Genomic DNA, 57,671 nt, shown 5'->3' on the forward strand with positions numbered 1-57,671 from the left:
CAATAACACTGCACTTCCCTATTTAAAATAAGTAAGTGGCGTCCCCAAGGGGATTCGAACCCCTGTTACCGCCGTGAAAGGGCGGTGTCCTAGGCCTCTAGACGAAGGGGACGCACTGGAAATCTTGGTGGAGCTAAGCGGGATCGAACCGCTGACCTCTTGCATGCCATGCAAGCGCTCTCCCAGCTGAGCTATAGCCCCACACTTTAGTACCCAGCCATTTCGCCTTAACGTTATCGCTGAACACGGGGCGCATTCTAGGGTGACACCGTAAATGTGTCAACAGTTTTTTATGGCCAAAATAGTGTTCGGCCATTTTTTAAACTGTCAGGCGAAAATTAACACAACCAGGGTCCCAGCCTGCTGATTTTTGATAAGATTCCATCACTCCTTTCAAAAAAGCACACTGGATATGTATCAGGGTTGGCTCTGCTGTAATTTATACTAAATCAGCCGCAATTGTCGTTTTCAGGGTTTATTTTGTATACACTACAGCCAGTGTACATCTGCTTAGCAGCCATCAGCACTGACCCGTTGCGGTTGCGATGTTTGCTCAATCATTGATAAGGATATTATTGTGTACGAGTCTTACTACGGTTTAAAAGAGCGTCCTTTTCAGCTCACCCCAAACCCAAACTGGTTTTTCGCCAGTAAACTGCATAAACGCGCGCTGGCCTACCTGCAGTATGGCTTAACGCAGGGCGAAGGTTTTATCGTCATTACCGGTGATGTTGGCACCGGCAAAACGACTATCGCCAATCAGCTTCTTAATCAGCTTAATCAGGACGAAATTGTTGCCAAACAGATAGTGACATCCAAGCTGGATCCCGATGACCTGATCAGAATGATTGCGTCCAGTTTCAACCTGGCGGTTACTGAACATAACAAAGCCAGTTATCTGGATGCCATATATAGCTTTTTAAAGCGCCTGCATGCTCAGCATCGTCGTGCCCTGCTCATTGTGGATGAAGCACAAAACCTGCCTCTGGAGTCCATTGAGGAACTGAGAATGCTGTCAAATTTTCAGGTAAATGGTAAACCACTGCTGCAAAGTTTTTTACTTGGCCAAAACGAATTAAACCCGATTATTCAGGCACCTAATATGGAGCAGTTTCGCCAACGCATTATTGCTTCATCAAATTTAACGCCGTTACAAACTGACGAAACACGGGCCTACATCGAATTCAGGCTCAATCAAGCCGGCGCAAAGCCAGGTTTGATAGCAGATGACTGTTACCCTCATATTCAGCAATTCAGTCGGGGTATCCCCAGAAAAATTAATTTGCTGATGGACAGAGTCATGCTTTATGGTTATCTGGAAGAGCTAACCAGCATTAGTGAAAATGATCTGCAGGCGGTAATCACTGAACTGTCACAGGAAGTGGCTAACCAGAATGCGCCCAAGCCTGAAGCAGAAGCCAAAGCCTCTAATGCTGCGGTATTGTCAGAAGTTAGTGCGCTGCTAGATAGCTCACTAGAGCAAAAAGTAAGGCTGGCAAAAGAGCTTGACCAGCTGCTGAAAAAACAAAAACAGCTGCTAGATACTCCACATAAAGAAAACTAATAGCGACCCCATTGCCGCTAGTGGCTAAAAGCTATACTAAAAGCTATAAATGTAGCTTAACCATACCCGGTTTTCACTGGCGGTAAAACGGTCGATGCTGGAGTTTCGTTCTGTCCGGCGTAACGATAATGACATTTCCGACTGCTCTGTTAATGTCAGTTCGTACCCGGCGGAGAACAAAATATTGTCATCCTGACGGTCAGCAACCTGATAATCCAACTTATAAATCCGCAAAGCCGCGTTAATACTGCTTCGCTCATTAAGACGCCAACCCGTCTGTAAGCTGATACTGCGACTGGTCTGTTCATCGTTGCGTTCTACGTAGTCAATGTCGCTGACATTTAGCAGTAAATTCAAACTTAAGCGCCGTTTAGTATAACCAAGGGCAAAGCTGGTTGAGCGGCGAAGTACTAACTCCTGATCGAGTTCAACGCCCACGTCAGTAACCTGCTGATAAGACTCCCCAGGCTGTGGTGTATAATTGGCATTGGGCGGACGATAACAATCGGTAAATTCGGTCGTGCCTATCGGGCAGACAAAAATGCCTAAATCGGTTAGCTCCCGATCTAAAGAGGTCTGAGTTCTCACCGTGTCAGATACGTTTAGCCGCGCGGTTAACGCCCGGATATTATATTGCCCGGCTAAACTGGCGGTCCGGCCAAAATAACGCCGGTCGTACGAGCCCTCTAAAGAAGAACGACGACTGGGAGCCAGGTAAAACTCTGTAGCCCAGTAGGTGTTATCTTCATCTTCCTCATCAAAACGTTTGCTGGTCGATTTGTTAACAGACACATTAACCCAGGATACGCGTCCCAGCTTAAGTTCAATACCGCCACCGTAAGCGCTAAATTCGTTCCGATAAAAATTATTATTATCAGTGAACTCATAGCTACCACGACCAATCAACGATAACCGGGATGACAGCGGTACGCCAACTACGGCTTCTGCCGCCCGGTTTTCGTAATCACGGCGTTGCTCTCGTTGCGTTCTTCCCAAAGCGCCCTCTAAGCGCCAAAACGCGGTGCGCGAACGATCACGACTGGCCAGCAGCACACCGGCACGATAACTGTCATTGTCAAAAGCCGGCAAGCCATCATCAATATCGGGCTGGTCGTATTCACTGTGATTGTATTCCACTCGCAGTGCAGCGTTTAAATCACTATACGATGCGGTATTCAGATTAATAAAACTGCCATAGGTGGTGGCTTCACTCAGCTCACCGCCGGCGGTAATTTTATCGCTGAATACTCCACTTTGCGTATTACGTACCTGGTAACTATTGCGGGCATTAACTCCCCAGGTTAACCGCTCGCTAAACAGCGAGACAATATTACTAAAAGCAAATTCGTCATAACTTCTGTTGCGCCGCTGGTCGTCTTCATAAAACAACGACTCATGCTGCCAGCTGAAGCGGGTTTGCACTACTTTAGAATTAAATAAAAAATCGATAGAGGGCGACAAGGCAATGGCCACACCGTCACCTGCGCCATTGCTATCAAACTGCTCTATATCATACGCATAGGTGCTGGCCCGGATCTGCGGTGATATTTCGGTTTCTGCAGCCGTTGCCGTCAACGTTGCTACCGCAGCTATCAGCAACATACCTGCAGGTAATAAAAATCGCGCCTTAACTTGCGCCATAATAATAGCCATAACCATAACCTTTTCCCTGGTTGCGGTGTGCTTTGTTAATTAAAAACCCTACCGCCATTTCTTTAGGCAGTAAGGAAACCGACTGTTCTATTTCAGCCAGACGGGTCCGGTTTTCTTCCACCACGATCACGGCCTGACCACACATCGCTGCCATAACCGCTGTTTCATTCACTCCAAGCAATGGTGGTGCATCAAATATCACTATCCGATCAGGGTAACGGGTGGCAAATTCATCAACTAGTTGCGACATGCGCTCACTGGCCAGCAGCTCGGTCGACAAGTGATGTGGTGAACCTGCGGTAATAATCTTCAGTCGTTCAACATTCGTACTTAACAGAATATCGGGAACCGTGACACTGGTTGACTGTAAATAGTCGGTTAGCCCCAAATGGTGACTGATATGCAGTGTTTTACTGACGTTGGGCCGCAGCACATCCGCATCCACCAGTAATACGGTTTTATCCTGCTCCAGCGCAATGCTCAGCGCCAGGTTAATGGCAGAGAAGGTTTTGCCCTCCCCCGGCCTGGAGCTACTGACCAGGATCAGGTTAGGATGCTCCAGGGTTTTACTTAATGCACCAAACGCATTATTGATAAGCTTACGTTTAATGACCCGGTATTCTTCATTTATCAGCCGACGATCTTTAGACAACGACACAAAGTTCTTTTTCTCGAGCATCGCTAAATCGAGCTGTACAGTATACGCTGAACCGTCCTGTTTATCCGGATGCTGTAACGCTTCCGCTTGTGCAGATATTACGTCTTGCTCAGCAGCACGCTGTACTATTGTCTGCTGGCCGGTCTGCTGTTCGGTTTGCAGATCACTATTTTTAGCATGGTTCTCAGCATGCCCGGCGCTATCGCGATTCAGCTTGGTTACCGCTTTTTCAATAGTACTCATCGGATTACCCTTAACAACATCTCGGCTGAACGGCCGAACAGCATTTCATTGCTCAGTAAGGCCAGATAGCACAACACTAAAGCGCCGCTTAACGCAGTAAAATAAATAAAATGCAGTCTCACCTGTTTTAAAATAGCGCTTTTCTCGGTATGAGACACCACCCCAAATACCGGAATATCAGTAATACTCTGCAGTTGTGATGCACGTGACAATACCGGAGAAATCAGGCTGCGTAAAAAGGCCATGGTAATACCCCCAGCTACCCCAAACAACAGCACCGCGGTGTAAAACAAGCCGCGCGGCGGTCCCGAAGGCGTCAAAGGCACTCGTGGTGGTTCAATTATATTGAATTGCACATCTTGTTCTGTCGCCTCAGCTCGGCGCGACAATTCTGCCTGTTCGCGCTTACCCAGCAAGGCTTCATATTTTGATTTGGTAATTTGATAATCGCGGTTCAGGCCGGTAAATTCCGCTTCAATTTCCGGAATTAAATTCAACTTACTCTCCAGCTCATCAACTTTATCCGCGTACGCCTGCACTCTCACCCGGGTCGATGCCACTTCAGTCTCCAGTCGGGCGACGTTAATCCGTAGCTCCTGATAAACCGGATTCTGATTAAAGCTGCTGCCAGTATTGCCTTGCGGCGAGTTGGCAGCAATAAACTGCAGCTCTTCTTCACGTTGACTTTTTAAACGCTCAAGCAACCGTTTGGTTTCCTGTACATCAGGGTGATTTTCAGTGTAGCGGATAAGTAAGCCATCTAATTGCGCCGTTAAACCGCGGATCCTCTCATCATACTGGGTTGCTACCCCACCACCGGAACTTCCTGCAAAAGGCATTACACCGAACACCGGCTCCTCACCTGTTAACTGACTTCTGGCAGAAGCTAAGCGGGTTTCCTGCTCTTTAAGCTCTAATCTCGCCGCCTCAAGCTGACGCCTCTCCTGAGTAAGCTGACTATAGTAATCACTTTCATTGCCTTGCAGCATTGCCATCCGGTTCTTTTTAAAATCAGACAGGCGTAATTCCGCTTCCACTAAGCGGTTTTCATACTCGGTAATTTCACTGTTTAAAAAGCTTTCTGCCGCTTGCGAATCGGCCCGGCTGGAGCCTAGGCGGTTTTCCACAAAGGTGTTCAGGGTTTCCTGCACCACACTCAGCGCTCGCTGGGGCACAGGATTACTATAAGAAATAACGTAGATATTTTCTCTGCCGGAACCTGAGATTTTAATCTGACTTTGCAGCGAATCAATTAGCGCTTCAAACTGCTTCTCGTTTTTGGCCTGAATGTCGAGGTCCGTCGCTCTGGCAATCTTCTCCAGGTTTGGCCTGCTTAATAGCGTTCTGGCCATCAACTTTATTTCTTCATCTGTATTACTGCGAAGCGCCAGACCGCGCAGCAACGGCTCCAGAAAAGTGCGGGTTTCCACAAACAATCTGGCACTGGCCTCATAAGTTGGTGGCAGGCTGTACACATAAAACCAACCGACAGGACAAATCAGCCAGGCTGTTATCACGATATAGCGCCGACGCAGCCAAATTCCCTGCAAATAGGTATGAACCAGCTCTATCGCCTGTTGCAATTCTCTCATTTATCCTCCATGAACAACCACTCCATTACTGCCAGCGTACTAAGAACTAAAACCATGCTTCAGGAATAATAACGATATCGCCAGGCAGAATATCGACGTTAGCACTAATATTGCCATCGCGGATCAAATCGTCCAGCCTCAGGCTGTACGTTACCTGACCACCGCTGCTGGTCCGCACTAATTTAGCCCCGTTACCATCAGCAAACTCTGTCAGGCCGCCTACTGCTATCATCAGGTCCAGCACCGTCATATATTCCCGGTAACTGACTGCCTGCGGATTGGTAGCTTCACCAATCACCCTTACCTGCTCACTGTATGGACCGATAAAGTTGGTTACTGAAACTGTCACCACAGGATCACGGATATACTTACCCAGTATTTCTTCCATATCCCGCGCGACCTGTGTGGGTGTTTTACCGCTGACAGGCACATCTTCAACCAGTGATGTGGAAATTTTGCCATCCGGCCTGACAATAAAGCTGCCCGACAACTCGGGGTTGCGCCAGACAAAAATGGTCAGACTATCGTTAGGGCCCACCAGATACTGATAATTTGACACCGAAGTTGTCAACGATTCTTGGACGGTGGCTCGCGGGAGTTGCCGGCTATAGGAACAGGCAGTGAGCGTACTTAGTGAAACCAGCACCATTACCAGTGCCGCTAAGAGTCGGTTCGCAATCATAAAAACGCATCCTTTTGTTTGCTGCGAGATTAATATAACGCAAAACTTTACTCTTGTGAGGCCTTTTTTCAAAATTTAATTTATCTGTTATCCTAGAATTTGCACGGTAATTAGGCTAAATTAACAACCTATAGTGTAAAGGTTGAAAGCGCTGCACAAGCAACAAACGCACAAGGAAGTCGTTATGGGCACGTATAGCCGACATGGAAAAAGTACATTTGCCGAAAAGCTCTTCTTAGTTGGTGAGCTCATTCTGCTTTGTATTTCAAGTTTAATCGCCAGCCATATTTATAATCAATTCAATCCTCAAACCCTGCTGGAAATTCGGGTTGTTAACGCCATTATCTTTTCTGCCGCAGTGATGCTGTGCGCACTTTCCGTTGGCCTCTATGATCAAAAGCTACGTGAAAGTCATGGCGGTATTCTCAAGCGTGTTTTAATTACATTGGTGCTTAGTGGCTTGTTGTTGGAAGGTATTGTTTTTCTGTTATTACCGTCTTTACATATCGGCTCACTCTATTTGGCTATCTCATCTTTACTGGCAATGCTTAGTTTATCCAGTTTCCGGGCTTTATTTCACTACCATGACATTACCAGGATAAGCCGCAGAAGGGTTTTAATTCTGGGTGCGGGAGAGCGAGCTTCAATTATTGAGCGAAGAATGCGCCGCGACGTAGACAGACGCTATATCGAAATTGTTGGTTTCGCAAAAATAGAGGGTGACATTACAGCAACGATCCCGGCTGAAAAAATAATCAGTCTTGACTACGAGAATGACCTTTTTAAATTTGTGGTCGACAACAAAATCGATGAACTGGTTATAGCGTGTGACGAACGCCGCAACATGCTACCGGTTGAACATTTATTTAAATGTAAAAGTAGTGGTATTGAAGTTGTCGAAATTCTTGATTTTATTGAGCGAGAAACCGGGCAGATAGCAGTTAATTTAATTTATCCCAGTTGGGTAATTTATGGTAGCGGTTTTAGTTTAGCACGCAGATTTAAAACAAGTCTGGATTATAAGCTCAACCTTATTCTGGCTGTATGCATGTTATTGATAACCTGGCCTATAATGCTTATCACTGCCCTTCTCATTTATTTAGAAGATGGCAAAAAAAATGGCGGGCCAATATTTTATCGGCAGGTTCGGGTCGGAGTTGACGGTAAGCTTTTTAATATACTCAAATTTCGAAGTATGGGTGTCAACGCAGAGGAAAATGGTGCGCAGTACGCGTCAGAAAATGACCGGCGAGTCACGCGTGTAGGCTACTATATTCGTAAATATCGCATAGACGAATTACCTCAATTACTTAATATCGTCAAAGGCGAAATGGGATTTGTTGGCCCAAGACCAGAGCGTCCCGAATTCGTCTGTACCTTAGAAAAGAACATCCCCTACTATAGTCAGCGTCATAATGTCAGGCCAGGACTGACCGGATGGGCTCAACTAAAATACCCTTACGGGGCTACCGACGAAGATTCAATGGAAAAATTAAAATTCGATCTTTACTACATTAAACATCGCAGTTTGTTGCTTGATTTAACCATTCTGGTAAGAACGGTAGAAATTGTCTTATTCGGTAAGGGGCGCTAACGGGAATGAACAAACGTAGTTCCGTGTTCAGTGCGCTGACAGTGGATGTTGAAGATTATTTTCATGTAGCGGCTTTTGAACGCACTATTGCCCCGGCAGATTGGGACAACATGCCCGCTCGGGTACAAAATAATACCCGACAGTTGCTCGATCTGTTTGATACCCATCAGGCAAAAGCCACTTTTTTTATGCTGGGTTGGGTGGCCGAACGCTTTCCGGAACTGGTTAAAGACATTCATCAGCGCGGCCATGAAGTCGCCAGTCACGGTTATAACCATAGTAAGGCAACCAGCCAGAGTCCGGCAGAATTTTTCCAGGACGTCAGCCGGGCAAAACATCTTCTGGAAGACATCACCGGCAGTGTGGTAACAGGTTACCGGGCGCCAAGTTTCTCTATCGGTAAACAAAATGAATGGGCGTTCGCCTCGTTGCAACAAGCCGGCTATCAATACAGCTCCAGTACCTATCCTGTTATTCACGATTTGTACGGCACCCCGGACTGGCCACAACAACCCTATTTGCGTAAAGAAGGCATTTGGGAGTGTCCTATGCCCGTATTGTCGATGCTGGGACGACAATTACCTATCGCCGGTGGTGGTTATTTTCGGTTGCTGCCTTACTGGTTAACCCGGCGCCTTATTTCACGCTATCTGAAACAAAAAAACATACCTTACATGTTTTACTGCCACCCCTGGGAAATTGATCCGCAGCAACCGCGTATCGCTGGTGCGCCACTAAAATCGCGGTTTCGGCACTATGTTAATTTAAACAGAATGGAAACCAAAATAGGGTGTTTGCTGCAGGATTTTAACTGGCGCTCAGTTAACGAAGTGTACCAACCTTATTTTAAACGCTAAGGATTAGCATGTATCAGGTATCAGGCTTAGCACTGGCCGATAAGCGCAGTGCGGATTGGGATAAGTTTGTCAAAAGTAGTACTGATGGTAGTTTTTTTCATCTTGCTGGCTGGCAACAGGTACTGGCAGATCTCGGCCATCAGGGTTTTTATCTGTATGCCACATTAGATCAGCAAATCGTTGGCGTGTTGCCGCTTGCCAGAGTAAAAAGTCGCTTATTCGGTGATGCTTTAGTATCTACTCCTTTTTGTGTTTATGGCGGCGCCTTAGGCGAAGAAGACGTTAAACGCCATCTTGAACAGAGTGCAATCACTCTGGCTAACGAGCTCGGCGTCGATCATCTGGAATTGCGCTATCGCAAACCACAAAACAATCAATTAATTACCCGGGTGCAGCATGCGACCTTTCAGTGTACCCTGGCACAAACCGATGCTGACATTCTGGCAGGGATCAAAAAGAAACAACGGGCCGTTATCCGGCAATCGCTGAACCAGCAGCTAAACGTGACTCTCGATCAGGATTTACCGTGTTTTTATCAGACCTATTCTGAGAGTGTCAGAAATCTCGGTACGCCGGTTTTCAGTAAAACGTTTTTTCAGTCACTGCTAAATGTATTTGGTGATGATGCTGAGATCCTGACGGTACGCAAAGACGGTAAGGCAGTATCCAGTGTGCTCAGCTTTTATTACCAGCAACAGGTTCTGCCCTACTATGGCGGTGGCGTCAACGCAGCCCGCGACCTGAAAAGTAACGATTTTATGTATTATCAGCTTATGTGTCATGCCCGGAATGACCGTAACTGCGACAGTTACGATTTTGGCCGTAGCAAACTGGACTCAGGTGCCTACAACTACAAAAAGCACTGGGGAATGGCAGCCGAAGAACTGCATTATCAATATCAGTTGATCAATGCCGCCGAGCTGCCAAATTTAAGTCCCAATAATCCGAAGTATCAGTTATTTATAAAATTGTGGCAAAAGCTACCGCTGAACGTCAGCCAGTGGCTCGGACCAAAAATTTCAAGGTATCTGGGGTAGTAATTATGCTGAAGTCTCATGGAACTGAGCAAGCGAAACCAAAGTATTTCTATGCGGTTGGCCTGGCGCTGCTGCTTATAGTTTGGCTACTTTGTTTTGCCGACACGCTATGGTCGATGGTAACCATCTGGCTGCGCTCTGACACCTACGCCCATGGCATCCTAATTTTTCCAATCAGCTTGTTTTTAATCTGGCGAAAACGCCAGCATATCGCGGCTACCGCTTTGCAACCTGCTTATTTAGCCTTACCGGTACTCCTTTTGCTGGTTATTATCTGGTTTTTTGCCAACGCCGTTGCAGTTAATGTCGTCACCCAGCTGGCTGTCGTACTGATGTTACCGGTGTTACTCTGGTTATGTTGTGGCTGGCAGCAATTAAAACTATTACGCTTTCCGCTGTTTTATCTGTTATTCGCCGTACCAATGGGTGAAAACCTGGTGCCCTGGCTACAGGACATTACCGCTGACATTACCGTATTTGCGTTACAACTTAGCCAAATACCGGTGTATCGCGATGGCTTGTATTTAAGCACCCCAACCGGCTTGTTTCTGGTAGCAGAGGCCTGCTCCGGCATTCGTTACCTGATAGCCTCAGTCGCACTGGGTACCTTATACGCCTACCTGACTTATACCAGCCGGGTTAAACAGGCCATTTTTTGTATTGCTGCGGTTATTGTGCCGATTCTGGCCAATGGCATCCGTGCCTACGGTATCGTGCTTATTGCCTCGTTGACTGATATGAAGCATGCCGTCGGTGTTGATCATTTAATCTATGGCTGGCTGTTTTTCGGACTTGTCATTTTTATTATGTTCTTTATCGGCGGTTTTTTTGCCGACAAACAAGCTGTAGTCAGTGCTTCCGGCACCGCTAACATAAAGCCGCTTCCTAAGTTAGTATTGCTAAGTGGTGCCCTGGTATTGTTGTTGCCGTTGCTAACCAGCCTGTTGTTACCGCCGTTAGCCCAACAGCCGCAATACCAGGTACAGCCACTGCAGCAAAATCTGACGCCGGTTGCGGGTTCGGTCATGCTACCAAAGTTTACCGACAGTTCCGCCGAGTTAGCGGGTAGCTGGCAGCAACAACAGCATAAAATCTGGTTTTACGCGGCGTTTTACCAACATACTGACGATAAAAAACTGGTTAGCTGGCATAACCAGCCTTATCAGGCAGCACACTGGACTGCTGCCGGTGCCGAACGGCGTCAGTTGCATGTGGCTAATCAGCAGTTAACCTTGCAGGAAATGGATTTAAGAGCAGCTAATGGCCAGAAAAGGCTACTGTGGTACTGGTATGGCAGTGGCAACTTTTTCTCTGCCGATCCCTACCTTATTACCGCGATGCAGGCGCTTGGCAAAGTATTACACATTAGCCAGCATGGTAGCTTTTTTGCAATAAGTGTTAGCTACACTGATAATCCTGAACAGGCCCGCACCGCACTTAATCAAGCACTTCAGCAGCGCATGGAACTGATTATTGCCGCCAACGCGACCGGCCCCGATCATGTCGATTTGGCTAAGCAGGTTTCACAGCCATGACCGTGCATGTGTGTCATATCCTCTGGAGTTTTCGTACCGGCGGCCTGGAAAATGGTGTGGTTAATTTAATTAACCAGCTAAAGCCTGACGAGTTTCGACACAGCATCATCTGCTTAACCGATTATGATCCTGCTTATTTTCAGCGAATAACCCGGCAGAATGTCCAGATATATTGCCTGAATAAGCGCCCGGGCCACGATATCAGCTCATTTTGGCGTTGCTTCAAGTTAATTCGTCAGCTTAAACCCGATGTTTGCCATAGTCGGAATTTAGCGGCAATGGAATACCAGTTGCCTGCGACGCTGGCCAGAGTGCCACAGCGAATCCATGGCGAACATGGTTGGGACTTAACAGATCTCGCTGGGCAGAATAAAAAATATGTCATGTTAAAACGGCTGTTTAAAGCCATTATTCAGCGCTATATTTCGCTGTCGCGCGAAGGCCTGAACTACCTGCAACAGCGCATTGGGGTTGCAGCTGAGCGCATAACGCTTATCTGTAACGGTGTCGACACTGAGCGCTTTCAACCGGCAACACGGGCTACTTCCACACTACCTGCAATCCTGGCTGAGTCAGACCGGCTTATTTTTGGCAGCGTCGGCAGGATTGCTGCGGTTAAAAATCAACAACTACTGGTCGCCGCTTATATTGCGTTATGCCAGCAGCACGCCACTTTTAAGGCCAATACCGCGCTGGTGATTATCGGCGATGGCCCGACCCAAACTGAATTGCAACAGCAACTGGCCACGGCTGGCCTTGCTGACCAAAGCTGGTTACCTGGCGATCGCAGCGATATTGCCACACTTTTGCCCGGTCTCTCGGTATTTGTGTTGCCCTCGCTGGCAGAAGGCATATCCAATACCATACTGGAAGCAATGGCCTGTGGTCTGCCCGTTATTGCCAGCAACGTCGGTGGCAACCCTGAACTGGTGAGCACTGAGCGAAAAGATGCTGAGCAGCCAGGCACAGAGCCAACAGGCTGGTTATTTAACAGCAATAACCAATCACAACTGCAGCAGCTAATGCTGCAATGTCAGCAAGCGCCTGCCAGGCTGAAAATACTCGGTGACAATGCAAGAGCTTGCGCAGAGCAGAAATTTAGTCTTGATACCATGGTCAGCGCCTATCGGCGCCTGTATCTTGATAATAATAAACAACAGGAAGGTTAAACAGATGTGCGGTATTGCCGGAATTTTACAGCTAAATAACACAGATCAGGTTAACCAGAACGTATTAAAAGTAATGAATACTGTGCAGTCCCATCGTGGGCCGGACGATGATGGTTATCATTTTGAGGCGGGTATTGGCCTGGCACATCGTCGTCTATCCATAATTGACATTGCTGGCAGCCACCAACCGCTATTTAATGAAACCGGTGACGTTGCCGTGGTATTCAACGGTGAAATCTATAACTTCGCTGAGTTAACCGTGGAATTAAAAGCCCGCGGCCATATTTTTTCTACCCATGGTGATACTGAAACTATCGTCCACGCCTGGGAAGAATGGGGCGTAGCCTGTGTTCAGCATTTTCGTGGCATGTTTGCTTTTGCTATCTGGGATCGGAATAAACAGCAGCTGTTTATGGCACGGGACCGGATGGGCATTAAACCGTTCTTCTACAGTCTTTTGCCCAGCGGCGAATTTTTGTTTGGCTCAGAATTAAAAGTTCTGACCGCCCATCCTGACTTTGACAAAAGCTTGTACTATCAGGGCATTGAAGACTACTTTACCTTTGGCTACATTCCAGAGCCGCATACAATTTATGCCAATGCTTACAAACTAAATCCGGGACATTATCTGTTACTGGATAAAACCCAAGCCACCACGCTTCAGCAAACTCAGTACTGGGATATCGACTTCAGTCAGGCAGTGCTAACCGAGCAGCAGGTGAAGTCAGAGTTATTGGATCGTTTAAAGGAAGCAGTAGATATCCGGATGATTGCCGAAGTGCCACTGGGTGCGTTTTTGTCCGGCGGCGTCGACTCCAGTGCCATCGTCGCGCTGATGGCCCAGTTACAGCAAGATAACCCGGTTAACACCTGCTCCATCGGCTTTGATGATCAGCAGTTTGACGAAAGTGATTACGCCAGTCAGGTCGCCAGACAGTATCAGACCAATCATCGCAGTGGCATGGTCGATCGCAATGACTTCTCCTTAATAGATAAACTGGCTGCACTGTACGATGAGCCTTACGCCGACAGCTCTGCTATGCCAACTTACCGGGTATGTCAGTTGGCCAGAAAACATGTAACCGTAGCCCTTTCCGGTGATGGCGGGGATGAACTGTTTGGTGGTTACCGGCGCTACCGTTATCAGCTGCATGAAGAAAAAATGCGCGGCATTATGCCGCAAGCTATCCGCCAGCCGCTATTTGGCACCCTGGGTAATGTCTATCCAAAACTGGACTGGGCGCCACGGTTTGTGCGGGCAAAAACCACCTTTCAATCACTGGCTATGAATGCCGTTTCCGGTTACTGCAATACCATGTCAATTATGCGTGCAGACGCCAGAGCAGCGTTGTTTTCGCCTAAGCTTAAGCAAAAACTGGGCGGCTATCAGTCGGTAGAAGTATTTAAACGTCACGCGGCTAATGCCAACACAGATGATCCATTAAAATTAGTACAGTATCTGGATATGAAAACCTATCTGGTCGGCGATATCCTGACCAAGGTAGACCGGGCCAGTATGGCGCATTCATTGGAAGTCAGGGTGCCGTTGCTCGATCATAAATACGTGGAATGGGCCAGTCGCCTGCCGAGCGCCATGAATATTCGCGGCAATGAGGGCAAAGCAGCGTTTAAGCAAGCGCTGGAGCCGCACTTACCGCACGACATTCTGTATCGTAAAAAAATGGGCTTCGCAGTACCACTGGCGGGTTGGTTTCGCGGCCCGTTAAAGCAAACCCTGCAACAAGCGTTAAATTCTGAAGCGCTGGCCGATTCAGGCTTATTTAATCAGCAACATATTCAGCAACTGTATCAACAGCATATCAGCGGTAAACGCGACCATAGCTCGGCATTATGGACCCTGCTGATGTTTTCTCAGTTCTATCGTCAGCAATTGGGGGGCTAGTTATGTGTGGAATTCATGGAGTTGTCGCCCTGAAACGACCGCAACAGTTTCCATCACAGTGGCTTGACTTAATGGGTGATATTACCGCCCATCGCGGCCCGGACGACAGCGGTAAATACCTTGCTGAAAATGTCGCACTGGGTATGCGGCGTTTATCTGTTATTGATCTAACCGGTGGCCAGCAGCCTATCAGCAATGAAGATGGCAGCCTGGTGCTGGTATGTAACGGTGAAATTTATAATTACCGTGAGCTACGCGCCCAACTGGCCGATAGCTACCACTTTAAAACCCAGTCTGATGTCGAAGTCATTCTGGCGTTGTATCAGCAATATGGCGTTGAATGCCTGCAACATCTGAACGGCATGTTTGCTTTTGCGTTGTGGGATAACAATCGTCAGCAACTACTGCTGGCGCGGGACCGGCTTGGCATCAAACCGTTGTACTTGTGTCAGCACAATGGTTATCTGGCGTTTTCTACTGAAAGCAAAGCCATTCTGGCGTTGCCAGGCATAGAAGCAGAGGTGTGTCCGCAGGCCCTCGAGCAATATTTGCAGCTGGGTTATGTACCGGCGCCCTACTCGATGTTCAAGGGAATTCAAAAGCTGGAAGTCGCCAGTTATCTGTTAATTACTGATAAAGGCATGCAAAAGCAGCAGTACTGGCAACCTGACTTTGATCAGAGCGAGCAACTGAGCGAGCAAAGCTGGACCCGGAAAATCCGTAGCCAGCTCGAAAGCTCTGTTGCCATGCAAATGGTCAGTGATGTGCCAATAGGTGCCTTTTTATCAGGTGGCGTCGACTCCAGCGCCATCGTGGCATTGATGTCCAAACACAGCAAAGAGCACAGCAAAGGCCCGGTGCAAACCTACGCCATCGGGTTTGACACCGGTGATGCCGGCAATTTTTATAACGAACTGCCCTATGCCCGGGCGGTTGCCGAGCAATTTGGCACCAAACACCGGGAAATTCTGGTCAAACCGGATGTGGTTAGCCTGTTGCCTAAATTATTGTGGCACATGGACGAACCCATCGCCGACAGTGCCTTTATTACGACGTATCTGGTCTCTGAATTCGCCCATAAAGATGTCACTGTTATTTTATCCGGTGTGGGCGGTGACGAGTTATTTGGCGGCTATCGCCGTTATCTGGGTGAACACTATCTACAAAAATACCGGCGTCTGCCTGCCTGGTTGCGCCAGAAACTGCTGGTACCGCTCGCGGGCAAACTGCCAAGCGATCGCCACTCGAAGCTGCTCAATACTCTGCGTCTGACCAAAGCCTTTATTCAGTCGGCAGAGCTGGACGATGCAGAACGTTATCAGCGCTATATGCAGGTATTCAGCCAGCAGCAAACCGAGCAGTTGCTTAACACCAGCGCACCGGCCAACGCGATAAAGCAGCACTATCAGCTTAGTAAAGCCAGTCAGGGTTTGTGGCGGATGTTTGATACCGACCGTCAAAGCCAGTTGCCTGATGATTTATTGCTACTGACCGACAAAATGACCATGGCAACCTCACTGGAATGCCGGGTGCCATTTCTAGATCATCAGATGGTCGAGCTGGCGGTAAAAATCCCACAAAGTTTGACCATGAAAAACGGTCGCTTAAAGCACCTGCTTAAAGAGTCACTGAACGACATTTTACCCGCCAGTATTCTGGACCGGCCCAAACGTGGCTTTGGCGCGCCATTAGGAGCCTGGCTGAAGCAAGAACTGGCTGGCATGTTGCGGCTATTTGTAAACCGTGAAACCATTGAGAAACGCGGCTTATTAAACTGGTCCATCATTGAACAAACCCTTAGTCAGCATTTCAGCCAGCAGGAAGATCATACCGATCATTTACTGGCACTTATGAATCTGGAGATCTGGTGTCGGTTATATTTAGATAAACAAAGCGCCGAACACATTTCAGAGACAATCAGGACGTCATTATGAAAATTTTATATGTTTGTCATCGTTTTCCTTTTCCACCAAAGCGTGGTGGCAAAATCCGGCCGTTTAATATGATCCGCCACTTTACCGAACAAGGTCATCAGGTTTATGTGGCCTCACTAGCCAGAAACGAGGCAGAGGCTGAAGAAGGTGAAGGTATTGAAGCGCATTGCCATCATTATTATGCCGCTGTCGTGAAAGAGCCGGTGCAGTTTGCCCGGATGATCCTGCGTCTGCCACTGCTTACCCCCTCTTCTATGGGCTATTTTTACAGTCAGGATTTACAGCAGCATATTCAGAAACTGCTGAAAGAACATAAATTTGACCTGATTTTTGTCCATTGCTCATCGGTTGCCCAATACGTCAGTCACGTCGAAGACACCCCTAAACTGCTGGATTTCGGTGATATGGACTCGCAAAAATGGTTAACCTACCGCTCGTTTAAACCCTTCCCGTTAAGCTTAGGTTACTTGCTGGAAGGTCAGAAAATGCTGCGGGCAGAAAAGCGCCTCGCCCGCCGTTTCGATTTATGCAGCTGTACCACTAAAGCGGAACTGGCCACTTTACAAAGCTACAACACCCGGGTGCCAACTGCGTGGTTTCCAAACGGGGTAGATACCGACTACTTTAACCCCGGCACAGCCCCTTATGAACATCACAGTATTTCATTTATTGGCCGGATGGACTATTACCCTAATCAGCATGCCATGCTGAAGTTTTGCCAGCACACCCTGCCACTTATCCGGGAGCAAATTCCAGATGTTAAGCTGTATATTGTAGGTGCAGAGCCCAGTGCCGAAATCAGAGCGCTGGCCAACTTACCTGGTGTAGTCGTTACCGGCTCGGTACCTGACGTCAGGCCCTATATTATAAATACCGCTGCCATGGTCGCTCCATTGAATATTGCCAGAGGTACGCAAAATAAAATTCTGGAGGCGATGGCGATGGGTGTACCGGTCGTCAGCAGCAGTGAGGCTGCTGGCGGCATTGATGCGGTGGCTAATCAACATTTTTTGGTGGCAGACACCCCGGCCGAGTATGCCAAAGCACTGGTAAAATTAATTCGTAATCCATCTTACCGGCTGCAACTTGCTGAGGCTGGCAGACAACGGATGCTAACGCATCATCAATGGCATTTATCAATGCAACAATTAGACAGTATCGTGCAACAATGTATAAACTTGCATCAGGAAAAGCAGCTGACACAGAGGGAAGTGCAAATATGAACATCAGTATTTTTGGATTAGGTTATGTCGGTGCGGTCTCTCTGGCTTGTCTGGCACGTGATGGTAACCAGGTTATTGGTGTCGACATCGACCCGGTAAAACTGGAGTTAATTAAAAGCGGTCAGTCACCGGTTATTGAAGAAGGTATGCCAGAACTGATGGCAGCCATGGCCAAAAGCGGCCGGGTCAGCGTGTCACAGGACGTGCAACATGCCATCAATAACAGTGAAATATCATTTATTTGTGTGGGCACACCATCGCAGGAAAACGGTAGCCAGGATCAAACTGCGGTGCTGCGACTGGCAGAGCAGCTGGGAAAAGCGCTGGCGGGTAAAACGGAACGTCATACCGTTGTTTTTCGTTCTACCTTATTGCCTGGCACGGTTGAAGGCAGTTTGAAAAGCCTGCTGGAGCAGCATTCCGGCAAGCAAGACGGTGTTGATTTTGATATCTGTTTCCAACCCGAGTTTTTACGTGAAGGCAGTTCGATTAAAGATTACGACAACCCTCCATTTACTATTGTCGGAGCAAACAACGAAGCGGCCCATCAGCAAATGCAGCGCTTATTTGGCCATTTGCCTGGTCAGTATCACCGTACCGATGTCAAAACTGCCGAGACGGTTAAATATTTCTGTAATATTTTTCACGCATTAAAAATAACCTTTGCCAATGAAGTGGCCAGGCTCTGTGAAGGCTTGACCGTAGATCCGTTTAAAGTGATGGACTTAGTCTGTGCCGATAAACAACTCAATATCTCCCCCGCCTATCTGAAACCGGGCTTCGCTTTCGGCGGTTCTTGTTTACCAAAAGATTTACGGGCAATGCAATATGTGGCAAAACAAGCAGACATTGAAATTCCAATGCTCTCTCATGTGTTATCGTCTAACCAGATCCATTTACAGCAAGCCTGCAAAAAAATTCTGGCACTGGGCAGCCGTGATATCGGCATGATAGGTCTGAGCTTTAAATCAGGTACTGATGATTTACGGGAAAGCCCATTGGTTGACCTGGCAGAATTCCTGATTGGTAAGGGTATGCTGTTAAGTATCTTTGATCCGGAAGTCAACTTATCGCGACTGCTGGGTGCTAACAAGCGTTATATTGAAGAATCAATACCGCATATTGGCCAGTTAATGACCAGCGATATTGATCATCTGCTCGCCAACAATAAGGTTATTGTGCTGGGGTTAAATGATAAACATATTGTTGAAAAGGTACTTGCAGGCCTGACAGCAGAACATACCCTGATAGATCTGGTGCACCTGAAACAGGTATCTGATATTCGCAGCCGTTACATCGGGTTATGCTGGTGAGTAAACTCGTCAGCTGGCGCAGCTGCCTTATCGTCCTGGCAATGATGATATTGCCGGTTGGACTGTTAGTGGCAAATTTCCATAGCGGTACGGAGTTAGTACGTCTAAGAAATGCGATGGTGTTTAATGTTATCAGCATAGAGCAAAGCCAATGGCCGGGCGATCGCTTTCCGGCCTCTTTTCGCCAGGAAGACGCCCCGCTGCCAGACGCTATTGCCGACGTCATTATTAAGTCACAGCACAACGACGATGCGCTGAAAACCATGTTACAGCAGGCAGCCGTATTAAAACTGGATCAGCGTCGGCGCGGCGGTGCCATTCAGGCCGATGTCAGCACCACACTGGCTCAAATTCAGCAACAACGTGGTTATTGCGCCGATTACACTGAAATTATCAATGTGTTCGGCCATGCGCTGGATATCCCGACACGGGAATGGGCACTGGCCTTTGATGGTTTTGGCGGCCATGGCCACGCCATTAACGAAATATGGGATCAACAGGCTAAGCGCTGGATTATGCTGGACGTGTTTAACGGCTTTTACCCGCTAAACCAGCAGCAACAGCCAATGTCGGTGCTGGAGTTTAAGCAGCAGCTGATAGCTGATCGCAGCCAGATCATCCTGAAAAGACTGTCCGACCAGACTTTTGGCTTTAAAGACGATGCCCAGGCCCTGGATTATTACTACAATGGCCGGCATCAGTTTTATTTGTGGTGGGCCAACGCCAATATTAGTTATGATGAGCATCTGCTAATTAAACTTGCGGCAAAAGTGTCTCCGCATCTGGAGCAAATGACCGCCATCATCAGTGGCCAGTTCCCGCCATTAATGGCGATAGCTGAGCCTGAAAACCTGCATATGATTAACACTATGCAACGACTTAAACTGATGCTTTGGGTGTTATTCTTTTACGAGTTACTGCTGTCATTACTGCTGCTGGTCATGCTAATCACCCTAATTTTTCGAAAACGAGCACGGACCTAATATGCAGCAACAAGGACAGTTACAGGTTTTGCATGTATTTGACCATTCGGTGCCGCTGCACAGTGGCTATGCTTTTCGCAGCCTGGCCATTTTGCAGCAGCAACAACGGTTAAATATTACCACCCGCCAGCTTACCAGCAGTAAGCACTATTTAACCGGGCCAGCGCAGGAGCAGGTGGAAGGGTTAACCTTCCAGCGCACCAAACCGGGCTGGCTGGCTAAACTGCCGGTAATAAACCAGCTTGATGTCATACGTCAGTTGGAAAAGCAATTAACCAAAATGGTTAGGCAGCAAAAACCCGACATTATTCATGCGCACTCTCCATCTCTGAATGCACTGGCTGCCGCCAAAGTGGCGCGGCGCTTTGCTATTCCGCTGGTGTATGAAATGCGGGCGTCGTGGGAAGATGCCGCCGTAAGTCATGGCAGCTGTAAAGAAGGTGACTTGCGTTACCGGATTGGCCAGTATCTGGAAAAAAAAGCCCTTAACAGCGCCGATTATGTCGTCACCATTTGTCAGGGTTTAGCCAATCAGATTGAACAATGGGGCGTTGCCAGAGACCGGATCACCGTAGTAGCCAATGCCGTTGATATCAGTGCTTTTAACCCGGTAACCGAAAAAGATCAGGGGCTTGAGCAAAGCCTGAATTTGCAGGGTAAAACCGTACTGGGTTTTCTCGGCTCTTTCTATCGCTACGAGGGACTGCATATTCTGCTGGATGCCTTTGCCCAATTGCAGCCACAGCATCCTGATCTCAGGTTATTGCTGGTTGGGGGCGGCTTGCAGGAAGCGGCTCTGAAAGCTCAGGCAAACAATCTGAATATTGGCGACGCGGTTATTTTTACCGGACGGGTGGCTCATAGTACCATCAGTCGTTATTACAGCCTGGCCGATATGTTTATTTACCCGCGTCAGGCCATCCGCTTAACAGAAATGGTTACGCCATTAAAGCCACTGGAAGCCATGGCCCAGCAAGGGTTAGTGGTGGCCTCTGATATCGGTGGCCATCGCGAGCTGGTGCGGCACAATGACACCGGTATTTTATTCGAGCCAGACAACCCAGAGCAGTTAGCAAAGGTGTTAGCAGAATTACTGGCTAACCGGGATGACTGGCCCCGCATCAAACAAAATGGCCGCAACTTTGTGGCACAGGAACGCACCTGGCAGCATACCGTCGCTGCTATTTTACCGGTTTATCAGCAGGTGTTACGTGAGAGCAAGTAGTGCTACGAAGCGGTCCAGGGCACCACTAACCCTGGCGCTGGTCGGGCCCATCCCGCCACCAGCGGGCGGCATGGCAATGCAAACTGCTCAACTACTGCGACTACTGACCGAGACAGACCAGATAAACGTCAAGCTGGTGGCCGTGAATCCGCCCTACCGGCCCCAATGGGTTGCTAACATTCCGGTATTACGGGCGCTGTGCAGGTTACTTCCCTACTTCTGGCAATTACATAAAGTGTTTAAACATAGTGATGTGGTGCATCTGATGGCTAACTCAGGCTGGGCCTGGCACTTGTTTGCCGCACCGGCTATCTGGCTGGCGGCCTGGCATAAAGTACCGGTTATTGTGAACTACCGCGGCGGCCTGGCAGCAGAGTTTTTAAGTAAACAACAGCGCTGGTTATTACCATCGCTTCGCAAAGCCAGCGTTATCGTGACTCCCAGTGCTTTTTTGCAACAGGTGTTTGCCCACTATCAGCTAAACTGCCAAATCATTCCCAATATTGTGGATACCCGCATTTTCAAAGGCGAACTTAAACCCAGCTTAACTGCGGCGCCGCATCTGGTGGTCACCCGTAACCTGGAAGCCATATACGATATTGCCACAGCGATTCGTGCTTTTGCCATTATTAACAAGCAACTGCCTTCATCCCGGCTTAGCATTGCCGGCAGCGGCCCTGAACTGGCCGCACTTCAGCAACTGGTAATTAAACTGCAACTCAGTAACAAAGTATCCTTTCCAGGCAAGCTGGATCGGCAGCAAATGGCAGCGCTTTATGCCGAAGCCGATATTATGCTTAACCCGAGTACGGCCGATAACATGCCAAATTCTATACTTGAAGCAATGGCAGCCAGTGTGTTGGTGGTCTCTACTGATGTGGGTGGTATACCCTTTATGGTAGATGATGGCAAAGATACCATACTGGTACCGGTGGCAATGCCCGAGCAAATGGCCAGTGCAGTGCTGTCCCTGATCGCCGAGCCGGACCTGGCGGCCACTTTGGTTGCCAATGCCAGATTAAAAGTAAACCAATATCAGCCTGCGCAAGTGCTGCCAGACTGGTTGCGTTTATACCAACAATGTGAGCAAGCTAATGCGTGATTATCTTATTCTGTTGGTCATTATTGCCTGTATTCCGTTTATTTTGCGCCGCCCATTTTTCGGTGTGCTGGTCTGGTGCTGGATCAGTTATATGGTGCCGCACCGCCTCGGCTGGGGCTTTATTCAAACGCTGCCAGTGGCGTCAGTAATTGGTTTAGTTTTTTTAGTCAGTTATTTATTTAGTAAAGAGCCGAAAAAGATCCCGCTAAGCAGCCCCATCGTGTTTTTGCTGCTATTTAATCTCTGGATGGTAATTACCTTTATTATGAGCGTGAAAGACCCTTATGTGATTTCACAGTTTGAAAAAATCATGAAAATTCAATTTATGACACTAATTGTTTTGGCCATGCTTACCACCCGACAACGGATTGAACAAGCACTGTGGGTAGTCGCATTAAGCGTTGGCTTTTACGGTATTAAAGGCGGTATTTACACCATTCAGACAGCAGGTGGAGGACGGGTCTGGGGACCAACCGGCGGCTTTTTCTTTGGTAATAACGAGCTGGCGCTTACTCTCTTTATAATTTTGCCAATACTATTTTACCTGCGTCATCTGATCCCCGCCGACAAACGCTGGCTTCGTTTGGGCTTATTAGCAGCCATGGGCTTAATTGTATTAGCGGCGCTCGGCACCCAAAGCCGGGGTGGTCTGGTAGCCTGTATCGCGGTGGGGTTTTTCCTGTGGTTAAAAGGCCCGAATAAGCTGGCAATAGCACTGGTTATTTTGTTGGCGACCCCCGTTCTGTATCAGTTTATGCCACAAAGTTGGCATGATCGAATGGCCACCATTATCGAACCAGATCGGGAAAGTTACGACGGTTCAGTTAAAGGCCGCTTTAACGCCTGGGAAATGGCCTTTAATATGGCCAAAGACCGGCCCTTCGGTGGTGGTTTAAACGGTTTTAAAGCTGAAAATTTTTATTTGTATGCACCAGAGCCAAATCGTAAGCATGACTCACATAGTATCTATTTTCAGGTCATGGGCCATCATGGTTTTATTGGCTTTTTTCTATGGCTGGCAATTTATCTCAGCACCTGGCGTAACGCGAAACAAACCATCAAGCTAACCCATAAACGTGACGACTTAAAATGGGCTGCATTTATAGCAAAAATGCTGCAGTGCAGTTTAATCGCCTATGCTGCTGGCGGCGCCTTTCTGGGGCTGGCTTACTTTGACTTGCCTTTTCATCTGGTTATCACCGTGGTCGCGCTGCAAGTTGTGGTCAGAAAACAACTTGCTGAAGAGAAAGCGCAGCTCAAAACCACAGAGCGGCATGTGCAGGATACATATAGCCCTCACCTGAGGCGCCAGAATGACTAATTTATACACCCAATTGGTGAGCAAAGTGCTGTTCCGACTGCACGAACGGCTAAAAGGCCATTCCACTTATAAGATGCTGGCAAGGCTGGAACAAAGCCAATGGTTAAGTTCGCAGCAAATAGCACAGATACAGCAACAGCGCTTGCAGCAGTTTATCGCCGATATCAGTAACCGCTCGCCCTATTATCAGCAACTTTTTAAGGCTGAAGGCCTGAGCGCCAGCGATATCAATACCATTGCCGATTTAAGCAAGCTGCCCTTTTTAACCAAACAACTTATTACCGACAATCAGCAGGCGCTGTGCAGCGAACCACAACACACATTGCAGCGTTACAATACCGGTGGTTCCAGTGGTATACCGCTTATTTTCTATATGGGTAAAGCCCGGGTCAGCCACGACGTGGCGGCCAAGCTCAGGGCTACCCGCTGGTGGGATGTCGATATTGGTGACCCAGAAGTGGTGCTGTGGGGCTCGCCAATTGAACTTGGCAAACAGGATAAAATTAAAAAAGTACGTGATACGCTGTTTCGCTCCTATCTATTACCGGCATTCGAATTTACCCCGGCGCATATCGAGGCCTACCTTAAGCAATTACAGCAGTTAAAACCGAAAATGCTGTTTGGTTATCCGTCGGTTATTCACCAGTTAGCGCTGGCAGCAGAAGCGCGGCAGCTGTCGCTGGCTGAGCTTGGCGTTAAAGTAGTATTTGTTACCTCGGAAATGCTGTTTGAACATCAGCGTGCGGTTATTGAACGGGTATTTAATTGTCCGGTTGCTAATGGCTATGGCGCCCGCGATGCCGGCTTTATAGCTCATCAATGCCCGGCCGGCAGTTTGCATATCAGTGCTGAAGATATTATCGTGGAAATAATTGATAACAATGGCAAAGTATTGCCAACTGGCGAAAGCGGTGAAATTGTTATAACCCATCTACAAACCCAGGCATTTCCGTTTGTCCGTTATCGCACCGGCGATATGGGGCAATTGTCAGACACACCCTGCAGCTGCGGCAGGGGCCTGCCAATACTGGCTCATGTCAGCGGCCGCACCACCGACTTTATACTGACGACCGCCGGCGATAAACTGCATGCTTTATCACTGATTTATGTGCTGCGGGATTTAAAAGAAATCAGGCAATTTAAGATTATTCAGCATAGCCTTACGGAGGTTGAAGTACAGCTGGTATGTGTTGCACCATTGAGTGAGTCTTTAGCGACACACATTGTCAGTCAGTTTCAACAGCGCCTTGGAACAGATTGCAATGTTACACTGAAACAGCGGGACGTCATTGCCAGCCTGCCAAATGGGAAACATCGATATGTTGAATCTAAACTGGCGTAGTAAAATAGCCGTACTGGTTGCCCTTTCACTGTTCTGCAGTCTGCCACTGTCTGCAAGCTCGCTAACCGCAGAGCAAATTGTGGCTATTGATTGGCACGAGGGCAATGACAACCTGGAAGGTGCCAGCCGCAGCTACAGTTATGCCGCTGCTTATATCAGTTGGCCAGATGAGCATATGGGTGCCTGGATAGACCAAAACAGCGTTTTTTTAGGTAACAAGGCTTTTGCTGAGCAGCGGATTAGCCGGGCACAAACAAATAAGCAGGTAAGCTGGCAGATAACAGCGCTGGTAAAACAAATAAGCAGCACCACCCAACCGAATATTGACTTGTTATTACATGGCAAGGACAGTAAAGGCACCACCGTTTTTCATAGCAAAGAATCGGATATTAGCCAGGCGCCTACCCTGATAATTACCACAAATTCGGGCGCTATTATCAAAACCACTACCCTTATGGACAGCTATCTGGATGAAAGCACATTTCGCTCGCTTGGCCATAGTAAAAATTTAAAAGCCGGTGAGCGGAATCTCAGTTTGCTACGTTTTCCTGTGCCCAAACTGCCTGCCGGTGAGCGTATCGGCAGCGCTGAATTGCAACTTACCGTCAAAAAACAATTTGGCTCCAGCAATATTGGCGTATTCTGGCTGGCCAGGCCTGCAACAAAGGCCGACGTTTTACCGGAGTTCACTAAAAACCAAATTATTTTCAACGAGGACTTTTCTGAGCGCAATTGGGCCGCTAACTGGAGCAGTCTGGACCGACGCAGCCTCAGCGACCGAGTTCCTGCACCGACACGTCCAGATAACTATGCCCTGAAAGTTGAATTTAACCCGGCGCAGAATCTGGCGCTCAATTTAGTTTTACTTCTTAAATCAGTACAAAGTGAAGAGCCCGAAGCGTTATATTTTCAGTACGATTTATATCTGACAGATAACTGGCTGGCAACCAAAGGCGGCGGCAAGTTCCCGGGTTTAGCCGGCACCTATAATAAAGCAGGCTGGGGCGGCCGCTCTGCTGATGGCAGCAATGGCTGGTCGGCCCGCGGTCAGTTTGCTGATACCATTAATAGCGACGATAAATTTGATAACAGCACGCCATTAGGTTTTTATGCCTATTATCCCGACAATGGCCAGAATCATGGTGCCACCCTGTTTTGGGATAGTAGCGACAACCTGATAAAGCCAGGGCAATGGTACCGGATTACTCAGTACGTTAAATTGAACACTCCAACTAAAGCGGATGGTGTATTAAAAGCCTGGATCGACCAGCAGCAGGTATTTGAACAAACTAATATCCGATTTCGTGATACTGCTGAACTTAAAATTGAACGGCTTTGGTTAAACTTCTATCATGGCGGCACGGCTAAGCCTGTGCAGCCAATGACGTTGTATATTGACAACGTTATGCTGGCAACGGAATAGCCAGCAGCGCATTACAGTTTTTTTGTACGGGGTGCATGCATAACTGGCTATTTTTGTGCTTTATTGGTATAAAATACTTTGTAATTTCTTCAATAAAATGGATTTTCTGTAATGCCCTCCTCGCCCGGCCAGGATAGCCAAGAGCAGCCTACTCAAGCCCAAAATAGCCATACCCAGAATAAAGTATATTCTGGGTCAGTGTTCATGTTAATTACCCGCTTGAGTATTAAATCGATTGGCATTGTCAGCTCCATTTTCCTGGCCCGGCTACTCACCCCCGAGGATTTTGGCCTGGTAGCCATCACCGTGGCGATTTATGCTTTTATTGAGTTATTTGGCGCCTTGGCACTGGGTACAGCGTTAATTCAGCAAAAAACCAATAATTTAGACGACTACAATAGCGCCTGGACTTTTAATGTGTTGTTTGGCTTTGCCGCTGCACTTTGTCTGGTACTCATCGCTTCGCCGGTGGCAGGCTACTATCAGGATCCGCGCTTAGAGGATGTGTTGTATGTGATTGCCTTTGTCAGTATTTTATCGGGTTTTCATAATATCGGGGTAATTAACTTTCAACGCGATCTGAATTTTCGCAAAGAATTGCAATTACAGCTAATTCCCAAAGTTATTAGCTTTGTCATTACCCTGAGCCTCGCGTTTATTTTCAGAAACTACTGGGCACTGGTGCTCGGGGTAGTCAGTCACCAACTAATCACGACAATTTACAGCTATATTATGCATCCGTTCAGGCCCCGTATTTGTTTTAAGTCTTTTAATAAACTCTTTAAGTTTTCCCGCTGGTTATTACTTAATAATGTCGTCAATTTTATTAACGATAAAGTCAGTCAACTTATTGTTGGTAAGGCGCTATCGCCTACAGCACTGGGATATCTGGCACTGGGTAAAGAAATTGGCCAGCTACCGGGCAGTCATATTGCGCTGCCGATAAGTAAAGCTACTTTTCCGGTGTACTCGCGTTTTCAGGACAACCCGACTGAATTAAATAAAGCGTATTTAAATACTGTAGCGCTAACAGCCAGCCTAACCATTCCTGCCTCAATTGGTATAGCTATGGTAGCACCGCTGCTGGTCAGTGTGCTGCTCGGTGAGCAGTGGCTATCCATGGTGCCGCTGTTGCAATTACTGGCACTGGCTAATATGTTCTTTAGTGTCACCTCAAATAACAGCTATATTTATCTGGCCGCTGGCAAACCGCATATAGCTTTTTTTATTAATTTAAGCAGATTAGCAGTGTTTTTTGCGCTGTTTATTCCGCTATTGCACTATAACGGCTTAATTGGCATTGGTCAGGCTAAACTAGGATCTACAGCACTAATGGTGTTGGTGATACAGACCATTGTATTGCGTTTTTTAAAACTACCGGTATTGTCATTATTAAACGCCTTTATCCGCCCTGTTGCTGCCGGGCTAATTATGGCTGCGGCTGTTTGGGGTGTGCAGGTGACCGTGAATTTACCTTTTCCACTGCTGCAATTATTACTTGAAGTACTGACCGGCATTATAAGTTACATTGGCGTCACCCTGTTTATCTGGCATCTGCAAGGTTACCCGGAGGGGTTTGAGCATAATATTTTCAGCCGTATGCGGATCAAGGGGTTTCCACCGACAATTAATAGCCCGCTGCCATGACTGATTCGCTAATGGCTATTCAGCATGCAGCACAGCAGCAACTCAGTGCCTTGCAGCAAAGCGCTATCAGCAGTACAGCGTTACAACAGTTGCAACGTCAATGCTATGCGACTTCGCCTTATCAGCCTTATAATCAACAGGCTGAATTACATAACAGCTTAGCTACAATGCCGGCACAATTAGGCTGCAGCAAAACTGAGCTGGCCAGATTGCTGATCTTAAGCTTATTGACAGAATTCTCATTGCAACAACTACCGCTAACTATCAGCAGCGAGATTAGCGATAACTACCCGCGTAGTTTGCTGCGTATTTTTAAGCTGTGGTGCAGCACTGATGCCGCCAGCCTGCCAGAAACAGATGACAAATTTCTGAAAGATGTTGGCTTATTAACCGGCGCCCTGCTGCCCTGCACAGAGCGGGTTGTGGAACCGTTTTCTGCTATTCAACGCTCATTGCTTTACGGAAATGGAATTACGCAGGCGGCGAGCTTTATCCGGGCGTTAATCGCAGCCCAAGGCAATAAGCCAGTATGCCGGCTGCATATTCATTTGTCAGAAATAAACCAGTTAACCGCCGCCGGCTGGCGCCAGACCTGCCAGCAAGTTGCTCAGTTGCTACTGCTTAATCGACAACTAAAAGGTATGGTGGGTGCTTGTTGGTTTTATGATCCGGCAATTGCAACTGTCAGCCCCAAACTGGCTTTTATCAATGAGCTGCTTAGCGAGATGCAAGCCAGCTGGTTTTATTCTCATGGTGAAGGTATAAACAGCGGTGCCTTTAGTCGCTCGGCCAGCCGTAAACAGGCGTTTGAAAATGGCCAGTATCAGCCAAAAAACTATGTTATTTTTATCCCCAGAAACCGGCTACTTGCCTGGTATAAAAGGCAACCTAACTGATGAAGCTGTTTATTCTTACATTCTGTAAATGGCTTGGTTTCTTTTATCTTGCCAGTAAAATCACCGCTCGCCGGCCTCGCATTCTCTGCTACCACGGCATTGCGGTAGATGATGAATACCAGTTTTCGCCTGGCGTATTTATGCGCAGCAGCACCTTCGCCAGGCGCATGGCACTACTGGCTAAATGGGGCTACAAGCCAGTATCGCTGGATGAGTTATTTCAGCAACATCAGGCCGGCCAGTATAAAAAAAACACCCTTGTAATTACCATTGACGACGGCTGGGCGGCTATTGAGCAAGGAATGCTACCAGCCCTTAAAAAGTACGGCTTTAACGCCACGTTATATCTTTCCAGCTATTTTGTTATTAATCAGCGGCCGGTATTTAAATTGTCTTGTTATTATTTGTTCTGGAAGTATAAAAGGCCTTTTGCGCTGACAGATAGTAGCTGTTTAACACCTCATACCTCGCTCAAGCAGTTAAATATTAATGACTTACTGCCTCTGGCGGCAGAGCTAGGCTCAGCCTACGAGCAGCCCATTTTAACAGAGCTGGCCGCTTATTTTGGGGAAGACCTTGCCAGCTGGCAACATAGCGGTAAATTAATGTTTCTTACCCCGGAAAAAGTTACCGCCATGGCGGCGCGGGGTCTGGCTATTGAGCTACATACCCACCGCCATAAATTTTCTGAACTAACCTCTGATGATGCGGTGGCTGAAATTATAGAAAACCGACAACACATCAACCAACTTACCGGTAAAAACCCGCAGCATTTTTGCTATCCCCGGGGTGAATATCAGCAACAGCAGCTTAGCCTGCTGAGCAATATACAAATTAAAACCGCCACTACCACTGAAAATGAATTGGTTAGCAAGCACAACCATTTACTGTGCCTGCCAAGATTGGTCGATAGTGATAAGGTAAGCGATCTGGAATTTGAAGCTGAACTGACAGGAATAATGACATTATTACGTTCAGCGACTTCCCTGTTGAAACGAGGCGGATAATGATAGCGGGCTATCTCAGCAGATTAAAAGACACCCTGGCTATGCTAAAAAAAGAAGCGCAACTGGCCGACTTGTCATTTCCAGAAATGCTATGGCAAACCAGCAAGTTTTGCCTGAAAACCAGGCTGGGCCCCCGCTATTTTGTCGTAGCCGGTATGGCCAGAAAAAACTTTAAAGAAGCCGATAAGTGGCAGCATATTTCCGCCCGCGAGTATTACCACGCCTTAGATAAACTTAATCCACCGCTTTACCGCAAACTTACTCAAAGTAAATTGTCGGAAAAGGCGTTATACCAGTTGTTGCATATACCCACGGCGCAAATGCTTGGTTATTTCCACCCCATTAACGGTGTTACTGAAAGCGGCGCGACGTTGACAACAGCTGGAGCGCTGGAACAGCTACTAAAGCAGCATGCCGGTAGCATGGTGATGCTAAAACCGCTGGAGGGTTTCGGTGGCGTAGGTGTGCTTGCAATCGCAATTACGTATTCTGGTGATGAACTGCAGCTGCAATCGGTAGGTGAGCAAAAGTCTTACAATGCAGAGCAACTTGTTAACTTCTATCGTAGAAAAAACCAACACCCGGAATTTATGCTGGAAGCTTATATTCGGCAGTCTGCCCAGTTCGCCAGTTTTAACCCGTCCAGTTTAAATACGTTAAGATTATGGGTGCTGGAAACCGCACCCGACCAAGCTGAAGTTATTGGCGGTTACCTGCGAATTGGCCGGGCCGGCAAGGTTATCGACAATGCTTCTGCCGGTGGCATTATGTGCCCGGTTGCACTGGCAACAGGCGAACTACAGCCCGGACTAATTAAAAAAACCCCGCATCGTGATGATATTTGTCAGCATCCCGACCATGCCGCCCCCCTGGCCGGGGTTATATTGGAGCAGTGGCCACAGATTAAACAGTTTGCCGAAAAGGTGCTGATAGCGTTACCCCACACCCGCTTTGCCGGACTGGATATTACTATGACCGGCCACCAGGCCCCATTATTAATTGAATCCAATGTAGCACCTGATAAAGACGGTGCCGCTCACGGTAATATTCCCTCTATTAAACTTAAACGAGTCGCAAGGAAGCATAATGTTAAGCAGTATTAGCAACGCTATAAAATTATCATGGAAAAACCAGAAAGATCCCGATGCTTTACCTTTTTTCCGGCAGCTAAAAGAAATGTTTTTATTACAAATAAAAATTGGTTTTGGACCGGGTAACTATCATCGCTATAAACTTTGGCAGAAAGATATGCCCTGGCAACAAAAGCTGGGATACTGGCATGATCAGAAATACTATCGTTTTTTAAATAAGGTTAACCCACTTAGCTATCGAATAATGGCCCGCAATAAAGTACTGGCAAAATCACTTCTTGAGTTTTACGATATTCCTGATGCCGAATATCTTTGCTTTTTATCAAAAAATAATGGTTTTCTGGCTGATGGTAAACCAATAACCACACTTGCTGTTCTGGGCGACATGTTGAAGCAACGAACAGACTTAACAAAAATATGCTTTAAACCGGTTGCGGGTTCAGGTGGCGAAGGTTTTTGTGCCGTTGAAATTGAACGTAATAACGATGAAATCAAGTTACGTGAACTCAGTAAAGACAGAAGCCTTAACGTTAGCGATTTCGTGACTCAATTAATGGCTACAAATAATGATAGTGATTATATTATCGAAAAGTACCTGGAACAGCATCCCGCTTTAGCTGCATTTAACCCCAGTAGCTTAAATACGTTGCGGGTATGGGTAGGTCAACGCGAAAATGAAAAAGCAAAAGTTATTGCAATTTATTTACGGATAGGTCGCCAAGGGAGTATGGTAGACAATCTACTGTCAGGCGGTTTTGGTATCGCGATTGACCCTGAAGACTTTAAAACCACCTTGGCTATGTCATTAGATAGCAGCAAACCAACCGTTAAAACCCACCCTGACACAGGTTATAATATGTTCGAACAACAGCTGCCATTTCGGGAAGAAGTAATTGCTTTGTCTGAAAAGGTAATCAGCATTTTACCTCACACTACTTTTGTTGGTTTGGATATCGCGTTGACGCCAGAAGGCCCTGTGATTGTTGAATTTAACTTGGCACCGACTGCAATAGGCGCCTACGTTATCAATTCAAGTCATCAGCAGTTGTTAGGCTGGCTGGATCAGTAGCACCATTCATAAAGAAAGTACTAGGTCGACAAAAAAACATGTTCAACAATTTGTATACTTAAGTTAAATATCTATACTTAGTTGATTAAATAGCAGCAGATGCAAATCACCGGCTGCTGTTTGTCTTCACTGAAGTATTTTATTAACTAAGTGGAATAGATAGCGTATGGCATCATTAGCAGTTACTTTAGCTTTTTTGTCGTTAACGCGTGTTGTTGAATTATCATGTTAACTTCAATTATTTACGCGACAAAAATGTCACTTGCACGCGCCAGAGACATTAATGCGCTGCCATTTCTACAGCAAATTAAAGAGATGTTACTGCTGCAATTGCTAACCGGTTTTGGTCCGGGCAATTATCATAAATATTTATTGTGGCAAAAGAATATGTCGTGGCAGCAGAAGATGGGATACTGGCATGATCAGCAGTATTATCGTTTTTTAAATAAGATAAATCCGCTCAGTTATCGTGTAATAGCTCGCAATAAGGTGATGTCGAAAGCATTGCTCAAATTTTATAACATCCCAGATGCTGAATTCCTTGGGTACTTGTCAGCTACAGGAGGGTGTAATGCAGATTGCGCTTCTCTACGCTCAGCGGAGGATCTTACTGCTTTGCTGATGAAGCGTACTGATTTAGACAAAATCTGTTTTAAACCGGTTGATGGGTCAGGCGGTGAAGGTTTCTGTGCAGTAGAAATTGATCGCAGCAACGGATTAATGTTTAAGGAGCTGGGTAAGCAAACGACAGTATCTATTGCTAATTTTCTTAGCCGGACGCTGATGATAGATCGAGGGTGTGATTACATTATTGAGAAATATTTACAACAACACCCCGCTCTGGCAGATTTTAATCCAAGCAGTCTCAACACGTTGAGGATTTGGGTAGGTAAAACTACTGACGGCAAACCAAAGATAATTGCTGTTTATTTACGCGTAGGCCGCAGTGGAAAACTAATCGACAACAAAATGGCCGGTGGTTTTGGTGTGTCAATTGACATTAACAGTTTTAAAACAGTAATGCTGTTACCACCAGATAATAACGAACACTGTTATGAACACCATCCTGACAGTGGTGAGAACTTAATTGATCGCCAACTGCCATTTCGACAAGAAGTTATTACGCTGGCTGAAAAGGTAATTAGCATTTTACCCAATACCCGTTTTGTTGGCCTGGACATTGCGCTGACACCACAGGAGCCGGTAATTATTGAATTTAATCTTGCACCGACAGCGACTGGCGTAACCAAAATGAATGCAAGCCATCAGCAACTGTTAGGATGGCTCGAAAAGTAATAGACATTATTGAAGCACTTGAATATAAGTAATTTCAACAATTAAAATAATATGGAAAATATAATTGGTTTATGAATTAAAGTATTAGCCATAATCTGCTAATTTAATTTTAAATACTTTATTAGCTAACTACCCAAGATATTTTTATTGATCTATTAAAGACTTAAGCTCATTAAGTAATTCAGATTTGATACCGCGGCTATAAGCGACCTGCACTATATCAGCACCATAATTCGTATTACCTTCGATAATAATAGGCCCGTTTTCAGTTATCGCAACATCCCAGCCTATCGAGGGTAGGTTCTCAAAACTTAAATGAGCGCGAGTGATTAATTCTTTCGTTTCGCTCCAAAAAGGTAGCATAAAGCCTTCAATTTTGTTGGCGGTGTGGGGGCAGTTGGCAAAGGATATTATTGATGGCCACAAAGGGTTCAAAGATCCTTTACCAGCCATAAGGTCTCCCTTATCAAGGTTAATAGCAGCGACCTTGTTGCCCAATCTACCTGTTTTAAAATTGTCGATAATATTGCCAATAGCTACTAATTTAATAAGACCATAAGCTAATTTTACGTCTTTGCCCCGTCTATGTGAGACTATTCGTAAAGTACTAAGTCCATCATTTGATGAGATTGTAAGAATATCAGGGTGTGAACTTAATTTCGGCTGAATAAGCCATCCATCTTTATTCGGCCTATTGTTTTGGCAGTATTGGTAAAGATCTGCAAGAGTACCAGTTTTTTTTAAAAAGCTCCAAGCACCAGAGCTTCTTTGAGCGCTAAAAGAACCTTCACCTCGTGACCCAGACGCTGGTTTAATAAACAGCGATGAACAATTAATTGGCACTGCTTTAATAAATTCAGCTTCAGATAATTCTAAAAGCTCATCATTACGATTAAATATATCAACAGTTTTTAAATTGCTTTTTTTACAATGCTTCCAGAAAAGCGCTTTATCACCGATAACATTTCTATGGAATTCTTTATTTACACTACCCAAGATTACTATTAATGGAGCATCTACGAGATACTCGGGCCATTCTTTAACTTTTACCTTACTTAATTCATACACGGAATGGTATGCGGGGCCGATGTTATAACGCAGCTTTGCATAAAAAACAGAAAAAAAAGCACGCAATCTACTGGTTTTGGCTTGTAAAGCTGCTGCATTAATTGCATATAAGTATGCATAAAACTTATTTGGATAGTCCATTTCCTGCCAATTCCTTTTAGCTCATTTACTAGATAGGTAAAGAGTTTACTTTTAATCGGGACTTAAGTGTTGCTCTTTAAGTGACTTGTGGTCAAGTTTTTTAACCACTTTTGGAGTAATCAGGCCTAAACTCTCGAATTAAGTAAAGTGATCTGAAATATACATAATTTTATCCATTCTCTGTTTTGAGGCTTTCACTCATCCTGTTAATATTACCAACTAAGTCCTTTTGCAGCTAAGCGCTGGCGAAGAGTTGGTACTGGATAATTTAGTGCATAAGCTCGTTTAGCATATTCCAAAGCTGCCTTTGAGTCATTAGCTTCCATCAAATACCAACCTAAAAAGTAATTGAGCTCTGCTGATTCATTTTTTAGAAGCTCAGGGGCGTTTTGCAAAGTGGTAATAGCTTGGTCAAGTTTATTTTCTTTTTTCAGATAGTAAGCAAGCGCTGTGTAGGCAAGCGAGTGCGATGGATGTGTTGTAATCAGCTGCTGAAGGGTGATAAATGCATCTATTTTATTATTATTCAAGTATTGGGCTCTGGCATAGTCGACATATATTTCCGGGTACCATTGGTTTTCTTGCGGAATACGGACAACCGTAAACTTAATTTCCCTTACTGCTCTGGTTAGGTTTTCTTCTCGTTCCTTGCCAGTAGCACTATATGCTCTTTGTAACAGTATTAACCCGGCACAATAATGCCATGCACCACCCGCCGCTTCAGCAAATTCTCTTACTTCCTTATTCCTTTCAGCAGTCATGTTAGGATAAAAACCAGAGCGACGGCCAGCACCGCTAGCTGCAAAAGCCATTTTACATCGCTCATCCCAGATGCTGAACTCGCGTTCGGTTAGGGTAAAATTAAAAGCCTTGATTTGGAAAGACGTTAAAACTAATAACACTCCAATTAAAATTCGCATAAACACTTCCTTGTTAACTCAAATATACGATTAGTATAACCAGTCAATCAAGCGTCGACCAGTCTTGCTAAATAGCAGTTAACAGTAAACACTTTAGTTTTACCAGTGAGATCTATAGAATAGTGCTTGGGATTTAAGAAAACAGGGAATGTATAGTGGCACTTCGCAATTTGTTAGTAGCGGGCGGTTGCCTTCGTGAAAATGGTTTTGAGCTGGGTGAAGGTAAGTATTACGGTAAAGCCGGGTTATTAAAACTGGATTTAACCAACGGTCAGTTCAGCACCTTGCTTAGCAAGGCTGATGGCGGCAAAAACTATCCCGAGCAACACCCCAATCAACAGTATACCGTTGCCTGTTTAGACGGAGATACACTGTGGCTGCCTACCGATACCGAAATTTATCAGTATCAACTGCCAGATTTAAAGCAGTTAAAGTGCTTTTCTCATCCTTGTTTTCACAATATTCACTCAGTGCACCTTTTTAATAACGAGCTGGTGGTGACCTCAACCGGTATTGATAATATCGTAGTGTTATGCCCTGAAACCGGTGAAATTAAACGAATTGTAAACACTGAAGGAAAAACACCATGGCACCGGTTTGATCCTAAAACTGACTATCGACTAATTCACTCAACCCGACCGCATGACAGTCACCCGAACTATGTTTTTAAACTGGATAATAAACTTTGGGTTACCCGTTGTACCCATGATGATGCTGTGTGTCTTGATGATGTTACTGATAGAATTGACGTTGCGCATCAGGATGAAATGAGTGTGCATGATGGTATCTGGTGGCAGGATAAACTGGTGTTTACCCGGGTTGACGGCTACCTGGTTATCGTTGACCCTAATACCCGTCAGGTTATTGATAAACATGACCCGTTTGCTAACGAACGTAACCGACCATTGGGCTGGTGTCGCGGTTTATTGGTCGACGGCGATATTTTTTATATTGGTTATTCAAAGCTTAGAAAAACCAAGCTAATGTCAAAATTAAAATTTATTAGCCAGGGTAATTTTAAGTATATGGATGGCAACGAAGCATTAGTGGTTGCCTATGATATCGGTCAGAAGAAAGTTATTAACACCTATGCCATACCGGCGGGCATGTTAGATGCCATTTACGGCATTTTGCCATATAACTTTGCTTAATCAGCCTGATGCACTAACATCGCCATATATTAATTTCAGCAAAAGGATTGCAGGTCAACAGCCATGGACACACACGTTGTAATAGCCGTTAACGATTGCCCGGAAGTTCGTATCGCCGCCCACCCTAAGCTGGACATTGCCAAAAACGATGCTTGTGCTGTCGCACTGCTGGGCCGGGCCCGCTGGCAACAACAGCCGGTTACTGCCAGCAAAATACTGCAATTATTAAACGAAAAGTCTGATTTGGCTGCGCTGTACCAGCATTTAGCCGGCGACTTTTACCTTGTGGTGATTGAAAGCGGTAAACCGGTTTCGCTGCTAAATGACATTATGGGCGTGCAAAGCTGTTATTACGCTTTACAGCAACACGTGCTTTATATCGGCCATGGCCTGAAACCGTTAAAACAGCTGGGGGTAACTTGTGCGCTGAATAAACAAGCAATTTATCACTATGTGTATTTTCACTGCATTCCGGCCCCCGATACCATTTATCAGCAGGTATTTAAGCTGGAGCCTGCCTATCTGATTAACGTTAACGCGACCGATATCAGCGCTGGCTCCTTGCTCTACTGCCCTGACTTTAAACCCAGTACAGAGTCAGCCAGTGTGCTTCAGCAGCAATGTTTGCAACAGCTAAACAACGCAGTACAACATAGCTTAGCCCCTGATTGTGGAGCCTTTTTAAGCGGTGGTCTGGATAGTTCGACCGTAGCCGGAATGTTAGCTCAACACCAACAACCGGCGCATACCTACTCTATAGGTTTTAAAGCTAAAGGCTATGACGAAACAGCCTATGCGCTGATTACTGCGAAACACTTTAACACCCGTCACCAAGTACATTATTTAACGCCTGAGCAAGCTGCTGACGCCTTTGTTAAAGTGGCGCAGTACTTTGATGAACCTTTCGGCAATTCCTCGGCAATGGCCGCCTATTTTTGCGCCAAATTTGCCAAAGAAGATGGTCGCGATGTGCTGCTGGCTGGCGATGGCGGTGATGAATTGTTCGCGGGAAATAGTCGCTACGCTAAGCAGAAAGTCTTTGAGGTATTTGCCAACGCGCCTGAACAATTGCAATCACTCGCCAGAGCAATTTTTCTGAAAACGCCGCTGGCAAGCTTGCCCGGCTTTAAGAAAGTAGCAAGTTATATTCGCCAGGCTGATGAAAAACTGCCAATGCGGTTGCAGAACTATAACTTTATTAATCAGTTTGGCAGCACAGCTATTTTTACTGAATCATTTCTGGCAGGCATAGATACAGCAAGGCCTGAGCAATTACTGAAACAGCGTTACGAGCAATGCCGAAGCAACGATCCGGTTGATAGAATGCTGTTTCTGGACTGGAAGTTTACCCTGGCAGATAACGATCTGGTAAAAGTGACTAAAATGTGTGAACTGGCAGGGGTTGAAGTCCGTTACCCCATGCTGGATAAATCACTGGTCGATTTCAGTTGTAAGGTTGCTGCCAGTACCAAACTACCCGGCCAGAAGCTTCGTGATTTTTATAAAAAAGTCTGTAATGGCTTTTTGGCCGATGAAACCCTTAGCAAAGAGAAGCATGGTTTCGGCCTGCCTTTTGGGGTGTGGTTGACAGACAATGCCCAACTTAAAACACTGGCTTTAAAGGCGCTTAATGCCTTCCGGCAAAGAAACATTGTTAAAGCCAGCTTAATTGATGCAGCAATAGACGCGCATACTAACAGCCATGCCAGTTACTATGGTGAGCTAATCTGGATATTAGTGGTACTGGAACTGTGGCTGCAGGCTGAAGAGCATGAGAATACTGCCAATGCATAAATTACTGCAACTGGCCGGCAAACTGCTTGGCCGTAATAAACTGAGTATTCTCATCTATCACCAAGTACTGGCCGAACCGGACCCTATGCGCCCCAGCGAACCTACGGCAGAAGTATTCGACTGGCAAATGCGCCTGCTGCGGGACTATTTTACGCCCTTGTCACTGGATGACGCCTTGCACCACCTGCAGCACAACACCCTGCCGGCTAATGCGGTGTGTGTGACCTTTGATGACGGCTATCTGAATAATTTAACAGTAGCTCAACCCATCCTGGCTAAATATGGTATTCCAGCAACGGTGTATATTGCTACCGGTTTTAGTCATGGTAACAATATGTGGAATGATCGGATTATTTATCTGTTTTCAGATAAAAATCGCCAACAGCTGAGCTTGCAGGGAGAAAAGGTTGAGCTTGGGGATTGGCCACAACGGCGTGAACTGGCGCAGCAATGGTTGATGAAACTGAAATATTTAGCAATTGGGCCTAGAATAGCTGAAGTCGATAAACTTTATCTGGAAAATGAGGCGGTTGAGCAAGCCCCATTAATGATGAATCCAGCGGAGATAAAGCAACTGGCCGCAACAGGTACCTGTATTGGTGCCCATACTATTAATCATCCCATTCTTAAAGTACTGCCAGCAGCTGAGCAACAAAACGAGATACTCCAAAGTAAGCAGCAACTGGAAGCGTGGACTGAAAAACCCATTAAGCATTTTGCTTACCCAAATGGTGTCATTGGCCGTGATTTTGATGAAACAGCGGTGGGCATTGTACAACATTCGGGCTTTGACAGCGCAGTTACAACTGACTGGGGTGTATCTACCGGTGGCAACTCTGTATTTAAATTAAAGCGCTTTACACCTTGGGATCACCGTGAGTTGAAATTCCACATAAGATTAGTCAACCAATATTGGCAAAAGGGTTAATTTAAGATGGCTGAAAAGCATGCAGCTTTAGTAATCGGGGTTTGTAGTCACGGCCTTTCTGTTATTCGCTCTCTTCATGCTAATGGCGTCACTGTATTTGCTGTTGAAAAAAGCACTGATATACCCGGCGTGAAAACCAATACAATATCTCAGTTATTTAAGGTAAAAGACTTTTCAGCCGAAGAGTTATTAGTATCTTTACCTCAGATTAGACAAAGCCTGTCTCAGTGGAATGAAATTGTCCTTTTTGCGACCAATGACAACCATGTAAAATTCATTTGTGACCATTACCCAACTTTAGCAACCTATTTTAAAATTAGTTGGGCAGAGCAGAGAAAAACTATTAATCAATTACTAGATAAACGAAATCTCGAACATCTTAGTAAGGTCGCTGGATTAAACTATCCAAAATCTGCCATCATTGATAAATGTTCCCTACAAAATGTAGTTTTAAGTAACTTCAGATATCCGGTAATTATTAAACCGGCGAAACCCTTATCGTCATTTAAAACTCAAATTGCAGTTAATCATGAAGAAGTTACTAAGCTGATAGAAAAATTTGCAGCAGATTTGCCACTTGTTGCTCAAGAGTATATTGAAGGGAGTGATCAAACACTATATTTCTGCGCTCTAACTTTACGGGCTGGTAAGCATATACAAAGCATGGTCGGACAGAAAATATCTTCTTACCCCCCGGCAAGAGGTCAAACAACTATCGCTCAGACTCTTGAAAATCATGAAATCACTGACTTTACTTTGCGTTTCTTTAATCAGTTCAAACTAAGCGGACCAGTATCTTTAGAACTGAAAAAAGCGCCTGATAATACTTTTTGGGTGATAGAGCCTACTGTAGGCAGAACTGATTTCTGGTCAGAGCTTTGTATTAAAGCTGGTTTTCATCAGCCCTACCAGGAGTATCTGATTGCGTTGGATCAACAGGTCTTCGTTACACCTTTAACCAGTGCTGTCTGGTTTGATTGTGAGCGTGCGCCACTAAACTATTTGAAAGCATGCTGGACGCAGAAAACGTTTAAACCTTTTGGGAAACCACCAGCTTTTACTTATTTTAGGTTAGGCGATTTAAAACCTTTTTTTGCTGCATGTCTTTTACTTTTTAAGCGGTTAGTACTTAAACGATGAGTAGTGCCAGCACTTTTGGAGTTAAGATTTTCCCGGCAGGATATACGTTGCCACCTATATTGCAACAATGGCTTCTCTTAAATCAGCCTCATGCGGTATTTGCATCACCAGATTGGTACTCTTCGTTAATCCAATTTAAACAACGTTACGATTGTAAGCCTAATACAACGTTCTTCTGGTTGTTTATTTTTCAATCTGGCAAACCTTGCGTGGCTGCGCCATTGGAAAGGGAAGGTAATAAATTCCGGGCAGTCTCGAACTTCTATACACCTTTTAATGAAGTTTTTTTTGATAACACAATGCTGAATTTAACCGGGGCATGGTCGTTGCTGATAAACCAGCTTAAGTCTGTAGACAAAAAATGGTTAAGCATCGAAGTTTATCCTTTATTCCCGGTTCAACTGAATACCTTGCTCTCTTTACAAAAAAACGAAAACGTCTGTGTTTTTCCCTACCACTTTTCCGCAAATTTCAGTTCAGAGTTTAGTGATTTTTCAACTTATTGGGTCAATCGCCCTTCTCGTCTGCGAAACACCTATAAAAGAAGAAAAAAAGCGTTACAGAAATTTGATAATAGTATAGAAATTCACACTAAACTTACGGAAGCTATCAGGCAAGATTACTGGCAGGTTTATAACCTTAGCTGGAAAATTCAGGAGCCTTCCCGGGAGTTTATTGACTGGTTAATGAACTGGGCTGAAGAGCATAACAAACTCAGATTAGGCATATTAAAAATAAATGGTCATGCAGTCGCTTCTCAACTATGGCTGATAAATGGCAATACCGCTTATATTTATAAGTTAGCACAAGACAAAGACAAAGATAGTTTGTCGCCAGGGACAATATTGACAGAACACATGGTTCGAACTTTAGCCGACAATGACGGTATTAAACGAATTGATTTTCTGCTTGGAGATGACAGCTTTAAAACGCTCTGGATGGACAATAAAACAGAAGTCATGGGAGCAGAAATTTTTAATCAAACCAATGTCTGGGGATTTGTTCTGACTAGACTCTACAAACTACGCGATCTGATCAAGCGAAAAACCGGTATTAACTTTTCAAAAAAAGCATTTGTAAAAAAAACTTCTGGGGCTAATGATGAGTAGAGATGTTTTTGTTAACTCTGGCTTTTATCCTTTTTCATCCGGTCAGCTTTTTTTGCATGCAAAAGTAGATATTGCTACCGAAAACGCCGTTCTAATACTCCCGCCCTTTGCCGAGGAAATGAACAAAACACGTCATCTTATCAATACGGTAATGCAACAACTTGCTGCGGCTGATTGTAATTGCTTTATGCTGGACAACTTTGGTACTGGCGATAGCGAAGGCGATTTAGATCAAGCCTCTGTGGGCATTTGGCGCAATGATATTCAGCAGTTTATTGCGCTGCTACAACAAGACGGTTACCAGAGATTAAGCGTTGTCGCCATCCGCTTTGGCGCTTTACAGTTGTTTGATTTACTGAACAACGACGCTTTAGGTTTACCCATGCAGAACATTGTATTGTGGCAACCAATATTCGACGTAAAAAAATTCTGGCAACAATTTGTCAGGATTAAGGTGGCTGAAGTAATGGCAAGCGGTAAAAAAGTCAGCCAGAAAGATCTGGAGCAGCAACTCTTGCAGGGAAATACCATTGAGATTGCCGGCTACCCAATAAGTCCTGATTTTTATCAAAGCCTGCTTAGCATGCAAACGGCGATTCCGGCGCAATTACAACGATGCCAGCTTAGCTGGTTTGAAACATCACAGCTTGAAAACATTGCGCTGCCGGTACAAAAAATGCTGCTACAGTTTCAAGAAAATCAAGATGTTAATTTTGTTCAGCTAAAGGCTGAACCTTACTGGCAAACCACCGAGCTGGCCAACGCAGATGAGCTTATAACACTAACGGTGCAGCAACTAGTCGGGGGCCAGCAATGAGTGAGCATTTTGTCAGTATTATTAATGGTGAACATACCCTTAGCGCAATACTACATGATACTGATTGTTGTGATATTGATACCAAAGATAAACGGGTTAAAACCGGAGTATTAATTGTTGTTGGTGGACCACAGTATCGTATAGGAAGCCATCGTCAGTTTGTGAAGCTAAGTCGCGCGCTGGCTGCTGCTGGCATTCCGTCTATGCGGTTTGATAGCGCCGGCATGGGCGACAGCACTGGCAGTAAAGTGATGTTTTATCAGCAGAATGATGATATAGCTGCCGCGATTCAGTTATTTATGCAGCAGTGTCCCCATTTAAATAATATTGTGCTTTGGGGCTTATGTGACGCCGCCAGTGCGGCATTGCTGTACTGTTATCGCCGGGCTGATAGCAGAGTCGTAGGTTTGGTATTATTGAACCCCTGGGTGCGGCAACAACACAGTCACGCCCAGGTTATGCTGAAGCATTACTACTGGCAACGGTTAAGCTCAAAAGCGTTCTGGCAAAAGTTATTGGCTGGCGGCCTGAACCCATGGCAGAGCATTAAAGACGTGCTGCAAACCTATAAAGCAAGCAAAAGTAGCCAGCCCAAACGTGCGGCTGAGGTTAAACAGCCTAGCAAAGAAAAAACAACGGCAGAAAACTATGTGCAACATATGCTGGCGGGCTGGCAAGCTTTTGCTGGCAGAACTCTGGTGATCACCAGTGGCAATGACCATACCGCTCAGGAGTTTTTAGACCTCTGTGCTCATAATCCGGCGTGGGAGCAGTGTCTGGCAAGGGCACAGCATCATCATGTTACTGCGGCAAATCACACTTTTGCCACTACCTTATGGCGCGGTGAAGTGGAACAGCAAACCGCGAAATTTGTTAGGCAATAAACCAACAACTTAGCAGTTAACTGCTCGCACTTATATCTTTACCGCTAAATTGCTGCAGTTACAGCAATATCTCTGCCACATTCGGATGGCCTAAAAAATCCTGCGGGCTGGCTGTAGGCCCGTAGGCGCCGGACTGATACACCACTACCCAGTCCCCTACTTCGGCTTTGGGTAAGTTCATCCGGTCTGCTAAAATATCCAATGGGGTGCAAAGGGGCCCAACAATGGTAACCAGCTCAGTCTCACTCTGGCTAAAGCGGTTGGCTATTGCTACCGGATAGTTTTTACGAATAACCTGGCCAAAATTACCTGAGTTGGCTAAGTGGTGATGCAAGCCGCCGTTACACACCAGATAAGTGGTGCCTCGTGAGTGCTTTTTATCAACCACCTGACAGGCGTATAAACCTGCCTCGGCCACCAGGTATCGCCCAAGCTCAATAACCAGTTCAATACCGGCCAATTCATTGTCGTACTGCTGCAACAAGTCCTGTAACGACTCGCCTACCGGCGCTAAATTTAGCCGCCGCTCACCGGCAAAATAAGGTATGCCAAAACCACCGCCGAGGTTAATCATCTCAGGCCGGTATGGACAGGCTGCAACCAGTTTCGCGGCCAGCGCAAAGGTATGTTGGTGCGCTTCAATTAATGCTTCTGCTTTTAAGTTTTGTGAGCCGCAAAAGATGTGAAAACCACGTAATTTAACCGGCATATCGGCAATGTCAGCTAACAGTTCAAGTACTTGTTCTTCATCAATACCAAAGGGCTTGGCACCACCGGCCATTTTCATACCGGAGGCTTTAAGCTCAAACGCCGGATTAACCCGTAGCGCCACCTGTGGGGTTTTGTTGGTTTGTGCCCCCAGCGCACAAATACGCTTAAGCTCACCAAGCGATTCAACATTAAGCGTAACGCCGGCAATAATGGCCGATAGCAGTTCGGCATCGCCCTTACCCGGGCCGGCAAAACTGATATCCGCTACCGGCATGCCGCTTTGTATTGCCAGCAGCATTTCTTTTTGTGAGGCGACATCAAAACCGTCGACTAACGGCTTTAAATGCTCGACCACCGGCCAGTACGGGTTAGCTTTAACGGCATAATGCAGTTTTATCCGTGACGGAATATGGCGGCGAAAACTGGCGACCTGCTGATTAATAATACTGCGATCGTACACATAAAAGGCCGGACGGTTTAACAACTGACTAATTTCAGTCATGCTAAAGCCGGCTGCCAGCAATTGGCCATTTTGAGTGCTGAACTGGCTCATTTGTTCATGTTGAGGCGCATTATTATTCGTACCGGTATGGTTAGCGCTGTTACTGCTCATGCTGAAGCTCCTGTCATACTGATTTTACTGCCAAGAAGTAATCCTGATACTGAGTCGCCAGGGTTTTACGATCTATTTTGCCGTTAGCATTTTTAGGCAAGCTGTTCAGCACTATGATTTCTCTGGGTTGCATAAAATTCGGTAAACTACGTTTTAACTGGGCTTGCCAGCTTTTAACATCTGGATCTGACCCCGATGTGGCAACCACTACTAAGATGGCCTGGTCAACCCCATCGTATATGCCCATGGCAGCCACATCCACCAAGGCTGGTTCAAGCCGATAGATTGCTTCTTCCACTTCAGTGGGGCTGACCCGGTAGCCGGAGGTTTTAATCATTTCATCACGCCGGCCCACAAAGTACAGATAACCTTCTTCGTCGGCTTTGACGGTGTCACCCGACCATACAGCCGGGCTTTGCAGCTGAATGCCCGATGGAATCATTGGGTCGAACTTAAAGCGCTCAGCGGTTTTCTCCGGCGCATTCCAATAGCCAAGGCTTACCAGTGGCCCGCGGTGTACCAGCTCGCCTGGCTCATTAGGGCCGCATAAGCTGCCATCTTCACGCACCACCACAATTTCGGCATTAGGAATTGCCTTGCCCATTGAACCGGGTTTACGGGCTAAATCTGCTGGCGGCAGATAGGTTGAGCGAAATGCCTCGGTTAAACCATACATCAGATAAGGTTCGGCATTGCTGAAGATGCCTTGCAGCTGCTTAAGCAAAGGTTGTGGCATGGCACCACCAGAGTTGGTTAAGTAGCGCACACTGGCAGCGCTGTCATCGTGCCATTTGGCTTTAGCCAGCTGCGCCCACAATGGCGGCACGGCTGCAATACCGGTGACTTTATGCCGCGCTACGGTTCTGACGACGTCCTGCACCAGAAAAAAGTCCAGCAATACCACGCTGGCGCCTACCGTAAATGCTGTGGTTAACTGGCTTAAGCCGTAATCAAAACTTAGCGGCAGTAATGCCAGAATAACATCATCGGCAGTATTGTGCAGATAGCTTGCCACACTGCTGGCACCTACCAGCATATTGCGCTGCGACAGCACCACCCCTTTTGGCTTACCGGTACTACCAGAGGTATACAAAATGGCAGCCATGTCACTATCTGTGACAGCGCCACAAAGCATGCCTAAACTGTCAGCTTCGGCCTCGCTGGCAGCGGGCAATAGTGCATTAACCGCCAGATGAGCTGGCAGTTGCTCTGCACATTCGTCATCAGTTAATAAAATGGTATGTAAATCCGGACAATCGTTAAGGATTGCTGTCAGGGTAGCCAACCGATCTTTACTGGTTACCAATAGCCGCACATTGCAATCCTGCAGAATATGTTGCACCTGCTCTGGTTTTAACGCCGGGTTAACCGGCACAAACACTCCACCACAGGCCGCAGTGCCCCAGATACTGGAAATTGTTTCGAATTGCTTGGGTAAGTATACGGCTACCCGGTCAAAGCGCTTTACCCCATGCTGGCGCAAGTTTAACGCCACCGCATTAACCTGCTGATACAATTCAGAGTAACTTAAACTGTTATCTTTAAAATGCAGCGCCGTGCGCCCGGGAAATGTCTGCTGAGCGTGTTCTAAAAGCTGATATAGATTTTTAATCATCCTTTCCTCTGGACCTTTCACTTTTCATCCCTTTATGTGCAATAATAAAACAGTTTTAACCAGAAACCGATAAAAAATTAAGGTTGTCTGGTACTTTAGATAAACCTCTTACAGGACATCGTTATAAAAAGGACGCATTACATGCCCAATCAACAATTACTCGCCGATATTTTGCGCACTGTACTACAGATAGACAAAGATTTCAGTGCCGATACTGCCTTGTTAGGTGCTATTCCTGAGTTTGACTCAATGGCGATTATTGCCGTGATTACTGAGCTTGAAGATCAGCTGGGTATTGAATTTGATGACGATGAAATATCCGCTGAAATTTTTGAAACCTTTGGCCGTTTAGATGCTTTTGTTTCCCAAAAGCAAGCAGCTTAAGTTATTCCCCTATCAACAACACCATTAACGCAGCATTTAATACAGGATTGAATATGTCACCATTTAGCCGGGTATCTGTGATTGGGTTAGGATATATAGGGCTGCCTACGGCGGCGGTCATTGCGTCCCGCGGCGTTGAAGTACTGGGCGTTGATGTGTCGGAGCATGCCGTCAATACCATTAATCAGGGAAAAGTGCATATTGTTGAACCCGACTTAGATATGCTGGTACAGGCCGCCGTAACGACCGGCAAGCTAAAAGCATCATTAAGCCCGGAGCCTGCCGATGCGTTTTTGATCGCCGTACCCACCCCTTTCAAAGAAAACAAAAGCCCTGACCTGAGTTATATCAGAGCGGCGCTGGAAACCATTGCCCCGGTATTGGCAAAAGGTAACCTGATTGTTCTGGAGTCGACGTCGCCGGTAGGTACCACCGAACAAATATCTGAGTGGCTGGCCGAGCTGCGCCCCGATTTAAAATTACCGCATTCAGAGGGTGAACAGGCAGATTTATTTGTTGCGCACTGCCCGGAGCGGGTACTGCCTGGCCGCGTACTGCAAGAGCTGGTAAGTAATGATCGTATTATTGGTGGCATTACCCCGCGTTGTGCAGAGCGGGCAATAGAGTTGTATCAGCTGTTTGTGCGTGGTGAGTGCCTGCGCACCAGTGCCCGTACCGCCGAAATGGCGAAATTAACTGAAAATGCCTTTCGCGACGTGAATATCGCCTTTGCCAACGAGCTTTCTATTATTTGTGACACCTTAAAAATTAACGTCTGGGAATTAATTAAACTGGCTAACCGTCACCCGCGGGTAAATATTTTAAGCCCGGGCCCTGGCGTTGGTGGCCATTGTATTGCAGTCGACCCCTGGTTTATTGTTGACTCTGCCCCGGAACAAGCGCAGATTATTCGTAAAGCTCGGGAAATTAACGATAATAAGCCGCTGTATGTTGTTGAAAAAATCCGGCAGGCTGCTGATCAATTTAAAAAACCGGTTATTGCCTGCCTTGGCTTAGCGTTTAAAGCAGACATAGATGATTTACGCGAAAGCCCGGCGCTGGATATAGCCAAACAATTATTAAATGACAATATTGGCGAAATTTTATTAGTTGAACCCAATATTAAAAAACTACCTGCTAAACTGGCTAATTATAATGCTGAACTGACCACGCTGAATAACGCGCTGGAAAAGGCCAATATTTTAGTGGTGCTGGTTGATCACAAACAATTTAAGAGCCTGCAGCCAGCCGATGTGACCACTAAAGTGGTTATAGATACCCGGGGTATATTTGGCTAAACCTGGCTTTACGTAAGCGCGATTTACCACCGACTGAATTGTCACCGCAAAGGAGTGTAGTAACATGAAAAAAATTTCGTTATCCGCTGTAGCACTGATCGCCGTATTAACTGGCTGCGGCGGCAAAGATGCCGCTGAGCATTATCAGGATGCATTAACCTATAGCCAGAACAATCAATACAATGCCGCGGTTATTGAGCTTAAATCAGCCATTTCCCAGGCGCCGGATAATATTGATTACCGGTTGTTGCTAGCCAGGGTATACCTGAAAACCGGCGATATGGTGTCTGCCGAAAAAGAGTTTGAACGGGCATTACGTAATGGCGCTGATCCGGATACGATTGCGGTGGAAGTGATTCAAACCAGTTACCTGGCAGAAAACCATCAGAATGTACTGAGCCTGTTTAACGACACCGAAGGCCTGAGCACAAAAACGCAGCATTACCTGAAGTTTTACCGCGCACTGTCAGAGGTTGAGCTGGGCGCCGCGGATAACGCCGTAACGCTGTTTGATCAGCTGGTAAACAGCGAGTATCCGGATTTAGCCGCCTATTCAGAGGCAGCGCTATTGCTAAACGCCCGTAATGTCAGCGATGCACTTAGCACAGTACAGCAAATTAAGCAGGACAGTCCTATTGCCAAAGAGGCTTTGTTATTAACCTCACAACTGCAACTGCTTGATAAACAAACTGACAATGCCATCGCTAACTTAAAACAGTATATTGAACAGGTACCCCGAGCGCTGCGCGTTCGCTTATTGCTGGCACAAACTTATGTCCAGCAACAGCAATTTGAGGAAGCCGATAAACAGCTGGTTTATATTTTAAAACTAGCGCCAGAACATGGCCTGAGTAACTATCTGAAAGCCACCATTGAATATCAGAAGCAGGATTATGCCAAAGCAAAAGAGCATATAGACAAAGCTATTAGCGCCCGTTTTATCAATACTCCCAGCCGGATCCTTGCCGGTATTGTCAGCCATCAGCTGGGCCTTGAAGCACAGGCACTTAGCCACCTTTCTTCGGTTAAGAATAGCTTACATACCTACCCGCCCGCTCAGCGCTTGTATTCGCTGTTGCAACTTCGGGCCGGTGAAACCGCCGATGCCGCCACCAGCCTCAGTAGTGCGGAATTAACGGAGCAGGATTTATCCTTAGTTGCTGGCACCGCCTTTCAGTTAATTAGTCAGGGCGATCAAAGCCTGGCGAACGAAATTATTAGTCGATACGAAAATATGGTGGTACCGCAAGACGGACAGTCGCTAAGTACCCTAGGCAGCCTGAAGCTGGGTTTACCTGATCGCAATGCTGAAGGCATTAAAAATCTGGAACAGGCATTAATGATGGACCCGGGCTTACACGACACCCGGTTAGTACTAGCCGGCAGTTATATTCGCCAGAAGCAATATGACAAAGCGGCAGAGCTGGCTGAGGAGTGGTTAAAAACCGATGAAACCCGCAATGCCGGTTATAACCTGAAAGCCCTGACCTATTTGCTGCAGCAAGATCTTGAAAACGGCAAGCTAATGCTGGCAGAAGCGCAAAAAGCTGACAGTGAAAATGTGTTTACGTTATACATGATGGCGGCCGTTGCCCGTGATGAAAATGATATTGCTAAAAGTGATGCTTTATTAACCCAGGCACTGGAGTTACGCTCTGATTACGTGCCCGCGCTAATCGCCTACTTCACCTCAATGCAGCAGCAAGGCACTCCCCAGGTGGCTGTTGATTTAGTGGAACGCTCGCACAAAGCCCACCCTGATAATAATCAAATTAGAATGTTACTGGCAAACCTGTACCAGAGCCGGAATAATTTTGCTGATGTTATAAATATTCTTAAGCCCGTCAGCGATACTCAGCAACAGTTTACCCCAGCATTTTATGGTTTAATGGTCAATGCGTATGTCAGAACCAACGAGACTGATAAAGCACTGGCACTGGCCGAACGCTGGTACAACAGCGACGATAAAAACATTCGCGCAGGGCTAGCATACGCTAACTTATTAGCCAACGATGGTCGTTTTAAAGACGCTATAGTGGTGTTAGATAAGCAGCTTAAAATTCACCCGAAGGAGCCCATATTACTGCGCACTAAAATTGCAGCACAATCTGAAAACGGTGATCAGAAAGGTGCCCTGGCGACCTATGAACTGCTACCCGAAGAGATTGCCAACAGTGCTGAAATGCTTTATCACAAAGGCCGGATCCAAATTCTGAATAAGCAAATCAGTCCGGGCCTGGAGACCTTAAATAAGTCTTATAATATGACGCCAATTCCGGCGACTGCTATTGCGATTGCCGGCGCTTACGCCAAAGACATCTCGTATCGCCGGGCGGTGACTTTTATTGAAGAGCACTTTGCTAAACATGGCAAGAACAGCACTGACTTACATGCGTATTACGCCAATTTATTAATCGAAGATGATGTTAATAAAGCCGTTACGGAATACAGCGAAATTGTTCAGCAGTCTCCTGATAGTATTATTGCCCTGAATAACTATGCCTGGGTGTTATTAGAAGTGGGTAAAGTAGCAGATGCGAAAACCTATGCTGAACAGGCGTTAAAGCTAGATGAACGCCACCCTGATGTGCTGGACACTTACGGCCGGGTATTGCTTGAGCTGGGAGAACCCACTAAGGCAAAAGCGCAGTTTGAGCAATCTCTTGCTATAAGGCCGGATAATGCCGAGGTACAGCTGAATCTGGCGCAGGCGCTGATTGAAAATGGCGAACGGGAGCAAGCGGGTAAAGTGCTGGCAGCCGTTAAAACGGATGACGTAAAATATCTGGACCGGGCCAAAGAATTACAACAGAAGTTACAACTGTAACCCTGATAGATCGTCTACGTGCAGCGGTTTTTGGTAAAAAATGCCGGATAATGCCGGCTTTTTACCTTTATCACCTTGTTTCATAAGACACTGCGTTTTCGATATGCATAAATACACAAATCATATTAAAACGTCTTGCTGCTTCTGCTATTGCCTAACACGCATGCTTTAATTGCACACGTTAGGCTAAAACATTTGACTAGCATCCCTGCTTTACAGGCGACGTCAGAATAATTTACAACCACTGGCAACCATCATTAAAATAACCAATAAAAACAAATACATAAAAAGTGGCCCAAAAAGTGCAATGTATTACAAGAATGCGAATGCTATAAGTAGTTCGCCCTTTTGTTCGATTAAGGAGAAGTATATGAACAAGTTTTGTAAGGGTATGCTGGCAGGTACAGCTTTGTTAATTGCTCCTTTTACCCAAGCTGCGGTAATTGAATGGGCGTATACTGTAACAACAGAATGGACATCGGCCACGTTTACTAACGGAGGCGCTAGCGCCAATGCTACCGAAAATAATACGCTGATTAGCTGGGGTAGTGCGAGCGGTGACCACACCATGCTTGGCCAGCGGGCTGCTGATTCACGCAGTGCCTTAGAAATTACAAATTCAACTGCTACAGGTAATGTGTTTACCAACGATTTAACGCCAGAAGCAACGAACACAATTACCCACTTCAATAATACGCTGGCTAGTAGTTTCGATACGTTAACAGATGCTAATCTGCGGACAACATTAAACTTGACGCCTGTTAACCCGGTAGGCCCGGCATTACCGGCATTAATGACCGACTTTACAATTGATTTTATTGAAACGAATAACTTTTTAGCCTGTACCTTTCCAAGCAGTTCATTTTGTGATGATATTTTTATTCTTCAGGTAGGTGCGCTGACTTCGTCTTTCAACTACGAAGGCGTTAATTATTTCGTAAACATTGTTGAGTTAACGGGTAATTTGCGTCTGCTACCAGACAGAACATGTGCGACTGCAGGTGTTGCCAACGGTTGTTTTGGTTTCACAACCAGAGAAAATGCGTTTACTCCAGCAAACTTTGGCTTTGTAATTACTGCGGCAATTCCTGAGCCGGCAACGTTAGGCGTGTTTGGCCTGGGTCTGTTAGGCTTAAGCATTTTTGGCCGTCGTCGTCAAATTAAAAAGTAAATAAGCATTGAGTTAAAAAACCTCCCAATGGAGTATATAGTAAAAACAATGTCTATTCGCGTGTGAGTGAGTGATAGAGCTTTACATATAACGTCAGCGGCTTTCATTTAAAACGTACACACCGTGTATAATAGTGTGTACGTTTTTATTTGCGCCGAGTCCTTCGGCGGTAACCATTCATCCATGAATTTTTGTTCAGTGTTTAATTGCACCTTGTGAGTGCGACTTGTTCCAACAAGTCGGGAGAGATCGGAGTTTACGTCATTGGTTTAGCAGGACGGGAATAGTTGTTTGCGGCAAGTACAGAGTTGTCGCCGCATCCGTGCGGCTTTGCTAATTTTGGTGTAGTAGTTCAATCAAGTAGCTATTTCGCTTATGTGAGTTACTGTGGGCTTCTGTAATAACCCTTAGTTCATCCGAGCTACCAACTATATGGATCTCAGCCTCGGCTCTGGTAATCGCGGTATACAGCCACGCTCTATCAACGATTTTGCCTTTCTGTAGTGCAATAATGATTCTAGGAAACTGCGAGCCTTGAGCTTTATGTAGGGTTATTGCATAACCCAACTCCATGCAATCGAGCACGGATTGTGTGACCTCAACTTTATCCCCCGTATCCAGCGTTACTTCACCATAACTTTCACCTGATGAGTCAATGCTGGTAAGCGTACCAAGAGAGCCGTTTTGAATGCCTTTATCATAGTGGTTTTGCGTAAATAGAATTGCATCATTCAATCTGATGTTTTGAAAGAACCTCTCGCCGTGCATTTCAAACTCAAGCCTTCTACCGCTTGGGTTAACAGCCTCTTGGGTCAGTTTATTAATTTCAGCAACGAGTGCCTTGGTCGGTGCCATGACGCGACTATTTTCAGGTGATTGCTGATACAACTCACAACAAGCTTGAGCAATGTCGCTCTTTGCCGTTTCGTGGAAGTGAATAGCCCCCGTACTTAGTTTTTCAGGCACGATACCTTGATTAATGAGCTTGGAGTATTCAGGAATACCCGTTGAGCCTTTCTGACGCTTAACGATATCTAGCATAGTATTAGCAATGGCTTTAGATAGAACGATATCAGCCAAAACCTTGCCGCAACCTATAGGTGGTAATTGGTCAGGGTCGCCAGCAAAGATAATACGAACCGATGGGTGAATATGGTTGACCAGGCGATACATGGTTGGCAAGTCAATCATACTGGCTTCATCTATTACCAGTAAATGCTTTGGTTGGTCTGAACTTGGCTCAATAGGCTCTCTACGTAATAACTTAGCGATAGTTGAGGTGATAAAGCCAATTGACTCATGCAAGCGCATAGCGGCTCTGCCACTCAGCGCGACCGCATGTATTTCAAATCCCATTTGATGGTAGGCTCGAAGTGCGGTTCTAAGTACCGTCGTTTTACCTGTACCCGCTCCGCCAGTGATACAACTCACTGCGTTATCCAAACACGTTGTCACCGCTTCAATCTGTTTCTTGGTTAGCTCGTATGGTAATTCACCAACCGAAGAGCAATATGCAGAATTTGCAATTTCGTCATAGAGGTTGTTTTGGTTAGCTAACGCTTTAAGTCGTTTTGCAACGACATTCTCCATCAACAGTTGTGCCGTTGGATGATAGGTGCCAGTGTCAGGGTTGAGAATGTATTGCGCTCTGTTATGGCCCGCCTTAAACGCTTCCGTCACCAGTTCCTTATCTTTGAGTAATTTGGTTAGGTATGGGCGCAAACACGCTTGAGTTGTATAGGTGTGGCCTTTCTCAATCTCTTTTCGAATAGCGGTTTCAAGTGCTGCGCTGAGCCTCTTGTGGTCATAATCTGTGAACTCAGATTTGAAGTCATAATTTGTGACCACAAGATCGACTTGTTCAAATGACATCCCAAAACCAATCAGTACATACGGATTTTGTTTAATAGCCTCAATGGACTCTTCTCCATGATGCTTCAATAAGCGCTGCTGAATACTTGCTGGTATCTTGTGATCGGTCATCCAGTTGCAGTAGGCCAGATTCTTATATTTGGCGTAACCCTCAAATAACGCATTGATAGAATCTTCACTCAGGACACTTCTAAGGCGATCTCTTGATTCATGAGTGTCTTTTCTAACCGTTGAGTGAAAATCCTTTCCTAACAGTTCCCAGAGTGCTCTAGCTTTACTTTCACCGATACCTTTGAAATCACTTTCTCTGGCAATAAAGCGAATAAGCTGTTCACCCGTTTCTGGCAGGCTGCATTCGATGTGCTCTGGTGATTCATAGGTATGCTGCTGCATCACGTAATCACCGGTTTCCATTTCTTCCATTAAACGATGGCCTTTAACCGACCAGTGTTGGCCGAGGGCTGGTTGAACGGGGATGGCATCTGGATCAGCTTTGATGGTGACGTAATACTTACCGCTATTGGTTTTGTGTGAGTTTTTTTCCAGTGGAACGCCACTGAATATCACCATTTTGGTAGAACTGTAAGGAATGCTCGTGACACGCATTTGGTCTTGATGGAGTGCAACATTCATCGTGGCATGAACCCCATTTCTGACAAGGTTTCATTCAGTTCGCCAAACCGCTCTAGTTTACCTTCCAGCTCTTTAACTTTGGCTTTTAGCTCAATGTTTTCAGCCTCTAAGGTAGATACTCGTTTAGAGTCGAGCAGCTTGCGATTAGCCGTGTTGTCGTATTGCTTTGGTTTGTCGGCATTGTTCCTTGCAGATTCGGTCAGTGGCGGGAGTATACCTTTATCACGCAGTTTGTCTTCTAATGCCTTGAGCGCTTTTCTAAGCGTAGGATTTTGGTTAAGGGCAGACTTGCCGCAGCCGACCCCTTTGGCTACTTCGATGCGGTTGAGCTTGCCTTTAAAGGCGATTTGCTTAAAGTCATCATCAGTTTGAGTGGCTTGCCATACTTCAAATGCTTCGAGGTTCTGCTGCGCTCTTTGCTGACCGTTCGCCATTAATCATCTACCTCACCTAACAACTTGCGTAGACCTGTCGCAAAGCCTCTAGGGAATATTTCTATGTTGTATTCCATGTCTTTTACTTGGCCTGCTTGTGTGGTTTGCCAGTTATGTTTTTCCATACATTCGTCAGAGATAGCGTAGGCTAAGGCTTGCTTCTCGGATTCGGTCAAGATGCCAGATAGTGAAGGCAAGACTTCAACACTCGGCTCTGCGCTTGCATCAAACTGACGTACAGGACGCTTATCAATGGTAATATTCGCGTGCTGTTTTAGCAGATTAACCTCTTTGCGATAACGGTTGCGCTCGGCAATAATCTGACCAAACAAAGCCCGTACCGCAGGGTCTGGAATACGCTCAAGCAGCTTGTTATCCTGTGGAACAGACTTAGAGCGTGAGGTTGGCGATAACGGCTTTTTGGTGGTTGTTTTGCACTTTGCTGCCCATGCTTCAATCAAGGTGCGGTAGTGCTTGTTTTTGGTTGCTCGCAACGCTTCGTAACCTGGGCCACCTTCTGCTGCTGATACTCGCCCCATTTGTGCAATCGAGAAATCACGCTGCCCCGATTCTGTATAGGCTTTCAGGATGTCGTTAAGCTTATCTAGGTTTTTTTGGGTTCTTGGCACTTTGTCGTCTTTTAAGTCAGCCAAGATGATATCAATATTAATGTCCATTAACCCTCCAATAGCGCAGGTTGGGTGAGATTTTCTAAGCGTAAGGCTTTATCCGACAGTGCATTCATGCCAGCGTTAAATAGCTTGTGATTAGACAGGTATTCACCCGCTTCGATGTAATTAGCCACTTTACGGTAGCCTTCCATTTTATCGTCAGGGTCGGCTATCTTTGCCATTTGGCGTAGCATGGCATTACCAGCGATTAGCTGCTGTTTCTCATCCATTTCCATAAAGATAGGCTCAAAGCCTTTCTTCATCAGAGCACGACTAAGTTGGCGGGAGCGCTTTTCAATAGCAGGCGTCTTACGCAATTCATCCTGCAAGTCAGGGAAGAATTCGGCATCGTCACATAGAAGGGATAAGTGCAGTAACTCAGACTCTGTTTCAACGAATCTCAAGGCATGGCTAATATCTTGTTCACTCCCTACTGCAATCAATTTATCTTTGGTGTCGTCATCGTTTCGGGCTTCCTCGACGTGAATGATTTTGCTGATTAGCTCGAAGCACGCTATCCAGTCTTTGGTGTATTCATCGGCCTCTACTTGTTGCTTTTCATAGCGGCGCTGTAGAACCTGCATGTCATTATGTTTGGTAAAAGGCGCACCTTGCTCTTCACAGAAGAACTGCTCGTCTTTGAGTGCTTCTAGCTCACCCTCGATTTCAACCGATAGGTTAGCCGCTTGGTGCGCCTTGTAACTGAGTTGATTAAACTGAGCGTTAAGCGCTGGCAGGTATCGCGCCTCGGTAATAAACCAACGGCAACGAATGCAGTTTTCAGGGCCATGCGGTACGCTGCCATAGATGCGATTAACGGCAGTACTTGAACCTCTCATCAACTCACCGCCGTTCCAGCACCCGCCCAGCGTACTGACTTCATCGGATTTTACGGTGTTGCCTCCGACCAAACATAAGCCAGATGAACGCTCCTCCCAGCCGATGGGATTACGGTTAACCAGAGCTGCCTGAATACTGTCTTCTTTGTGATAGACCATCTTGCATTGAATTTGTGCTAGTGAGGCATCTTTGAGGAAGTTTCGCACTGACTGCTTGGCTTTACCCTCAAGCTCCCCTTCGGCTTCACTCATTTTTTCCGCCATCACGGACGGGGTGATTTTGTTGTAGTAGATGGTCATTAGGATACGTGAGTGCCCTGCCAGTAGTTTGGATATGACAGGTAGTGGCAATTGGGTATCCATCGTGTAGGCAGTTATCAGCGATACACGCAAGCTGTGCAGGGGGTGATTTGTGGCAACCTTTGCGCCTTCTGGAGTGCCTTCTGGGTAATCCACAACCAGTTTAAGTCGCTCTCCATTATCAAGCGCATTACCTTGCTCAGCGAGCTGGTTTTCCAGTGTTAGCAAGAGTTGATACCAAAGAGGTGCCAGAGACGATCCCCCATAAGATGGTTTGTATTTGTCATCTCCTTTCGCTGACGCATCCCGAAACAGAAAGGCGATTTCACCCATGCTTTCTAACTGAGTTTGTGACTTCTGTTTGCCAATATGTCTAGCTAGCAGTGCGGTGCAATCTGTCGGTTTCGCTATAGAGTTATATTTTTCCTGCCAGTTACGCAGTTTTTCCAGCCAATATAATACTTCCTCATTCTGCCAAGGGATGATGTAGCCGCGTTCTAGTTCATCTTTATTCTGGTCGGCGGTTTTGTTGGTGTTGACATACAAACCTGTTGAATATTGCCCTGTCATGGTGTCATGGATACGACGAAAGATACCTTTCCCAAAAGGGCGCTTTTCACTACCCAGTACAAAGTCATGCTTATCGTTTAACTTCCATTGACCGCTTTCATAACGCCACGTATCCGCTTCACCGCTGTCTAACATGAACACCTGATAGGTGCGCAGTGGAAGATGCAATTTCATGAAAATGACCATCGCTTTGACGGGTGACCAGATTTGGTGAAGGGTGGTTCTTTTACCACCTCTAGTCACTTCTTTGGTGCGCCACACACAATCGGGGTCAGATTTGTCAATCAGCTCAGGCTTGACCTCGAACCAGTCGCCATCTCCACCTGCTTTGCTTTGCCCTGACTGCTCTTGTGCCCATGCCCAATGCTTGAAATGGCGGTAGTGATAGCTAGGCAGTAACGACTCGCCTTGTGGTAGGTTTT

At 46.1% G+C, this 57,671-nt stretch carries 45 protein-coding genes and 2 tRNA genes (1 of these 47 running past the window's edge); 33 read left to right on the top strand and 14 right to left on the bottom strand.

Going from position 1 to position 57,671, the window contains the following annotated elements:
- Nucleotides 1-36 precede the first annotated feature (36 nt).
- Together B2X65_RS04035 and B2X65_RS04040 are read right to left on the bottom strand one after the other, a co-directional pair.
- Nucleotides 37-112 (bottom strand) — tRNA-Glu (locus B2X65_RS04035).
- Between the two features lie 13 nt (nt 113-125).
- Nucleotides 126-201: transfer RNA gene (locus B2X65_RS04040), tRNA-Ala, on the bottom strand.
- 376 nt (nt 202-577) lie between these two features.
- On the opposite strand from B2X65_RS04040, the gene B2X65_RS04045 reads away from it, so the two are divergent.
- Complete coding sequence (locus B2X65_RS04045) at nt 578-1,564, top strand: XrtA/PEP-CTERM system-associated ATPase (protein ID WP_290610831.1); 987 nt, start codon at nt 578-580, stop codon at nt 1,562-1,564.
- Nucleotides 1,565-1,600: 36 nt separating this feature from the next.
- Here the strand turns inward: B2X65_RS04045 and B2X65_RS04050 are convergent, their stop codons facing one another.
- From B2X65_RS04050 to B2X65_RS04065, 4 genes are read right to left on the bottom strand one after another with little or no spacing between them, the layout of a single operon-like run.
- The gene (locus B2X65_RS04050) at nt 1,601-3,217 is read right to left on the bottom strand and encodes a hypothetical protein (protein WP_290610832.1); all 1,617 of its coding nucleotides are present in this window, start codon (nt 3,215-3,217) and stop codon (nt 1,601-1,603) included.
- Nucleotides 3,192-4,118, bottom strand: a complete 927-nt coding sequence (locus B2X65_RS04055; protein ID WP_290610833.1) for an XrtA-associated tyrosine autokinase — start codon at nt 4,116-4,118, stop codon at nt 3,192-3,194. The genes B2X65_RS04050 and B2X65_RS04055 overlap by 26 nt, the downstream gene beginning before the upstream one ends.
- The gene (locus tag B2X65_RS04060) at nt 4,115-5,710 is read right to left on the bottom strand and encodes an XrtA system polysaccharide chain length determinant (RefSeq protein WP_290610834.1); all 1,596 of its coding nucleotides are present in this window, start codon (nt 5,708-5,710) and stop codon (nt 4,115-4,117) included. The genes B2X65_RS04055 and B2X65_RS04060 overlap by 4 nt, the downstream gene beginning before the upstream one ends.
- Nucleotides 5,711-5,756: 46 nt before the next feature.
- Nucleotides 5,757-6,392, bottom strand: coding sequence for an XrtA/PEP-CTERM system exopolysaccharide export protein (locus B2X65_RS04065; RefSeq protein WP_290610836.1), 636 nt, complete (start codon nt 6,390-6,392; stop codon nt 5,757-5,759).
- Between the two features lie 184 nt (nt 6,393-6,576).
- On the opposite strand from B2X65_RS04065, the gene B2X65_RS04070 reads away from it, so the two are divergent.
- From B2X65_RS04070 to B2X65_RS04170, 21 genes are all read left to right on the top strand, one after another.
- On the top strand, nt 6,577-7,986 hold the full coding sequence (locus tag B2X65_RS04070; protein ID WP_290610837.1) for a TIGR03013 family XrtA/PEP-CTERM system glycosyltransferase: 1,410 nt from the start codon (nt 6,577-6,579) through the stop codon (nt 7,984-7,986).
- 5 nt (nt 7,987-7,991) lie between these two features.
- Nucleotides 7,992-8,843, top strand: coding sequence for an XrtA system polysaccharide deacetylase (locus B2X65_RS04075; protein ID WP_290610838.1), 852 nt, complete (start codon nt 7,992-7,994; stop codon nt 8,841-8,843).
- Between the two features lie 8 nt (nt 8,844-8,851).
- A complete protein-coding gene (locus B2X65_RS04080) occupies nt 8,852-9,880 on the top strand; it encodes a FemAB family XrtA/PEP-CTERM system-associated protein (RefSeq protein WP_290610839.1) in 1,029 nt (342 codons plus the stop codon).
- A 5-nt stretch (nt 9,881-9,885) separates the two neighbouring features.
- Nucleotides 9,886-11,415 (top strand): exosortase A, encoded by a 1,530-nt coding sequence (gene xrtA, locus B2X65_RS04085; RefSeq protein ID WP_290610840.1) that lies wholly within the window; start codon nt 9,886-9,888, stop codon nt 11,413-11,415.
- Nucleotides 11,412-12,584: a TIGR03088 family PEP-CTERM/XrtA system glycosyltransferase gene (locus tag B2X65_RS04090; RefSeq protein WP_290610842.1), complete on the top strand. Its 1,173-nt coding sequence runs from the start codon at nt 11,412-11,414 to the stop codon at nt 12,582-12,584. The genes xrtA and B2X65_RS04090 overlap by 4 nt, the downstream gene beginning before the upstream one ends.
- 4 nt (nt 12,585-12,588) lie before the next feature.
- On the top strand, nt 12,589-14,487 hold the full coding sequence (locus B2X65_RS04095) for an XrtA/PEP-CTERM system amidotransferase (RefSeq protein WP_290610843.1): 1,899 nt from the start codon (nt 12,589-12,591) through the stop codon (nt 14,485-14,487).
- A gap of 2 nt (nt 14,488-14,489) precedes the next feature.
- Nucleotides 14,490-16,421 (top strand): asparagine synthase (glutamine-hydrolyzing), encoded by a 1,932-nt coding sequence (gene asnB / locus B2X65_RS04100; RefSeq protein WP_290610844.1) that lies wholly within the window; start codon nt 14,490-14,492, stop codon nt 16,419-16,421.
- Nucleotides 16,418-17,644: a TIGR03087 family PEP-CTERM/XrtA system glycosyltransferase gene (locus B2X65_RS04105; protein ID WP_290610845.1), complete on the top strand. Its 1,227-nt coding sequence runs from the start codon at nt 16,418-16,420 to the stop codon at nt 17,642-17,644. Before asnB ends, B2X65_RS04105 begins: the two co-directional genes overlap by 4 nt.
- Nucleotides 17,641-18,957 carry a nucleotide sugar dehydrogenase gene (locus B2X65_RS04110; protein ID WP_290610847.1) on the top strand — a complete coding sequence of 439 codons (1,317 nt, stop codon included), beginning with the start codon at nt 17,641-17,643 and terminating at the stop codon, nt 18,955-18,957. The genes B2X65_RS04105 and B2X65_RS04110 overlap by 4 nt, the downstream gene beginning before the upstream one ends.
- Nucleotides 18,954-19,940, top strand: coding sequence for a hypothetical protein (locus tag B2X65_RS04115; protein WP_290610848.1), 987 nt, complete (start codon nt 18,954-18,956; stop codon nt 19,938-19,940). Before B2X65_RS04110 ends, B2X65_RS04115 begins: the two co-directional genes overlap by 4 nt.
- A 1-nt stretch (nt 19,941) precedes the next feature.
- Entirely contained in the window at nt 19,942-21,165 is a 1,224-nt protein-coding gene (locus B2X65_RS04120) for a TIGR04063 family PEP-CTERM/XrtA system glycosyltransferase (protein WP_290610849.1), read from the top strand.
- Nucleotides 21,152-22,267: a glycosyltransferase family 4 protein gene (locus B2X65_RS04125; RefSeq protein WP_290610850.1), complete on the top strand. Its 1,116-nt coding sequence runs from the start codon at nt 21,152-21,154 to the stop codon at nt 22,265-22,267. Before B2X65_RS04120 ends, B2X65_RS04125 begins: the two co-directional genes overlap by 14 nt.
- Nucleotides 22,260-23,588: a putative O-glycosylation ligase, exosortase A system-associated gene (locus B2X65_RS04130; RefSeq protein ID WP_290610851.1), complete on the top strand. Its 1,329-nt coding sequence runs from the start codon at nt 22,260-22,262 to the stop codon at nt 23,586-23,588. The genes B2X65_RS04125 and B2X65_RS04130 overlap by 8 nt, the downstream gene beginning before the upstream one ends.
- On the top strand, nt 23,581-24,930 hold the full coding sequence (locus B2X65_RS04135; RefSeq protein ID WP_290610852.1) for a phenylacetate--CoA ligase family protein: 1,350 nt from the start codon (nt 23,581-23,583) through the stop codon (nt 24,928-24,930). The genes B2X65_RS04130 and B2X65_RS04135 overlap by 8 nt, the downstream gene beginning before the upstream one ends.
- Nucleotides 24,908-26,353 carry a polysaccharide lyase gene (locus tag B2X65_RS04140; protein WP_290610853.1) on the top strand — a complete coding sequence of 482 codons (1,446 nt, stop codon included), beginning with the start codon at nt 24,908-24,910 and terminating at the stop codon, nt 26,351-26,353. The genes B2X65_RS04135 and B2X65_RS04140 overlap by 23 nt, the downstream gene beginning before the upstream one ends.
- Nucleotides 26,354-26,557: 204 nt before the next feature.
- The gene (locus B2X65_RS04145; protein ID WP_290610854.1) at nt 26,558-28,000 is read left to right on the top strand and encodes a lipopolysaccharide biosynthesis protein; all 1,443 of its coding nucleotides are present in this window, start codon (nt 26,558-26,560) and stop codon (nt 27,998-28,000) included.
- Nucleotides 27,997-28,896, top strand: coding sequence for a hypothetical protein (locus tag B2X65_RS04150; RefSeq protein ID WP_290610855.1), 900 nt, complete (start codon nt 27,997-27,999; stop codon nt 28,894-28,896). The genes B2X65_RS04145 and B2X65_RS04150 overlap by 4 nt, the downstream gene beginning before the upstream one ends.
- Nucleotides 28,896-29,903, top strand: a complete 1,008-nt coding sequence (locus tag B2X65_RS04155) for a polysaccharide deacetylase family protein (RefSeq protein WP_290610856.1) — start codon at nt 28,896-28,898, stop codon at nt 29,901-29,903. The genes B2X65_RS04150 and B2X65_RS04155 overlap by 1 nt, the downstream gene beginning before the upstream one ends.
- Nucleotides 29,903-31,006 carry a sugar-transfer associated ATP-grasp domain-containing protein gene (locus B2X65_RS04160; RefSeq protein ID WP_290610857.1) on the top strand — a complete coding sequence of 368 codons (1,104 nt, stop codon included), beginning with the start codon at nt 29,903-29,905 and terminating at the stop codon, nt 31,004-31,006. The genes B2X65_RS04155 and B2X65_RS04160 overlap by 1 nt, the downstream gene beginning before the upstream one ends.
- Nucleotides 30,990-32,063 (top strand): sugar-transfer associated ATP-grasp domain-containing protein, encoded by a 1,074-nt coding sequence (locus tag B2X65_RS04165; protein WP_290610858.1) that lies wholly within the window; start codon nt 30,990-30,992, stop codon nt 32,061-32,063. The genes B2X65_RS04160 and B2X65_RS04165 overlap by 17 nt, the downstream gene beginning before the upstream one ends.
- 255 nt (nt 32,064-32,318) lie before the next feature.
- A complete protein-coding gene (locus tag B2X65_RS04170) occupies nt 32,319-33,359 on the top strand; it encodes a sugar-transfer associated ATP-grasp domain-containing protein (protein ID WP_290610859.1) in 1,041 nt (346 codons plus the stop codon).
- 144 nt (nt 33,360-33,503) lie between these two features.
- On the opposite strand, the gene B2X65_RS04175 is transcribed toward B2X65_RS04170, so the two are convergent.
- Nucleotides 33,504-34,568, bottom strand: coding sequence for a sugar-transfer associated ATP-grasp domain-containing protein (locus tag B2X65_RS04175; protein WP_290610861.1), 1,065 nt, complete (start codon nt 34,566-34,568; stop codon nt 33,504-33,506).
- Nucleotides 34,569-34,780: 212 nt separating this feature from the next.
- On the bottom strand, nt 34,781-35,488 hold the full coding sequence (locus tag B2X65_RS04180; RefSeq protein WP_290610862.1) for a tetratricopeptide repeat protein: 708 nt from the start codon (nt 35,486-35,488) through the stop codon (nt 34,781-34,783).
- A gap of 155 nt (nt 35,489-35,643) precedes the next feature.
- On the opposite strand from B2X65_RS04180, the gene B2X65_RS04185 reads away from it, so the two are divergent.
- From B2X65_RS04185 to B2X65_RS04215, 7 genes are all read left to right on the top strand, one after another.
- Entirely contained in the window at nt 35,644-36,639 is a 996-nt protein-coding gene (locus tag B2X65_RS04185; protein WP_290610863.1) for a hypothetical protein, read from the top strand.
- A gap of 63 nt (nt 36,640-36,702) precedes the next feature.
- Entirely contained in the window at nt 36,703-38,433 is a 1,731-nt protein-coding gene (locus B2X65_RS04190) for an asparagine synthetase B family protein (protein ID WP_290610864.1), read from the top strand.
- Nucleotides 38,411-39,361 (top strand): polysaccharide deacetylase family protein, encoded by a 951-nt coding sequence (locus tag B2X65_RS04195; RefSeq protein ID WP_290610865.1) that lies wholly within the window; start codon nt 38,411-38,413, stop codon nt 39,359-39,361. The genes B2X65_RS04190 and B2X65_RS04195 overlap by 23 nt, the downstream gene beginning before the upstream one ends.
- Nucleotides 39,362-39,367: 6 nt before the next feature.
- Nucleotides 39,368-40,501, top strand: a complete 1,134-nt coding sequence (locus B2X65_RS04200; protein ID WP_290610866.1) for a hypothetical protein — start codon at nt 39,368-39,370, stop codon at nt 40,499-40,501.
- Nucleotides 40,498-41,610 carry a GNAT family N-acetyltransferase gene (locus B2X65_RS04205; RefSeq protein ID WP_290610867.1) on the top strand — a complete coding sequence of 371 codons (1,113 nt, stop codon included), beginning with the start codon at nt 40,498-40,500 and terminating at the stop codon, nt 41,608-41,610. Before B2X65_RS04200 ends, B2X65_RS04205 begins: the two co-directional genes overlap by 4 nt.
- The gene (locus B2X65_RS04210) at nt 41,603-42,427 is read left to right on the top strand and encodes a serine aminopeptidase domain-containing protein (protein ID WP_290610868.1); all 825 of its coding nucleotides are present in this window, start codon (nt 41,603-41,605) and stop codon (nt 42,425-42,427) included. Before B2X65_RS04205 ends, B2X65_RS04210 begins: the two co-directional genes overlap by 8 nt.
- Entirely contained in the window at nt 42,424-43,311 is an 888-nt protein-coding gene (locus tag B2X65_RS04215; RefSeq protein ID WP_290610869.1) for a hydrolase 1, exosortase A system-associated, read from the top strand. Before B2X65_RS04210 ends, B2X65_RS04215 begins: the two co-directional genes overlap by 4 nt.
- Nucleotides 43,312-43,369: 58 nt before the next feature.
- Here the strand turns inward: B2X65_RS04215 and B2X65_RS04220 are convergent, their stop codons facing one another.
- Nucleotides 43,370-44,635, bottom strand: coding sequence for a pyridoxal-dependent decarboxylase, exosortase A system-associated (locus B2X65_RS04220; protein ID WP_290610870.1), 1,266 nt, complete (start codon nt 44,633-44,635; stop codon nt 43,370-43,372).
- Nucleotides 44,636-44,648: 13 nt separating this feature from the next.
- Entirely contained in the window at nt 44,649-46,250 is a 1,602-nt protein-coding gene (locus tag B2X65_RS04225; protein WP_290610871.1) for an acyl-CoA ligase (AMP-forming), exosortase A system-associated, read from the bottom strand.
- Nucleotides 46,251-46,391: 141 nt separating this feature from the next.
- On the opposite strand from B2X65_RS04225, the gene B2X65_RS04230 reads away from it, so the two are divergent.
- The 4 genes from B2X65_RS04230 (at nt 46,392) to B2X65_RS04245 (ending at nt 51,930) form a co-directional block, all read left to right on the top strand.
- Nucleotides 46,392-46,634 carry an acyl carrier protein gene (locus B2X65_RS04230; protein WP_290610872.1) on the top strand — a complete coding sequence of 81 codons (243 nt, stop codon included), beginning with the start codon at nt 46,392-46,394 and terminating at the stop codon, nt 46,632-46,634.
- Nucleotides 46,635-46,687: 53 nt separating this feature from the next.
- Nucleotides 46,688-47,932 carry a UDP-N-acetyl-D-mannosamine dehydrogenase gene (wecC, locus tag B2X65_RS04235; protein WP_290610873.1) on the top strand — a complete coding sequence of 415 codons (1,245 nt, stop codon included), beginning with the start codon at nt 46,688-46,690 and terminating at the stop codon, nt 47,930-47,932.
- 64 nt (nt 47,933-47,996) lie between these two features.
- Nucleotides 47,997-50,759 carry an XrtA/PEP-CTERM system TPR-repeat protein PrsT gene (gene prsT / locus B2X65_RS04240; RefSeq protein WP_290610874.1) on the top strand — a complete coding sequence of 921 codons (2,763 nt, stop codon included), beginning with the start codon at nt 47,997-47,999 and terminating at the stop codon, nt 50,757-50,759.
- 370 nt (nt 50,760-51,129) lie between these two features.
- On the top strand, nt 51,130-51,930 hold the full coding sequence (locus B2X65_RS04245) for a THxN family PEP-CTERM protein (RefSeq protein ID WP_290610875.1): 801 nt from the start codon (nt 51,130-51,132) through the stop codon (nt 51,928-51,930).
- Nucleotides 51,931-52,263: 333 nt separating this feature from the next.
- On the opposite strand, the gene B2X65_RS04250 is transcribed toward B2X65_RS04245, so the two are convergent.
- The 4 genes in view from B2X65_RS04250 to gmtZ are tightly spaced (each overlapping or abutting the next) and all read right to left on the bottom strand, a layout consistent with a single transcriptional unit that may run on beyond the window.
- Complete coding sequence (locus tag B2X65_RS04250) at nt 52,264-54,435, bottom strand: AAA family ATPase (RefSeq protein WP_290610876.1); 2,172 nt, start codon at nt 54,433-54,435, stop codon at nt 52,264-52,266.
- Nucleotides 54,432-54,869 (bottom strand): VPA1267 family protein, encoded by a 438-nt coding sequence (locus tag B2X65_RS04255; protein ID WP_290610877.1) that lies wholly within the window; start codon nt 54,867-54,869, stop codon nt 54,432-54,434. Before B2X65_RS04255 ends, B2X65_RS04250 begins: the two co-directional genes overlap by 4 nt.
- Entirely contained in the window at nt 54,869-55,546 is a 678-nt protein-coding gene (gene gmtX / locus B2X65_RS04260; protein WP_290610878.1) for a gamma-mobile-trio protein GmtX, read from the bottom strand. The genes B2X65_RS04255 and gmtX overlap by 1 nt, the downstream gene beginning before the upstream one ends.
- Nucleotides 55,546-57,671: the 3' portion of a gamma-mobile-trio integrase GmtZ gene (gene gmtZ, locus B2X65_RS04265; RefSeq protein ID WP_290610879.1), read on the bottom strand. Its footprint extends 541 nt past the window's final position; the window shows 2,126 of its 2,667 coding nt (coding positions 542-2,667); its start codon lies beyond the right edge, outside the window — the gene reads right to left on this strand; it ends in the stop codon at nt 55,546-55,548. Before gmtZ ends, gmtX begins: the two co-directional genes overlap by 1 nt.

It is taken from the genome of Arsukibacterium sp. UBA3155, assembly GCA_002364615.1.
Classification (GTDB): domain Bacteria; phylum Pseudomonadota; class Gammaproteobacteria; order Enterobacterales; family Alteromonadaceae; genus Alishewanella.

What these genes read in the sequence shown, in the direction of transcription:
- B2X65_RS04105 (WP_290610845.1), top strand. Translation starts at nt 16,418, where the DNA reads ATGAAAATTTTATATGTTTGTCATCGTTTTCCTTTTCCACCAAAGCGT.
- B2X65_RS04130 (WP_290610851.1), top strand. Translation starts at nt 22,260, where the DNA reads ATGCGTGATTATCTTATTCTGTTGGTCATTATTGCCTGTATTCCGTTT.
- B2X65_RS04170 (WP_290610859.1), top strand. Translation starts at nt 32,319, where the DNA reads ATGTCACTTGCACGCGCCAGAGACATTAATGCGCTGCCATTTCTACAG.
- B2X65_RS04095 (WP_290610843.1), top strand. Translation starts at nt 12,589, where the DNA reads ATGTGCGGTATTGCCGGAATTTTACAGCTAAATAACACAGATCAGGTT.
- B2X65_RS04190 (WP_290610864.1), top strand. Translation starts at nt 36,703, where the DNA reads ATGGACACACACGTTGTAATAGCCGTTAACGATTGCCCGGAAGTTCGT.
- B2X65_RS04120 (WP_290610849.1), top strand. Translation starts at nt 19,942, where the DNA reads ATGCAGCAACAAGGACAGTTACAGGTTTTGCATGTATTTGACCATTCG.
- B2X65_RS04250 (WP_290610876.1), bottom strand. Translation starts at nt 54,435, where the DNA reads ATGAATGTTGCACTCCATCAAGACCAAATGCGTGTCACGAGCATTCCT.
- B2X65_RS04080 (WP_290610839.1), top strand. Translation starts at nt 8,852, where the DNA reads ATGTATCAGGTATCAGGCTTAGCACTGGCCGATAAGCGCAGTGCGGAT.
- B2X65_RS04070 (WP_290610837.1), top strand. Translation starts at nt 6,577, where the DNA reads ATGGGCACGTATAGCCGACATGGAAAAAGTACATTTGCCGAAAAGCTC.
- B2X65_RS04225 (WP_290610871.1), bottom strand. Translation starts at nt 46,250, where the DNA reads ATGATTAAAAATCTATATCAGCTTTTAGAACACGCTCAGCAGACATTT.
- prsT (WP_290610874.1), top strand. Translation starts at nt 47,997, where the DNA reads ATGAAAAAAATTTCGTTATCCGCTGTAGCACTGATCGCCGTATTAACT.
- B2X65_RS04050 (WP_290610832.1), bottom strand. Translation starts at nt 3,217, where the DNA reads ATGGCTATTATTATGGCGCAAGTTAAGGCGCGATTTTTATTACCTGCA.
- B2X65_RS04060 (WP_290610834.1), bottom strand. Translation starts at nt 5,710, where the DNA reads ATGAGAGAATTGCAACAGGCGATAGAGCTGGTTCATACCTATTTGCAG.
- B2X65_RS04210 (WP_290610868.1), top strand. Translation starts at nt 41,603, where the DNA reads ATGAGTAGAGATGTTTTTGTTAACTCTGGCTTTTATCCTTTTTCATCC.
- B2X65_RS04150 (WP_290610855.1), top strand. Translation starts at nt 27,997, where the DNA reads ATGACTGATTCGCTAATGGCTATTCAGCATGCAGCACAGCAGCAACTC.
- B2X65_RS04255 (WP_290610877.1), bottom strand. Translation starts at nt 54,869, where the DNA reads ATGGCGAACGGTCAGCAAAGAGCGCAGCAGAACCTCGAAGCATTTGAA.
- B2X65_RS04135 (WP_290610852.1), top strand. Translation starts at nt 23,581, where the DNA reads ATGACTAATTTATACACCCAATTGGTGAGCAAAGTGCTGTTCCGACTG.
- B2X65_RS04065 (WP_290610836.1), bottom strand. Translation starts at nt 6,392, where the DNA reads ATGATTGCGAACCGACTCTTAGCGGCACTGGTAATGGTGCTGGTTTCA.
- xrtA (WP_290610840.1), top strand. Translation starts at nt 9,886, where the DNA reads ATGCTGAAGTCTCATGGAACTGAGCAAGCGAAACCAAAGTATTTCTAT.
- B2X65_RS04155 (WP_290610856.1), top strand. Translation starts at nt 28,896, where the DNA reads ATGAAGCTGTTTATTCTTACATTCTGTAAATGGCTTGGTTTCTTTTAT.
- B2X65_RS04145 (WP_290610854.1), top strand. Translation starts at nt 26,558, where the DNA reads ATGTTAATTACCCGCTTGAGTATTAAATCGATTGGCATTGTCAGCTCC.
- asnB (WP_290610844.1), top strand. Translation starts at nt 14,490, where the DNA reads ATGTGTGGAATTCATGGAGTTGTCGCCCTGAAACGACCGCAACAGTTT.
- B2X65_RS04215 (WP_290610869.1), top strand. Translation starts at nt 42,424, where the DNA reads ATGAGTGAGCATTTTGTCAGTATTATTAATGGTGAACATACCCTTAGC.
- B2X65_RS04180 (WP_290610862.1), bottom strand. Translation starts at nt 35,488, where the DNA reads ATGCGAATTTTAATTGGAGTGTTATTAGTTTTAACGTCTTTCCAAATC.
- B2X65_RS04075 (WP_290610838.1), top strand. Translation starts at nt 7,992, where the DNA reads ATGAACAAACGTAGTTCCGTGTTCAGTGCGCTGACAGTGGATGTTGAA.
- gmtX (WP_290610878.1), bottom strand. Translation starts at nt 55,546, where the DNA reads ATGGACATTAATATTGATATCATCTTGGCTGACTTAAAAGACGACAAA.
- B2X65_RS04245 (WP_290610875.1), top strand. Translation starts at nt 51,130, where the DNA reads ATGAACAAGTTTTGTAAGGGTATGCTGGCAGGTACAGCTTTGTTAATT.
- B2X65_RS04175 (WP_290610861.1), bottom strand. Translation starts at nt 34,568, where the DNA reads ATGGACTATCCAAATAAGTTTTATGCATACTTATATGCAATTAATGCA.
- wecC (WP_290610873.1), top strand. Translation starts at nt 46,688, where the DNA reads ATGTCACCATTTAGCCGGGTATCTGTGATTGGGTTAGGATATATAGGG.
- B2X65_RS04165 (WP_290610858.1), top strand. Translation starts at nt 30,990, where the DNA reads ATGTTAAGCAGTATTAGCAACGCTATAAAATTATCATGGAAAAACCAG.
- B2X65_RS04230 (WP_290610872.1), top strand. Translation starts at nt 46,392, where the DNA reads ATGCCCAATCAACAATTACTCGCCGATATTTTGCGCACTGTACTACAG.
- B2X65_RS04055 (WP_290610833.1), bottom strand. Translation starts at nt 4,118, where the DNA reads ATGAGTACTATTGAAAAAGCGGTAACCAAGCTGAATCGCGATAGCGCC.
- B2X65_RS04090 (WP_290610842.1), top strand. Translation starts at nt 11,412, where the DNA reads ATGACCGTGCATGTGTGTCATATCCTCTGGAGTTTTCGTACCGGCGGC.
- B2X65_RS04195 (WP_290610865.1), top strand. Translation starts at nt 38,411, where the DNA reads ATGAGAATACTGCCAATGCATAAATTACTGCAACTGGCCGGCAAACTG.
- B2X65_RS04200 (WP_290610866.1), top strand. Translation starts at nt 39,368, where the DNA reads ATGGCTGAAAAGCATGCAGCTTTAGTAATCGGGGTTTGTAGTCACGGC.
- B2X65_RS04160 (WP_290610857.1), top strand. Translation starts at nt 29,903, where the DNA reads ATGATAGCGGGCTATCTCAGCAGATTAAAAGACACCCTGGCTATGCTA.
- B2X65_RS04220 (WP_290610870.1), bottom strand. Translation starts at nt 44,635, where the DNA reads ATGAGCAGTAACAGCGCTAACCATACCGGTACGAATAATAATGCGCCT.
- B2X65_RS04110 (WP_290610847.1), top strand. Translation starts at nt 17,641, where the DNA reads ATGAACATCAGTATTTTTGGATTAGGTTATGTCGGTGCGGTCTCTCTG.
- B2X65_RS04205 (WP_290610867.1), top strand. Translation starts at nt 40,498, where the DNA reads ATGAGTAGTGCCAGCACTTTTGGAGTTAAGATTTTCCCGGCAGGATAT.
- B2X65_RS04140 (WP_290610853.1), top strand. Translation starts at nt 24,908, where the DNA reads ATGTTGAATCTAAACTGGCGTAGTAAAATAGCCGTACTGGTTGCCCTT.